The sequence below is a fragment of the Mycobacterium sp. 852002-51057_SCH5723018 genome (assembly GCF_001667035.1).
Taxonomy (GTDB): domain Bacteria; phylum Actinomycetota; class Actinomycetes; order Mycobacteriales; family Mycobacteriaceae; genus Mycobacterium.
The window spans coordinates 167335-225005 of sequence record NZ_LZIR01000004.1 but is presented as its reverse complement, the minus strand read 5'-3'; the positions used below and the strand labels follow the sequence as shown (position 1 = coordinate 225005).

Genomic DNA, 57671 nt, shown 5'->3' with positions numbered 1-57671 from the left:
ATCCGGACGTGACGCTCGGCGGGTGGAAACTTGGCGCGGTAGCTCTGCGGCGTCTCACCGAATATGCGATGAAAGCTCGTCGTGAACGAGCCGACACTTCCCCAACCCACTTCAAAGCACACGGTGGCGACGGCCCAATCGGTGGTGCGCAGCAACGCGGCGGCGCGTTCCAGCCGCCGGGTCAGCAGGTACTGGTGGGGCGACTCGCCGAACGTTTCCTTGAACCGCCGACTGAAGTGTGCCGGTGATAATCCGGCGGCCGCGGCCATGTCGGCAACCGAGAGCCGATCGAAGTAACGCGCGTCGACAAGGTCTTTCGCGCGCAGCAGGTGGCGGGCGACCGGGACGGATGCCACGGCAATAGTCTCCCCGTCGGTCAGGCCGACCGCACACCACCACGCGAAGCCGTTCAACGAAGGTGGCCAGGGGCGGGATCGAACCGCCGACCTTCCGCTTTTCAGGCGGACGGAATGAACCGCTGACCTGCGAGTTAACGACGTCCATACGCCAAATACGGCGAGCTGAGCGCGCCTGACGCAGGCTGCCCGTCCGACGATCGGACACAAACCGGACACAGTGACAGCACTCACGACAAGGGACCCTTCGTCGCCCGTCACTCAGTGATGCGCGCTGGGGGCTCCCGGGGAGAAGTTGCCCGATGCCCGGCATCGCTTCATCAAGCACCGGACCGACGCCGTCGACGCACGGCCCGGGATCGGCATCACGTCAAACGTCGTTACGGCACGGTTCTGCCGCGCCCCGGGCGGCGGGAGGTCACGAGCGCCCGAGGCCGCCCTGCCGCAGGGCGCGAGAGCGACAGTGGTCGGCCGGACGCCGACCGGGGCGTCGGCCTCAACCCGGTCGCGGCGGTTCCTGGGTCCCGGAGCGGGCGGCATTGCATTCTGGCTCTTAAGAACAATATTCTTGCTGCGCAGAAGACTATCGGCAGCGTGGGGTGTCCCTGGGCTCGCCGCGGTTTCGGACGGTGCACATCGTTGCCGGTCATGGAGACATGAGGTGTTGGCATGAAGGTTCATTTGCAGGGCAACGGTCGACCGGACAAGGCGGCCGCGCGGGCGCGTGAGATCGCTGAGGTGGGCGCCGACGGGCTGTTCAGCTTCGAAGGCCCCAACGATGTGTTCCTGCCATTGGTGGCCGCCGCGGGGGTGAGCGATCTGGAATTGATGACCAACATTGCTGTCGCTGGTCCGCGCAGCCCGCTGCACCTGGCGCATGCCGCCAACGATCTGCAGCTCTATAGTCAGGGCCGGTTCCGTCTCGGGCTGGGTTCGCAGACCCCGGCGCACATCGTTAAGCGTTACAGCGGGCAGTGGGGCAAGCCTGCGGCGCGGATGGCTGAGAACGTTGAGGCCATCAAGGCCATCTTCGCGGCGTGGGAGGGCAACGCGCCCTTGAGCTTTCGTGGTGAGTTCTACACCCACACCCTGATGACGCCGGCGTTCGACCCCGGGCCTAATCCGTTCGGGTCGCCGCCGGTGCTGCTGGGTGCACTGGGTCCGTTGATGACCCGCACGGCCGCACAAGTCGCCGACGGACTGCTGATCCACCCTCTAACCAGCAACCGGTTCTTCACCGAGAAGACGTTGTCCTCCTACACCGATGGGCTCGCGCGCTCGGGCCGGGTGCCCGATGACTGTGCGATCATGGCCCAGGCCATGATCGCCATGGGCCGCACTGAGCATGATCTGGCAAGCGCGGTCAACGGCGTGGCCTTTCAAATCGGGTTCTACGGTTCGACGCCGGCTTATTTGCCCGTGCTCGAGCAGGAGGGCTTTGCCGACGTGCATCCCGCGCTCAATGTGTTGTCCAAGCAAGGCAAGTTCGCCGAGATGCGGGCGCTGATTAGCGATGACATGGTGCGCACCTTCGGCATTGTCGGCACACCCGAGGAATGCGCAGAGCAGATCGGTACCCGCTTCGGTGGTCACGCCAGCGACGTGTGCTGTTATTTCTCCAGCTACACCCCCGACGCGGCGGACGTTGCTGATCTCGTTGCCGCGTTGCACCGCATACCTGCCTAACGACGGGATTCAGGACGCCGCGCCCACCCGGAGTTGGGCGTCTCACGAAGCCGGTCCCCGGACCACTCATCCAGGGAGCTGCCGGGGTGTTTCTCTCTTACGGGACACACGCGCGCGGCACCGAGAGGCAGAACTGCAGCAGGTGCTCGGCCTCTGCGCGACTGGGGGTGGTCTTGGCCCATAAGTGCCCGGCTACCCGGCCGATCACGGCTTGCGTGACCAGTTCGGCATCCAACTCCGGATCGGCGCTGCGCAGTTCCGCGAAGGGCGCATGCAGGAGTTTGGCCAGCGGCCGCTTGGAGACCTGGCTGCCGATCGGGATCGCCGAGGTGAGGTTGACGCTGTTCCATAACACGGCCAGCGTCGTTTCCGCGTTGGTGCCTTCGGTTTGGGCCAGCACCCCGTCAAGCCACCGCTTCACCTGCGCCCCAGGGTCATGTTCTTGGGCCATCCGGCGGCCGATGTGTGCCGCGGCACGCTCGGATCCGTCCTCGACCAGCGCGGCGATCAGCGCATCCTTGGATGGGAAATGCCGGTAGAACGTGTCGTTGGACAGCCCGGCGACCGCCACAATGTCGGAGACCCGCGCCCGCGCGTCGGTGCCGCCGTCGACGATCACCTTCAGTGCCGCGTCCAACAGAGCCCGCACTTCGCTGTGGTAGTTGGTCCGTCGTGCCGCGGTCTGGGCGGCGATACGGGCGGCCACGCCGTCGTGGGACGGCATTACGTTCTGCATGCCCAGAATTCTATTCTGTCGGCCGCCGTTCTGTCGCTGCCGACCCCCGCAGGTAAATCGCCCATGTGAGACGCCTATGGGACGGGACCATGCGGCGCTGGAGTCGACGCTGCGGGGGCCGCACCTTGATTTCGCCGAGTAAGAATCTTATTCTTCAGAATCGTATTCTGTGTCGTCCGATCAGCTCGGCCGGCTTACCGCGTCCTCGATGAAGGGTTTTGGCCATGGCCACACTGGGCTACCGGGCGATCGACGTCGATGAGCACTACTACGAACCCGTGGACGCCTTCACTCGCCACCTTCCCAAGGAGTTCAAGCGCCGCGGGGTGCAGATGGTGCAGGACGGCAAGCGCACGATCGCGCTGATGGGCGAGCGAGCCAACCATTTCATCCCGAACCCGACGTTCGACCCGATCATCGAGCCCGGTTGCCTGGACTTACTGTTTCGCGGGGAGATTCCCGAGGGGGTGGATCCGGCGTCGTTGATGAAGGTCGATCGGATCGGTGATCACCCGGAATACCAGAACCGCGACGCCCGGGTGAAGGTCCTGGACACGCAGAACCTCGAGACCGTCTTCATACTGCCGACCTTTGCCTGCGGTGTGGAGGAGGCGCTCAAGGGCGACGTCGAGGCCACCATGGCGTCAGTGCACGCTTTCAACCTGTGGCTTGACGAGGACTGGGGTTTCGACCGCCCAGATCACCGGATTCTGGCCGGGCCGATTATTTCGCTGGCCGATCCACAGAAGGCCATCGATGAGGTCGACTTCGTGCTCGATCGTGGCGCCAAGCTGGTGCTGGTGCGTCCGGCGCCGGTGCCCGGGGTGGCCAAGCCGCGCTCGTTGGGTGACCCGCTACACGATCCGATATGGGCGCGGTTGGCCGAAGCCGGGGTGCCGGTGATCTTCCACTTGTCCGACAGCGGCTATCTGGCCATCTCGGCGATGTGGGGCGGCACGGGCACCTTCGAAGGGTTCGGCAAGCGCGATCCGCTCGACATGCTGCTGGCCGACGACCGCGCCATCCACGACACGATGGCCTCGCTGATCGTGCACCAGGTCTTCACCCGCCACCCCACGCTTAAGGTCGCCAGTATCGAAAACGGCTCGTATTTCGTCTACCGGCTGATCAAGCGGCTCAAGAAGGCCGCTAATGGCGCGCCGTACCACTTCAAAGAGGACCCCGTCGAGCAACTGAAGAACAACGTGTGGGTCACGCCGTACTACGAGGACGACGTCAAGGTCCTGGCCGACACCATCGGGATCGACAAAATCCTGTTCGGGTCGGACTGGCCCCATGGCGAAGGTCTCGCTGACCCGATGAGCTTTACCGCCGATATCCCGCAGTTCCCCGAATTCAGCGCCGAAGACACCCGCAAGGTGATGCGCGACAACGCGCTCACCTTGCTCGGCGCGTCGGTACTCGCCTAACGACACCACGTCACGACATCTTGGCGGCAACGGGGGACGCGGCGGCCCGGCGACGGGTCCGCGACGCCTTCCCGCCGCCGCTCATCCCGAAAGGCCAGCCATGACCCAATGGTCCTTCGCGGCGGTCCTCGATGCCATCGCCGCCAGCGTGCCGGAGCGCACGATGACCCGTTGCGGCTCCCGCGTCAGGACTTTCGGCGCCGCGGCCCAAGACACCACCAGGCTGGCGAACTTCCTGATCGATCAGGGACTCGGCGTCGTCGACCAGAGCGGGCCGCTGCAGCGCTGGCACTGCGGCCAGGACCGGGTGGCGCTGCTGATGCGCAACGACCGATACCCCGAGGCGTTTCTGGCCGCGACGAAGGCGCGCACTGCCCCGGTCAACGTCAACTACAACTACACCGCCGCCGAGGTCGCCGATCTGCTGTCCTACGTCGAGCCGCGCGCGGTGTTTTATCACCGCAGTTTCGGACCCGTCGTTGCCCAAGCTGTCGACCCGGCCATCACCTCGCTGCTGATCTCGGTCGATGACGGCAGCGACACGCCGATGCTGCCCGACGCGGTCGACTACGACACCGCGGTGCAACGGGGCGACTCCCACCGGCCGGCCGAGACGTCCCCGGATGACCTCGTCATGATCTGCACCGGCGGGACCACCGGCCGACCCAAAGGGGTGCTGTGGCGCCAAGGCGACATGTACGTCTCGTCGATGGGCGGCGCCGACCACCCCGACATCGAGGCGATCGCCGAACTCGCCCGCGCGGGCGGACAAACGTGGTTTCCCGTCTCACCGCTGATGCATGCCCTGGGCCTGTGGAGCGCGTTCGCCGCCATTCTGGGCGCCCACACCGTGGTGCTGCACGATGACCGTGAGCCCTTCGACCCCGCGGCGGTGTGGCGCACCGCCGCACACCACCAGGTGTCGATGATGAGCATCGTCGGTGACGCCTACGCCGCACCGTTGGCCGCCGAACTGGGCCGCGCCGACTACGACCTGACCCAACTGTCCATCTTGGCCACCGGCGGCGCGGCCACCCACCCGCAGCACAAACGGGCACTCGTGGACCGGTTGCCGCGGCTGTCGATCATCGACGGCTACGGATCGTCGGAAACCGGCGGCCTGGGCTACGGGCAGAGCCGCTCGGGTCAGCAGTCGCACACCTTCGCGGCCTGGACGGGAGGAGTGGTCCTTTCCGAGGACCGCCGCCGCGTGCTGGGCGCCGGCGACACCGAGATCGGGTGGGCCGCCAAGACGGGCCGCATCCCGATGGGCTATTTCAACGACCCGGCCGCCACCGAGGCGACCTTCCCGATCGTCGACGGGCACCGGATGTCGATCCCGGGCGATCGTGCCCGCATCGGATCCGACGGCACCATCGAGCTGCTGGGCCGCGATTCGCTGGTCGTCAACACCGGCGGAGAGAAGGTGTTCGTCGAAGAGGTCGAGGAAGTCCTGCGCGGCTACGCCGGCGTCGCCGACGCGGTGGTTGTAGGTCGGCCTCACCCCCGGTGGGGACACGAAGTCACCGCCGTGATCGCCACCATCCCGGGGCACTCGGTGGATGCAGATCAGTTGCGCGGCCACTGTCGCAGTCAGCTGGCCGGGTTCAAAACCCCCAAGGCGTTCGTCTTCGTTGACGCCGTGCGCCGCCTAGGCACCGGCAAGGCCGACTACCGGTGGGCCGCACGCGCGGCAGCCGCCGGCTCCGAACACGCCGCCGGCGCGACCCACGACCCGGAGATGGTATGAGCCCCAACGTGATCGACTGTCTGGTCAATGTCCACTTCGGTGAAACCGCCCAACAACCGCAGTTCATGCTGAAAGTGCGCGACGACTACTTCAAAGGCCCCGCCTCGCTCTACGAGCAGGTCGAACTACCTGCGCTGCTCGACGAAATGGACGCCCACGCCGTCACCAAGGCGATTCTGATGGACAACATCGCCAAACCCTCGGCGACCGCGCGCGCGTTCGTCGAGCAAAATCCCGACCGGTTCGCCCTGGCGCTGGGTGGGGTTAACCTGCTGCGCCCGGTGGCCTCGTTGCGCGAGTTGACCGTACTGGCAGCCGATCTGCCCGTCGCCTACGCCGTGGTGGGACCCAGCTTCTGGGGCGATGGCCACTACCCGCCCAGCGACGCCGTGTACTACCCCCTGTACGCCAAGTGCGCCGAGATCGACCTGCCGCTATGCGTCAACACCGGGATTCCCGGACCCCCCATTCCCGGCGAGGTGCAGCACCCCATACATCTGGACCGGGTGTGCGTGCGGTTCCCCGAACTGCGGCTGTGCATGATCCACGGTGCCGACCCGTGGTGGGACGTGGCGATCCGGATGCTGATCAAGTATCAAAACCTGCGACTGATGACCTCGGCGTGGTCGCCGAAACGCTTACCCGAATCACTGCTGCACTACATGCGCACCCGCGGACCCGACAAGGTCATCTTCGCCTCGGACTACCCGGTGTTGCGCCAACACCGCGTCATCCCCGAAGCTACCGCGCTGGACCTGCCAGCCGAGGTTCTGCGGAAGTACCTGCACGACAACGCCGAAGACTTCTTCTTCGCCCCGCGCCCCGCCCCGCCCCGCACCGGCGCGGCCGTTAGGAACGTCTGAGTCATGGACCGCCACGAGTTGCGTCGACTGGACTACAGCTTGTCGCGGGACCACACCGACCTGCAGTCGCTCTACCGACAATTCTTCACCGCGCACTGCCCGATCGAGACGGTCCGCGCGGCCGAACCCCTCGGCTTCGACGCCAGTCTCTGGCGTCAGTTGTGCGCGACCCGCGCTACCGCCATGGCGCTGCCCGAGACTGTCGGCGGCGACGGCGCCACCCTGGTCGACCTGACTCTGGTCGCCGAGGAAATCGGTCGTGCGCTCGCATCGGTACCGTGGATCGACCATGTCGCCGCGTCGCGGTTGTGGGGCCAGCTGACCGACGTGCCTGCCGAGGTCCGTTGCGGTGACCAGATCTGTGGCTTAGATCCCCACCAGGACAACAACGTCGGCGCCCGACTGCTGCCGGCCGCGGCGATCGCCGAGCACCTTATCGTCCGCGACGGCCACGACGTGGTTGCCGTGCGCTTCGACACCCAACCCGCCGCGGTCGACAACGTCGGCTGTATGCCGATGGCCTGGGTGGACCCCGCCGCGGCCGCTGACCGCCAGGTGCTGGCTTCTGGGCCTGCCGCGCTGGAGGCCTATCAACACGCCCTCGACGAATGGCGCCTGCTGACCGCCGCGGCACTGACCGGCGCGACCGAGGCGACGATGCTCATCGCCGCCGCATTCGCCAAGACCCGCTACACCCTCGGCGTCCCGATCGCCTCCCTGCAAGCGATCTCCCACCCGCTGGCCGACATCGCCATCATCGTCGCCGGCGCAAGGAACTTGAATCGACGCGCCGCATGGTTCGCCGACAACGAGCCCCACGCTCGTCCCGAACTGCCCAGCTGCGCCTTTGTTTACATCGCCGGCGAAGCCCCCCGAGCCGCCGCGGTCGCAGTACACGTTCAGGGCGGGCTGGGGGTATCCGCCGAAGCCGCCGCCAGCGCCTACCTGGTGCGCGTCCGCGGGTGGGCGCTAGCCGGCGGCGATCCAGCCCACACCGCCCGGCACATCACCGAACTGGTCAACGACCGTGAGTCCAGCGCCCACCTCCTGAGCACCCCGCCGGTAGCCCGACCCACCCCGGCCTAGGAGGACAGCCCATGGACTTCTCCCGCATCGCCCTCACTGACGAGGAGGCCGCTTTCGCTGCCCGAGCCCGCGATTTCCTGCAGACCCACGTCACCGACGACGTCAAACGCCGGGTGCACGACACCGGCGAAAGCTTCGACGAGACGGTGCACCTGGCGCTCGGCGCGCACGGCTGGCTGGCTGCGCAGCTCACCCCACACGCCGAGGGCGGGCTCACTCGGCTGCAGCGGCGCATCTTCGAACTGGAGAAGCGCCGCGCCCGCGCCCCCTACATCGCATGGGGCACCACCGCCATGGTCGCGCGAGCAGTGCGCAAGTTCGCCCGCCCCGAACTGCAAGACGAGGTGCTACCCGGAGTGTGCACCGGTCGCATCCGACTCTGCCTCGGATACACCGAACCCGAGGGCGGTTCGGACATCATGACCTGCAAGACCCGCGCGGTGCGCGACGGCGACGGATCTAGCTGGGTCATTAATGGCGCCAAAATGTTCACCACCGGCGCCCACATCTCCCAGTACGTCTTCCTGATCACCAACACCAGCCCCGACGCTCCCAAACGCGACAGCCTGACCATGTTCCTGGTACCCCTGCATCTACCGGGCATCGACATCCACGCTGTGCGCTGCGTCGACGGCGACCGCACCAACCTCACCTACTACAACGACGTGCGTGTCCCCGACAAGTACCGCATGGGCGAGGTCAACGGCGGCTGGACAGTGCTGCGCGACCCCCTCAACGCCGAACACGGCGCGGTGGACGCCAACGCCGACGGGTTACAAGACATCGCCGTGATGCAACAGCAGGCCGACATGCTCGCCCAAGCCCTCGACGACGCCATTGCACGCGCCTACCGGCCCGACCGGCACGGTCGCCGCCTGGCCGACGACCAGTCCGTCGGATACCGGCTGGGCCGCGACTACGCCCGCGTGGAAGCGGCCCTATCCACACCGAACATCCTGGGACGCGTCGCCATCGCCCAAGCCCTGCGCGAGGTGTCCGCCGACATGATGGACACCCTCGGATCAGCGGCGGCATTGCCGATCGGCGCGCACGGATCCGCCGACGACGGCGCGGCCGAATACCTATTCCGGTTCGCGCCCCTGGTCGCGATTTACGGCGGAACCGTCGAGGTGTTCCGCAACATGATCGCCCAATACGTCCTAGGACTAGGTAAACCGGCCTACGCAGCTCCGGCGGAGAAGAACACGTGATCAACCACGCCGCGCCGCCCCCGAACCCGCTGCCGCACAGTGTCTTCGGTGACCACTGCTGGGACAGGCCGCAGCAGCGCCAAAAGAGCCCTACCGCGGGAACCCGTGCGGAGACGACCAGGTGACGAGCCCGCCGCCGGTGACGTTCGACCCGTTCTCCGAGGAATACTTCAGCAACCCCTACGACACCTACCGGCGGATGCGCGAGGAAGCACCCGTCTACTACAACCCGCAGTACGACTTCTACGCCCTGACCCGCCACGCCGACGTCGCCGCCGCACTGAAGGACACCGACACCTACTCCTCGGCCAAAGGCGTCACCCTCGACCAGATCCTGCTCGGCGAGGACCCCGGCGCCTCGATCATCACGATGGACCCTCCCGAGCATCGCCGGATGCGCAGCCTGGTCAACAAGGTCTTCACCCCGCGCGCCATCCGAAAACTGGACCCGCTGATCCGAAAGACGGTGCGTCACTACCTGAGTCGAGTCAACCCCGCTATGGGGTTCGACATCATCGGCGACTTCTCCGGCCTGTTCCCCGTCGAGGTGATCACCACCATGCTCGGAGTTCCCGAATCCGACCGACAACACGTGCGGCTATGGCTCGACACCTCGCTGGAACGCCGCGCCGGCAAGCTCGGAATGTCGCGCGCCGGCATCGAGGCGATGCGCAACACCGGCATGCTGTACTACCAACTCATTCAGCAGCGCCGCGCCCAACCCTGCGACGACATGATCACCGCGTTGACGACGGTGGAGGTCGAGCGCGAGGCCGGTAGCCGCACCAGCCTCACCGACATCGAGATCGCCGCATTTTGCACCCTATTGGGCGGCGCCGGAGCCGAAACCGTCACCAAGCTGATCGGCAACGCAATAGTGCAGCTATCTCGACACCCCGATCAATGGCACCATTTGCAGACCGACCGTGCCTCGATTCCTGCCGCCGTCGAAGAAGCATTACGCTTTGAGGCGCCTGCCCAGTACGCGGTGCGCTACACCCACAAACCGGTCCGGTTGCACGACGTCACCATTCCGGCCGCCAAACCCGTTCTGCTGATCGAGGCCTCGGCCAACCGCGACGAACGCGCCTTCACCAACGCCGACTCCTTCGACATCCACCGCGACCGCGGCGAGGCTCAAAACCTTGGGTTCGGCTACGGCGTCCACAGCTGCCTGGGTGCGGCGCTGGCACGCGCCGAAAGCGCCATCGCCCTCGAGTATCTGCTCGATCTCTTCGATGACTACGACGTGGATTACGCCCGGCTGACCCGCGTGCGGATGACCAGCGTCGCCGGCTGGGCCAGCGTTCCCGTTCGGGCCCGGCCATGACAGCATCCGCCCAGGCTCTCGGTCGGTAGCCGGCGTCCGAAGAAGGAGTTCGACACCAATGAAGACTCTTACGCCGCGGCGCGCTCATCTCAGCATGGCCAGGCTCGCGACCAGGGATCCGTGTGGCTACACCCTCGACGTTGTAGCAGCCGACACCACCGACGCCGTGCACGCCGCAGGAGGGCTGATGTTCGACCGCATGCGCGAAGGCTGGACGGTGCGCGTCTTCGTGCTCGACGACCTCCACCCGCGTCCGCTGCAGATTCTAGGCGCCGACTGCGCATACTACGACGGATCCGACGGCGTGGCGCCCTGGTCGTCGCGTACCGCGCTAGCGGTGTCCAGCACGGCTGTGGCCAGGCGTGATGCGGTCCACGATGACACGTTGGCGCGTATACGCCGTGGTCGTGCCGAGATCACCCTGTGGGGCGATCCACCCGCGGACATGCGTCCACATTTGATGGCGATCGAGCACCGTCTGACCGCGGCCGCTCGAGCCTTCAAGGCCTCCGCGCAGATGGCCTGCCCCACCGAAGGATCCGCGATTGGTGACGCCGAGCGGTTCTACGGACTGGGCACCTTGTGCGTCCCCGGCAACCCCGACCTGACTCCGGTCACCATCGCGGTCGGGTGACCACCATCGCGCCCAACGCCCAGCCGTCTACAGCACCGTCCCCGGCTAGAGGAGGAGACCCCAATGTCAGCCCCCATCAATGCAAACCCCGCCCACGTCCTGGCCGACCCGCACTCCTACACCGACGAGGTTGCGCTGCACACCGCGCTGACCCGGTTGCGCCGCGACGCGCCCGTCGCATGGGTAGAGCAGCCCCACTACCGACCATTTTGGGCGATCACCCGGCACGTCGACATCACCGACATCGAACGCGACAACACCACCTTCACCAATGCGCCGCGCCCCATCCTCATCACCGCCGAAGCCGACGAGCTGGCAGCCAACAGCGGCGTGAACACACTGATCCACCTCGACGGCCAACAGCACCGCAAGGTCCGCGCGATCGCCGGGGATTGGTTCAAGCCCAAGGCGATGCGCGCCCTTCAGACCCGTATCGACGAGCTGGCCGCTAGCTACGTCACCGAAATGGCCGAGATCGGCGGGCAGTGCGACTTTGTTCAACGCATCGCAGTCAAGTTTCCGCTTTACGTCATCATGTCATTGCTGGGCATCCCCGAATCGGACTATCCGCTGATGCTCAAACTCACCCAAGAGCTGTTCGGCAATGACGATGCCGAATACAAGCGGCCCACGATCGAGGAACAGGGCCCCGCACTGCTCGAAATGTTCAGCTACTTCACCGATCTGACCGCCCAGCGACGCAAACGCCCCACCCCGGACCTCGGCTCGGCAATCGCGAACGCCCGGCTCGACGGCGAACCCCTCTCCGACATCGACACCGTCTCCTACTACCTCATCGTGGCCACCGCCGGCCACGACACCACCAGCGCCGTCATCTCCGGCGGACTGCACGCCCTCATCGATCACCCCGAGCAGCACCGGCGGTTGCAAACCGATCCCGGACTGCAACCACTGGCCACCGAAGAGATGATCCGCTGGGTCAGCCCGGTCAAGGCGTTCATGCGCACCGCCGCACGCAACACCACCGTCCGCGGCGTCCCCATCGCCAAAGGACAATCGGTTCTACTTTCCTATGTGTCAGCCAACCGCGACAAAGAGGTATTCGACCGCCCCTTCGACTTCGATATCACCCGAGACCCCAACCGCCACATAGCCTTCGGACACGGAGTACATTTCTGCCTCGGCGCCGCCCTGGCTCGCATGGAAATCAGCAGCTTCTTCTCCACCCTATTACCGCGCCTGACCGACATCGAGCTGGCCGGCGCTCCTGAACACATCGCCACCACATTCGTGGGCGGACTCAAACACCTACCCATCCGATACAGCCTGGCAAGCGAGCCGCACGCGGACCAGCGAATATCTACAGCGACCTCTACTCGGATGAACTCGACCACGTAGCCACGAACCTTGACCGGCTCCATAGCTCCGCCGCGAACCAGGCGAACGGACAGGAAGTGCTGTCACCGCGTCCGTGCAGCTCAAACTGGTGGCCAGGGGCGGGATCGAACCGCCGACCTTCCGCTTTTCAGGCGGACGCTCGTACCGACTGAGCTACCTGGCCGGAAGGCAGCGAGTGCCTCGCCGTGCTGGGCGACCCTGACGGGACTCGAACCCGCGACCTCCGCCGTGACAGGGCGGCGCGCTAACCAACTGCGCCACAGGGCCATGCTGCTGCTCCGCGTCATCCGCGTCGCAGAGTACCCCCTACGGGATTCGAACCCGCGCTACCGCCTTGAAAGGGCGGCGTCCTAGGCCGCTAGACGAAGGGGGCCAGAACCGAATCTCTCCGGGGGCACTCGCAACGCAGGTAGCGTTGGGAGCCACGTCAGCTTAGGTTACCGCGGCCCGAATCCTCAAACGAGCGCCGTTGGAGTGACGTTCGAGCGACATTCGAGCGACGTTTCGGACGCAGTATTCTGAGTCTTCGCGCCCCTATAGCTCAGTTGGTAGAGCTACGGACTTTTAATCCGCAGGTCCTAGGTTCGAGTCCTAGTGGGGGCACCGACAGCGGCTGGGGATGGCCGTGGTTTAGCCGCAAAACGGCTTGGCTATGCTTCGCAAGATGACTGTCGAAGCGGCCTCCTCCCCTAACGCTCCCGTAGCCCTGGTGACCATGGAAATCCGTCACCCGGCAGCGGATTCCCTCGCCGATTCATCGAGCGCAGATCTCAGACGCGCGTTCGCCGACCTCCTGCCCATCGAGCGCCAGGCGCAAGATGTCGCCTGGTCGATGGGTGCCGGTGGAAGCCCGGCGCCGGCCGCCGAGCGCTTTGTCCGTTACGTCAACCGCGACAACACACTTGCCGCCTCGATCAAGACCCAGGCGGTCGTCATCGAGACCACCGCTTACACGAACTTCGAGACGCTGCTCGAGGTTGCGATGCGGGTCATTGAAGCTCGCTCACAGGTGTCCGAGATCGTCGGGGTGGAGCGCCTCGGTCTGCGCTATGTCCTCGAGGTCCGCGTCCCCGTGGGTGTCGACGGCCGCATCGAGTGGGGCAACTGGATCGCGGAACCGCTGCTCGGACCCCAGCGCATCGCGCCCGCCGGGCTGACCCTGACCGAATGGCAGGGCGCCGCGGTCTACCGCGAAGCTCAGCCGGGCAAGTCGATGATCGTGCGCTACGGCCCGGGCGTGGGCCAGGCGCTCGACGCGAGCTACCACCTGCGCCGCACGCTGCCGGCCCAGCAGGGGCCGTTCTTCCTGCTGGACATCGACAGCTTCTGGACGCCGACCGGCTCCATCCCCGAGTTCGACCGCAACGCGGTGGCGACGACCTTCCAGGATCTCTACGACCCCGCTCGCACGGTGTTTCAGGAGATGCTCACCAGCCGCCTGAAGGACGACCTGCTCAGCCGGTAGGCGCTCCCAGCACGGCGCTGCTGTACGTCACGTCGGCGAAGGCCTGAGCGAGGTCGTCGTCGGGATAGACGAAGCCGTTGGCCGCGTGCAGCTCCTTGACGGTCTGCGACGAGGTGCGCCAGCCGCGCAGGCTCAGGTGGTCCAGGATGTGGCTGCGCTGTCCGTGGTAGACGAGGTCGTTCAAGTCGATCTCGAACCCGAGTTCGCTCATCCGGTCGTGGTGGGAGCGCCACCGCGCGTCGGCGAAAACCGCGGTGTCGGGCAAGAATTCGAAAGCCAGCCGGCTACCGGGGGCGCTCAAGGCGGTGATGTTGTCGAACAGCGCGTCCTGGGCCGCGTCGGGCAGGTACACCAACAAGCCTTCGGCGCTCCATGCCGCGGGCTCCTGCGGATCGAATCCCGCGTCTCGCAACGCGGTGGCCCAGTCGTCGCGCAGGTCGATCGCGACGGTGCGCCGCTCGGCGGTCGGCTCGGCGCCGAGGTCGCTCAGCGTCAGGGTCTTGAACTCGATCACCTCCGGCATGTCGACCTCGTAGACCACGGTCCCCGCCGGCCACGGCAGCCGGTACGCGCGCGAATCAAGTCCGGACGCGAGGATGACGACCTGGCCGACGCCGCTCCGGGTCGCCGCGAGGAAGAACTCGTCGTAGAACCTCGTTCGGCAGCCCATCCCCCGGGCCATTCGCTGAGGATCGAACTCGGAATCCCCACCCACCGGGATCTGCCCGTTGACCAACCGGACATAGACGTCGATTCCGACGGCGCGGACCAATGGGGCGGCGTAGGGGTCGTCGATCAACTTCTCGTCGGTGGACAGCGCCCGCTGGGCGGCGACCATGGTCGCGGTCGCGCCGACGCTCGTCGCCAGATCCCAACGATCACTATCGGTGCGAGCCATGATGCTTCCTATCCCGAAACAGAAATATAGACAATCTAGTTACTACCACAGGGCCAACAAGGCTCGGACCGTACTACCCTGCGACCTGTGACCGACTTCGCCCAGCGGACGATCGACCTGGCCCGCCAGAACGTCACCGAAGGCGGTCGGCCCTTCGCGACGGTGATCGTCAAGGACGGTGTGGTCCTCGCCGAGAGCGCCAACAAGGTGGCCCAGACGAACGATCCGACCGCGCACGCGGAGATCCTCGCCATCCGGGAGGCGTGCACGAAACTGGGCACCGAGCACCTGGTCGACGTGACCATCTATGTGCTGGCGCACCCATGCCCGATGTGCCTGGGCTCGCTGTATTACTGCTCGCCCAAGGAAGTCATCTTCCTGATCACCCGCGAGTCCTACGAGCAGTACTACCTCGATGACCGCAAATACTTCGAGGTCTCCACGTTCTACGACGAATTCGCCAAGCCGTGGGATCAGCGTCGGCTGCCGATGCGCTACCAACACCAAGCGACCGCGGTGGACGTCTACCGGCTGTGGAACGAACGCAACGGCGGGCAGCGCAAGTCCACGGTGGTCCCGCCGGGCTAACGGATCGGCATTGCAACCGCAGCGCCGCTTCGCTACTATCTGCGTATGCATGCAGGTAATAGCGAAGGCCGCTTGCCGGACGACCAGGCCAGTCTGGTGGTCGAGGTATTCCGGATGTTGGCCGACGCCACCCGCGTGCAGGTGCTCTGGTCGCTGACGCATCGCGAGATGTCGGTCAACGAGCTCGCCGAGCACGTGGGCAAGCCCGCGCCGTCGGTTTCGCAGCACCTTGCGAAGCTGCGGATGGCCCGCCTGGTCCGCACCCGCCGGGAAGGGACCACCATCTTCTACAGCCTGGAGAACGACCACGTCCGCCAGCTCGTCATCGACGCGGTCTGCAACGCCGAGCACGCCGGTCCCGGGGTTCCGCGTCATCACCGCGGCCAGAGCGGGCTGCGGGCAGTCACCGAATAGTCAGGAACACACGGTATTTCAAGGATGGATAACACGCCATGACCGAACAGCACGCCCACGAGGCGCCGCACGCCCACGAACATCAGCACGCCGACGTGACCCACACACACGAGCACACCACGCACGAGCACGACCACGTCACGCACGAGCACCTGCACATCCACGAGGACGGAACCGAGCACACACACCCGCACGTGCACCAGTCCGAGCTGCAAGACCAGCACAGCCACGCCCACAGGTAAGCCCGCCGGGCTGAGTCGGGTGTTCTAGGAAACGTTGGGGCAGTAGTGCTTCGGGTTGTCGCGCTCATCCAACGGGGGCAGGTTGCGCACCGGCGTGTGCACCAGCGGTGTGTCGGCCGGGATTCGCCGGGTGGCGCGGTCCCAGCCCGCGCGGGCCCGTGGATGTTTGCGGTATCGCGTTGGCACGAAGGCGAAGACGAGACGGACGGCACCGCCGAAACGCCGGTGCAGCCATTCGTCGCGGCGCGACCACCGGTAGCCCATCAGCTCACGCACCGGCGGATCGTAGAGACCGACGGTCACCCACACGAAGAACGGTGCAAGCAGCTTGCGCTGCGCGGCCCACAACCAGTCCGGAAGCCATTGGGCGAACGGCGGTTTGGCCAGCTCGGTCAGATCGAGCACCGCACGTGCGGCGAAGTTGTCTTCTAACACGTTGCGGCACATGTTATCCCAGTAGACTTGGAAGTCTTCCCAGGACGCCGGCACCGGTCGCATACTCATTCCGTACATGCGGTACCACTCGACGTGCTCGTCGAACAGCTGCCGCTTCTGCGCTTCGGTCAACCCACCGCAAAACCGTTCGGCCACATGGATGGTGCCTACGAAGAAGGTGGCATGTGCCCAATAGAAGACGTCCGGGTTCAGCGCGTGGTATCGGCGACCCTGTTCGTCAATCCCCTTGATGGCCGTGTGGTAGTCGCGCACCTCGGCGCCGGTTATCGGGGCGCGGTCACCGTCGAAAACCACGCCGCCGATCGGGTACAGCGAGCGCAGCAGGCGTGGCCAGCGCTCCCGGAAGAACGTCGAATGGTCGATGACGGCCGCACCCAGTTGCGGATGCATGTTCTGCATCGATCCCGCCCACGGGCCTTGCAGCATGCCGCGCCAATCCCCGAAGTATCGCCATGTCAGCGAATCGGGGCCGAGCGGTGCGGGCGGCGCTTCGTAGCCCAGCGGCGACACCGGACAGCCGCCGGCCACGCCCTCGCCGGCCACGGCCGTCGCATCGCTACTGGCTCCGCCGCTGGTCCGGGAGCGGGCATCAGACGTATGTTGGGTCACTATTAGATCCTGTTAAGTATCGGCAATTCTGACTACATGCGTTGTCACTTTCCAGCTTAGGAGCGATGTGCAAACCGGTCAACGACGGGGACGTTGGACCGGCGTCCCCCTGGAGAGCCGCCTCGCCCTCCGCCGCGACAACCTCATCACCGCCGGTGTGCAGCTGCTGGGCAGCGACGCCGGCCCAGCGCTGACCGTCCGCGCGGTGTGCCGCAAGGCCGCCCTCACCGAACGCTACTTCTACGAAAGCTTCTCCGACCGTGACGAATTCGTGCGCGCCGTCTATGACGATGTCTGCACACGTGCGATGGATACCCTCACTTCGGCGAAAACCCCGCGGGAAGCCGTCGAACAATTCGTCGAGCTGATGGTCGACGACCCCGTGCGCGGGCGGGTGCTGCTGCTTGCCCCGGCGGTAGAGCCGGTACTGACCCAATCGGGCGCGGAGTGGATGCCCAACTTCATTGATTTGCTGCAGCACAAGTTGTCCCGGATCGGCGAACCGGTGCTGCAGAAGATGATCGCGACCAGCCTGGTCGGCGCGCTGACCAGCCTGTTCACCGCCTACCTCAACGGCCAGCTCGGCGCCACGCGCAGGCAATTCATCGACTATTGCGTCAACATGCTGTTCACGACGGCCGCCCCATATGTCCGGCCGGCCGAGCAGGCGAAACACGACTGACGGTTTTCAGCCGCGCCGCATCGGTTAGCCGCATGGGTGGGGTTTTCCCGCGGCTGGTTTGTTCGTTTCGAACTGTGACATGCCGTGCCGGAGCGAAACTTGATGCTACCGACCGACACAGATATATTGACTGCTACCCGCAGACACAGATAACTGGAGGCCCTATGTCAGCCGAGCTGACCGACCTACAGCTGTTGCACGAACTGGAGCCGGTCGTCGAGAAGTACCTGAACCGGCACATCAGCATGCACAAGAATTGGAACCCGCACGACTACATCCCGTGGTCGGACGGCAAGAACTTCTATGCGCTCGGCGGGCAGGACTGGGACCCCGAGCAGAGCAAGCTGTCCGACGTCGCGCAGGTCGCGATGGTGCAGAACCTCGTCACCGAGGACAACCTGCCGTCGTACCACCGCGAGATCGCCATGAATTTCGGCATGGACGGCGCCTGGGGTCAGTGGGTCAACCGCTGGACCGCCGAGGAGAACCGGCACGGCATGGCGCTGCGCGATTACCTGGTGGTGACGCGTGCCGTCGACCCGGTCGAGTTGGAGTTGCTTCGTCTCGAGGTGGTCAACCGGGGTTTCAGCCCCGGCCAGAACCACCAGGGTGAGTATTTCGCCGAGCGCCTCACCGACTCGGTCATCTATGTCACGTTCCAGGAGCTGGCGACCCGGGTCTCGCACCGCAACACCGGCAAGGCCTGCAATGAACCGGTCGCCGATCAGCTGATGGCCAAAATCTCGGCCGACGAGAATCTGCACATGATCTTCTACCGTGACGTCAGCGAGGCCGCCTTCGACCTCGCCCCCGACCAGGCGATGAAGTCACTGCACCTGGTGCTGCGCCACTTCAAGATGCCTGGCTTCCTGGTCCCCGAGTTCCGTCGCAAGGCCGTGGTCATTGCCGTCGGCGGTGTGTACGACATCCGGATCCACCTGGAAGAGGTGGTCAAGCCGGTGCTGAAGAAGTGGCGCATCCTCGAGCGCACCGACTTCACGGGGGAGGCCGCCTGGATGCAGGAGGACCTCGGCAACCTCATGGTGGAGCTCGAAGCAGAGTGCGACAAGTTCGACGCGTCCAAGCAGCGCTACCTCGAGCGGGAGGCCCGCACGGGCAAGAAGGTCACCGCTAAAGAGCTGCATAGGACCGCAGGCAAGCTGGTCATGAGCCGTCGGTAGGCGGGCCTTTGCGTATCGGTCCGATTGAGCTCGTCAGTCCGGTGGTGCTGGCCCCGATGGCCGGTGTGACCAACGTCGCATTCCGGACGCTGTGTCGTGAGCTGGAGCAGTCGATGGTCGGCACGGTCAGCGGCCTGTACGTCTGCGAGATGGTCACCGCGCGTGCGCTCGTCGAGCGACACCCGGTCACTATGCACATGACGACGTTCGCCCCGGACGAATCGCCGCGCTCGCTGCAGCTCTACACCGTCGACCCGGAGACGACGTATGCGGCCGCCCGCATGATCGCGGACGAGGGCTTGGCCGACCACATCGACATGAACTTCGGCTGCCCGGTGCCGAAGGTCACCAGGCGGGGCGGCGGCGCGGCGCTGCCGTTCAAGCGGCGGCTGTTCGGCCAGATTGTCGCCGCAGCGGTGCGCGCCACCGAAGGAACCGACATTCCGGTGACGGTGAAGTTCCGCATCGGCATCGACGATGAGCACCACACGCACCTGGACGCCGGCCGCATCGCCGAGGCCGAGGGGGCCGCGGCGGTCGCCCTGCATGCCCGCACGGCGGCGCAACGCTACTCCGGCACCGCCGATTGGAAACAGATCGCGGAGCTCAAGCAGCATGTGCGGACCATTCCGGTGCTCGGCAACGGCGACATCTACGACGCCAGCGACGCGCTGGCGATGATGGCCAGCACCGGCTGCGACGGCGTCGTCATCGGCCGTGGCTGCCTGGGCCGGCCGTGGCTCTTCGCCGAGCTGTCGGCCGCCTTCACCGGCGCCCCGGCACCGACGCCGCCCGCGCTCGGCGAGGTCGCCGAGATCGTCCGACGGCACGGCCGGTTGCTGGCCGCGCATTTCGGCGAGGAGAAGGGCATGCGCGACATCCGCAAGCACATCGCCTGGTACCTGCACGGCTTTCCCGCCGGATCCGAGTTGCGGCGGTCGCTGGCGCTGGTCAAGACGCTCGACGAACTCGACGCGCTGCTCGACCGGTTGGACGTCGCCGTCCCCTTCCCGGACGCGGCGACCGGCCCGCGGGGCCGGCAGGGCTCACCGGCCCGCGTGGCCCTGCCCGACGGCTGGTTGACCGACCCCGACGATTGCACGGTGCCGGCCGGGGCCGACGTCATGCACTCGGGTGGCTGAACGTTAACTCGCTCGAAATCGCGTCTGCGGCGATAACTCAGTACGATGTGGGCCTTGCTGCATTGCGCTTTCGTGGGGGGTAGGTTCGATGCCGCTGCGGTGGCGCGACGACACCGTACGACCCGCGGCTAGCCGCAGACTGCAGCGCTGATTAGCCGCAGCACTGCACTGACCTGTACGCACGGACATCCACACGTCCACGTCAGAAGCTTCGGAGGCCGATAGGACATGGGTGACGGCGACATTGACGCCACTCTTGACCACCGGCGCACCCCGCAGACGACGCTGGGCGCGGCCCCGTGGGAGCGGTTCTCACAACCCCCGGCCGATCACAACGCGCACCGATGGCAGGCCGAGCAGCCCCTGCTCGAGCCCACCGAACCCGCCGCACCGGCCGAGCCCCCCGCAGACGCCGCGGACGAGGGGGGATGCCACACCGACGGCGGACTGACCGTCGCGGACTTGATCGCCAAGGTCGGCGCCCCCGCCCCCGACCGGCCCAGTCACCGTCGCGCCGCCCCGGACCCCGAACCGGACGACGTGGATGCACTGGTGCCCGTCGACCTGCAGGAAACGCAAGTCATCGACACCCCGGCCTACTCGTTCGATATCGTCCCGGAGCTTCCCGACCTCGACGCCGCCAACTACCCCACCGGCGACGAACCCGAGCCGGAGGCCGCCGCCCCTCGGCAGAGGACCGAGCCCCGCGAGCCCAAACCCAAACATCGCCGGCGCCCGATCTTGCTGGCCGCGCGCTCGATGGCCGCGCTGTTCGCGGTGGTGGCCTTGGCCCTGACCGGTGGGGCGTGGCATTGGAGCACGTCGAAGAACAACCGCCTCAACATGATCAGCGCGCTCGACCCGCAATCGGGCGACATTCGCGACCCCAATGCGCAGTACGGCGACGAGGACTTCCTGATCGTCGGCGTCGACTCGCGCGCCGGTGACAACGCCAACATGGGCGCCGGCGACACCGATGACGCCGATGGCGCGCGGTCGGACACCGTGATGCTGGTCAACATCCCGGCGAACCGCAAACGCGTTGTCGCCGTGTCCTTCCCGCGCGACCTGGCGATCACGCCGATGCAATGCGAGGCCTGGAATCCGAGCACCGGTAAGTACGGACCCATCTACGACCAGAAAAAGGGGACGTTGGGCCCCAAGATGGTCTACACCGAGACCAAGCTCAACTCGGCGTTCGCCTTCGGCGGGCCCAAGTGCCTGGTCAAGGTGATCCAGAAGCTATCGGGTTTGAGCATCAACCGGTTCATCGCCGTCGACTTCGCCGGGTTCGCGAAAATGGTCGATGCCCTCGGCGGCGTCGAGGTATGCAGCAGCACCGCGCTGCACGACTACGAGCTGGGCACGGTCCTGGAAAAGGCGGGCCGACAGGTCATCGACGGCCCCACCGCGCTGAACTACGTCCGGGCCCGCCAGGTCACCACCGAAACCAACGGTGACTACGGCCGCATCAAGCGCCAGCAGTTGTTCCTGTCGTCGCTGTTGCGTTCCTTGATCTCCGAGGACACGTTGTTCGACCTGAACAAGCTCAACAACGTCGTCAACATGGTGATCGGCGACACCTACGTCGACAACGTCAAGACCAAAGACCTCGTGCAACTCGGACAGTCGTTGCAGGGCCTGGCCGCCGGGCACATGACGTTTGTCACCGTGCCGACCGGCGTGACGGACCAGAACGGTGACGAGCCGCCCCGCATGGCCGACATGCGGGCGCTCTTCGATGCCATCATCAACGACGATCCGCTGCCCGAGGAAAACGACCAGAACGCAAAGAATCTGGGCACGACGGCGGCAACGGGCCCGACCACGGGGCCGACGAAGGCGCCCACCACCAAAAAGACGCCGACGCCCGCCCCGGTCCCGGAGGCCCAGCACCAGCAGGTCACGACGGCTTCGCCGCAGGACGTCACGGTCCGGGTGTCCAACGCCACCACGCAGAGCGGGCTGGCGGCGACGGCGACGAGCCAACTCAAGCGGGGCGGCTTCAACGTGATGACGCCGGATGACTATCCCAGTTCGGTGAGCACGACGACGGTGTTGTTCTCCCCCGGCAACGAGCAGGCCGCGGCCACCGTGGCGTCGTCGTTCGCGAACGCTAAGATCCAGCGGGTCTCGGGCTATGGGCAGGTCGTTCAGGTGGTGCTCGGCCCGGACTTCCACTCCGTCACCGATCCCGCGCCCAGCGGCTCGTCGATCAGCATGTCGATCGAGCGGGGGTCGGGCAACGCGCCAACCAACCTGCCCGACGACCTGACGGTGACCAACGCGGCCGACACCACCTGCGAGTAAAGATTTTTGGTGGCACGGTGGCATCCCTTTTCGGTGCCGAGAACGTAGGCTTGGCGGCATGCGGACCGCCTATCATGAGCAGCTCTCGGAGCTATCGGAGCGGCTCGGGGAGATGTGCGGGCTGGCGGGGATCGCCATGGAGCGGGCAACCCAAGCCCTGCTGCAGGCCGATCTGGTGCTGGCCGAACAGGTGATCTCCGATCACGAGAAGATCGCGAGGCTGAGCGCCCACGCCGAGGAAAGCGCCTTCGTGCTGCTGGCGCTGCAGGCGCCGGTCGCCGGTGACCTCAGGTCGATCGTGAGCGCCATCCAGATGGTGGCCGACATCGACCGGATGGGCGCGCTGGCCCTGCACGTCGCCAAAATCGCCCGCCGGCGCCATCCTCAACATGCGCTCCCCGAAGAGGTCAATGGCTATTTCGCCGAGATGGGCCGGGTCGCAGTGGAATTGGGCAACAGCGCGCAAGAGGTGGTGTTGTCCCGCGACCCGGACAAAGCTGCGCGCATCCGCGCAGAAGACGACGCCATGGACGACCTACATCGGCACCTGTTCTCGGTGTTGATGGACCGGGAATGGAGGTACGGTGTGGCGGCGGCCGTCGACGTCACGTTGCTGGGCCGCTTCTACGAGCGCTTCGCCGACCACGCCGTGGAGGTGGCCAGGCGCGTCATCTTCCAGGCAACCGGGCGCCTGCCCGACGAAGACGCGAAAACCCTCCCCCGCTAGCGCAGGCTAGTTCGCCGACTCCTCCTCACCCCGCTACACGGGCCGCATCGTCGTCCGGCTAAGCACGACTGCCCGACTCCTCCTCACCCCGCTACACGGGCCGCATCGTCGTCGGGCTAAGCACGACTGCCCGACTCCTCCTCACCCCGCTACACGGGCCGCATCGTCGTCGGGCTAAGCACGTCGGGCTAGCCGAAGCGGCCGGAAATGTAATCCTCGGTCGCCTTCTCGGTCGGGTTGGAGAAGATCTTCTCGGTGTCGTCGATCTCGACCAACCGGCCCGGCTTCCCGACGGCCTCTAGATTGAAGAACGCCGTGAGATCGCTGACGCGGGCGGCCTGCTGCATGTTGTGGGTAACGATGACGATGGTGTAGTCCTGCTTGAGCTCACTGATCAGTTCTTCGATGGCCATCGTCGAGATCGGGTCCAGCGCGGAACACGGCTCGTCCATCAGCAACACATCGGGTTGCACGGCGATGGCCCGGGCGATGCACAAGCGCTGCTGCTGACCGCCGGACAATCCGCCGCCGGGCTTGTCCAACCGATCCTTGACCTCATCCCACAGGTTCGCGCCGCGCAGGGAGTATTCGGCCGTCTCGTCGAGCAGCTTGCGGTTGCGCATCCCCTGCAGCTTTAGGCCGGCGACCACGTTGTCGCGAATCGACATGGCAGGGAAGGGGTTTGGCCGTTGAAACACCATCCCGATGGCCCGGCGCACGCCCACGGGGTCGACACCGGGACCGTAGATGTCCTGGTCGTCGAGAAGGACGCTGCCCTCGACGCGGGCTCCGGGGACTACCTCATGCATCCGGTTCAGCGTCCGCAGGACCGTCGTCTTACCGCAGCCCGACGGGCCGATGAACGCCGTCACGCTGCGCGGCAGAACCGACAGCGTCACATCCGCGACCGCTTTGAACGACCCGTAGTAGATGTTGACGGCCTTGAGGTCCAACCGTTTGGCCACTATTGCTCCTGCCTACGACTTCTTGGGGGCATAGATTCTCGCGATCACCCTTGCCCCGATGTTGATGACGGCGATCACCAGAATGAGGGTTAGCGCCGCGCCCCACAACCGATCCGTCGGCACGGGGTTGACGCCCGCGCCGGCGGACGTCTCGTGGTACATCATGCCGGGCAGCGATCCAATGAATCCGCGGAAGATGTCGAAGTTCATCGACTGTGAATAACCGACGAGGATCAGCAGCGGGGCCGTCTCCCCCATCACCCTGGCCACCGCGAGCATGATGCCGGTGATGATGCCGGACAGCCCGGTGGGAAGCACGATGCTGGCAATCGTTTTCCACTTCGGGATTCCCAGCGCGTAACTGGCCTCTCGCAGATCTACCGGAACGATCCGCAGCATCTCCTCGGTGGCCCGCACGATCACCGGCAACATCAGCAGCACCAGCGCCAGCGACACCGCGAACTCCGAACGGGGAAACCCCAGCGTCGCGACCCATAGCGCGTAGATGAACAGCGCCGCGACGATCGATGGCACCCCGGACAGGATGTCCACCATGAAGCTGGCCGCCCGGCCCAACGGGGTGCCGCCGCCGTATTCGACCAGATAAATCGCCACCATGATGCCGATCGGAATCGAGATCACGGCGCACACCAGCCCCTGCAGCAACGTGCCGACGATCGCGTGGTACGCGCCGCCGCCGACCACAAACGCGGTCATGCCCGCCTGCGAATGCGACCACCACGTGGTGGAAGCAATCGCCTTGTAGCCCTTGGCGATTACCGCGCACAGCACCCACAGCAGCGGCGCCACGGCGATCGCCATGGACAGCGTCACCAACACCGTCGCCACGTTGTTCACGACCCGTCGACGCCGGCCCATTCCCGAGAATGTCCGCGCCTTGAGCGGACGGTCCAGCATCGAGGTCACCGGCGGACCCTCCTGCCGCGGGCTCCGGCGGCGGCGCCGCGTGCCAGGGCGTCGACCAGGAAGGTGAGCACGAAAAGGACCAGCCCGGCGGCGATGTAGGCCCCGGCCATGTACGGGTCGTTGAATTCCGATGCGGTGGCGGCGATCTTGGTCGCGAAGGTGGATCCGCCGTCGAACAGCGACCACCCGAACGCGGCCTGGGTGCCCCGCAGGATGATCAGCAGCGCGACCGTTTCGCCCAGCGCGCGGCCCAGGCCCAGCACCGCACCGCTGACGTAGCCGGACCGTCCGAACGGCAGCACGGTCGTCTTGACCACCTCCCAACGGGTGGCGCCGAGCGCGAGCGCCGCCTCGATCTCGTCATGCGGCGTCTGGGCGAACACCTCGCGAGTGACCGCCGCGATGATCGGCAGGATCATCACCGCCAGGACGAGCCCGCCGGTGAAGATGGTGCCGCCCCCGGCCGCCGACGCGTTGCCGGTCGCGAACAGGAAAGACCAGCCCAGGGCGTGATTGAGCCAGGTGGCGATGGGCCGCAGCTGCGGCGCCAGCACGTACAGGCCCCACACGCCGTAGACGATCGAGGGGACCGCGGCCAGCAGATCGACCGCGTAGGCCAGCGGTCCGGCGAGCCGGCGCGGTGCGTACTGCGTGATGAAGATCGCGACGCCTAGCGCGACCGGCATCGCCAGCATCAAGGCGAACAGCGACACGAACGCCGTCACCTGCAGCAGATCAAAGATCCCGAAGTGCATGGCGGCTGTGTCGGAGGTGACCCAGTTACCGCCGTAGCCGAAGAAGTTCTCCCGATTGCGCTGCAGGGCCGGTACCGCACGCAAAAGCAGGAATCCGCCGATCGCGCCGATCAGAACGACGATCAGGACGCCCGAACCCTGCGCCAGCCGGCGAAATATCCGGTCCCCCAACCGCGGCTGGGCATGGCCCCAGGGGCTGATCGGCACCACCGGTGACTCGGGATAGGGCGCAGCAACGACCGCACCCGAACCCGCAGCGGATGGGTTTGGCGTTGTCACTGTGATCGCTTCACAGTTCGGCCGTCGCTCCTCGTGCCCACTGGTTACGGCAAGGCGTTGATCGCGGTAACCAATCGCTCCTTGACTTTATCGGGCAGCGGGACATAACCGGCGGACATAAGGCCGGCCTGCCCGTCGGTGGCGGCGACGGCGAGGAACGACTTGACCGCCGCCGACGTGTCCGCGTCGTAGCCCTTGGAACACACGATCTCGTAGCCGGCCAGCACCAACGGGTACATGCCCGGCCGCTGGGAGGTGTACATCGGGTTCAGGTCCAGCACCAGGTCATTACCGTCGGCCACGAAGCTGGTCGCCTGGATGGCGCTGCCCGCCGTGTCGTTGGTCAGCGGAACCGCGCCGTTTCCGGTGTTGAGCTGGGCGTAGGGCAGGCCGGCCTGGTCGGCGAAACCTTTCTCCACGTAGCCGATGGCGCCCGGCGTGGTCCGCACGGCGTTGATCACGCCGGCCGATTTGGCGGCGCCCTCACCGACGCCACCCTGAAACTCCGTGCCGACCCCCCGCGTCCAGCTCTGCGGCGCGGCGGCCGTCAGATATTTCTGCACGTTGTCGGTCGTTCCCGACGAATCCGACCGATAGATCGGCACCACCTTGGTGTCGGGTAGCGCCACTCCAGGGTTGAGCGCCGCGAGTATCGGGTCGTTCCACACCGTTACCCTGCCGCTGAACAGCTTGGCCAGGGCGTCGCTGCTGACGACGAGCTGCTGGACGCCCGGCAGGTTGTAGACCAACGCGATCGGGCCGAACACCAGCGGCAGGTCCCACGCCGGGTTCCCGTCGCAGCGTTTGGCGGCCGGGCTGATCTGATCGGCGACCAGCGGCGAGTCCGTCCCCGCGAAGTCGACGTGGCCGGCGATGAACTGCTCGCGGCCGGCGCCCGACCCGGTCGGGTTGTACGCCACAGCCTTGCCCGGGCAGTGCTGCCCCCAGACCTGATTGAACAACGCGATCGCGTTCTGCTGAGCCGTCGAGCCTTCCGCCGTCAGGCCGTTCTTGCCGCCACAGCCCGCAGTTCCGGCGAGCCCCCCGATGCCCGGCGCCGCCGCGCCGCGGGGGTTGTCGTCGCTGCCGCAGGCGGTCACCGCCGCGGCGCAGATCGACATCGCGAGCGCCACCGCTGTCAGCGCCCTGGCCGTTCCGTCGAGCCTCACCGATCTCGCTTTCTGACACAGTTCGAACGCACGCGGGCGCCAGCCGGCGATCTCCCCAGGGAAGGTTGCCAAGACACCGCGAAAATATGCGCCCCCGCAACCCACAGAAATGTGTGGACATGAATGCAGGGTGAACAGCCGGCCTCAGTCCGATTTAGCCAATGCGTAGGCGGTGTCGACGCTGTGGGTGGCGAAGCCCAACCGCTGGTAGGTCCGCACGGCGGCCACATTGTCGGACTCGACGTAGAGCATCACGGTGGGGTCCTCTGTACCGGCCAGTCGGCGTGCCAGCGCCTTGACCCCGACGGCCGTCAACGCCTGCCCGAGGCCACGGCCCTGCGCCGATGGGTCGACCCCGACGACATAGACCTCCCCCAGGCCCGGTTGATCGAGGTGCACCTTGGTCCAGTGGAAGCCCAGCAGCCTGCCCGCCTCAGGGCTATCGGGGGCGCCGAACGCCAGGAACAAGCCTTCCGGGTCGAACCACGGTTCGTTGCGCCGCTCGGCCAGGTCGGCTTCGGTCCACCCACCCTGTTCGGGGTGATATGCGAACGCGGCGTTGTTGACCCGCAGCAGCTCGCCGTCATCGCCCGCGCCCGCATAGGTACGGATCTGCACCCCGGGCACCGACGGAACCGACTCGGGGGTGTCCCGCAGCGGACGCCGCATCTGGACTAATTCACGCACCGCCACCAGGCCCAGCGCCGAGGCGGTCGCCCGGGCCGGATCCAGCGTGCCGTGCGCCCAGAACCGGTTGCGCCCGTCGGTCTTGGTCAAGGCCGCGCGTGCCAGCGCGGCGCCGACGCCACGGCGCCGGGCCTCCGGATGCACGACCAACTCCGCCATCGGGGCCTCACCGTCGCGGGGCGAACCGAGGTTGAGGTAGCCGACGATCGAGTCGCCGGTCCGAGCCACCAGATGGCCGGTGCGGTCGTGACCCAGGTCGCGTAACACCTGCTCGCCGACGGGCGCCACCCCATCGAATTCCGTTGCGGCCCAGACCAATTCGCGCACTTCCCGCTGTTCGTCGGCGGTCAGCGTCACGCGCCAGTCCGGCGCGGTCACTGACTTCGAAGCGGGTCGACCAGCGGGTCCGGCAGGCCCTCAGGGTCGGGTTCGACGTCGTCGGCTTCAGTGGGCTCGGCGATCGGTGCGCGCCCGCGCGCAGGCCGCACGGCCTTGTAACCGACGTTGCGCACCGTGCCGATCAACGCCTCGTATTCCGGCCCGAGCTTGGCCCGCAGCCGGCGGACGTGCACGTCGACGGTGCGGGTGCCGCCGAAGAAGTCGTAGCCCCACACCTCGTGCAGCAGCTGCGCCCGGGTGAAGACCCGGCCCGCGTGCTGGGCCAGGTATTTCAGCAGCTCGAACTCTTTGTAGGTGAGGTCAAGCGGGCGGCCCCGCAGCCTGGCGGTGTAGGTGCCCTCGTCGATCACCAGTTCGCCGAGGCTCACCTTGCCGGCGCTTTCCTGGTCAGCCAGCCCGCCCCGGCGACCGACCACCAGCCGCAGCCTGGCGTCGATCTCGGCGGGCCCGGTATTGGGCAACAGGATCTCGTCGAGACCCCAATCGGCGCTGACCGCCACCAGGCCGCCTTCGTTCACCACGGCGAGAACCGGCACCGACCGGCCGGCGGTGCTCAGCAACCGGCAAAGACCGCGCGCGGACGACAGGTCGGTGCGCGCGTCGACGAGCACGGCGTCCGCCGTCCCGGCCTCAAGCAACGAGGATGGTTCTGGCGGAGCCGTCCGGACGGTGTGGGGAAGCAGCGACAACGACGGCAGGACCGGGTCGGGGTGCAGCTCCGAGGTCAGCAGTAATAGCTCCAACAAGCCCCTCCAGCTCGTGGGAAAGGCATCTCCCAATTCGTAAACGCCACGACGCGTTAGTTGCCAGGTCATCTAACGATAACTTGCTACCTGGTTTTTTGGCGGTCAGTGCCCAGCAGTGTGAGCCCGGCCACCTGGCGGTCCGCTGGGAAACAGGCCGGGCGGGACCCGGAAGAAAGTAAGCCACAATAAGCGGATGCGCAAGGTTCTGATCGGTCTGACGGCCGCGGCGATCACCGTCGGCGTGATCGTCGTCGGTGCCGTCGGCGTGGACTACGGGACCAGCATCTACGCCGAATACCGGCTGTCGTCCAGCGTACGCAAGGCGGCAAACCTGGGTTCCGACCCGTTCGTCGCCATCCTGGCCTTCCCCTTCATCCCGCAGGCGATGCGCCACCATTACAGCCAGCTGGAGATCAAGGCCAACGAGGTCGAGCACGCGATGGTCGGCAAAGCCACCCTCGAGGCCACCATGTACTCGGTTGACCTGACCGGCGCGTCGTGGCTGATCAGACCCGAAGCGAAGTTGCCAGTGGGCAAGCTGGAGAGCCGCATCATCATCGACTCGATTCACCTGGGCCGGTACCTGGCCATCACCGACCTGATGGTCGAGGCACCCGCCAAGGAAACGAATACCGCCACCGGTGGCGTCACCGCGTCGGGCATCTCCGACAGCCATGGGCTGGTGTTCAGCGGCACACCACCGAAATCGGCCGGCTTCGACCACCGCGTCAGCGTGTCGGTCGACCTCTCCATCGCCCCCGACGACCAGGCGACGCTGGTGCTGACCCCCACCGGCGTCCTCACCGGCCCCGACACCGCCAACCAAGCCGTTCCCGACGACAAGCGCGACGCGGTGCTGCGCGCGTTCACCGCCAGGCTGCCCGATCAGAGACTCCCGTTCGGAGTGGCGCCCACCTCCGAGGGGGCGCGCGGCTCCGACGTGATCATCGAAGGCATCACCAGAGGAGTAACAGTCGCGCTCGAAGGGTTTAAGCAGTCGTGACCACCACCGTCATCGTCGCGATCGTTGCGGCGCTCGCTGTGGCAACCGTCGCTGGATGGCTGTTGACGCGCCGCTCCGGAAGACTTCGGACAGTCGGCCCGACAGCAGCCACCGACGCCGCGGACCTCGGCCTGTCTGCCAGCGGGCCGACCATCGTGCATTTCAGCGCCCCGTGGTGCGGACCTTGCGATCGGGTTCGTCGGGTGGTCGGCCAGGTCTGCGACGACCTGGGCGACGTGGCCCATGTCGAGATCGACCTCGACGCCAATCCGTCGGCGGCCCGTCGGTTTTCGGTGCTGTCGCTGCCGACCACGTTGATCTTCGACGGCGACGGCCGGCAGCGATACCGCTCTTCGGGGGTGCCCAAGGCGGCCGACCTGCGGTCGGCGCTAGAACCGCTGTTGGCTTGAGCGCGGCGTCATTGGGTAAGCTGGCCGACGTGTCAACCCGCCTGGAGCCCACGCTCACCAAGCGTCGCGCAGTCGATCTGTGCCGCATCGCGGGTTGTTGTTGTTGCTGTAGCTGCTGAGCAGCCGCGCCCGTGCGCGCACTCGGAGCAGCTTCGGAGCCTTGCCCAGGCCCCAAAGGCGTGCGTCCACCCTTTTCCGCGCCACCAGATTTTTAGGAGTAGCACCGTGCCGAGCAGCGACACCGCCACACAGCGGGACCAGGTCGACGTTCGCGGACCGAGATTCGCCGCCTGGGTCACGACCGCGGTCCTGGTGCTCACGCTTGTCGCTTCGGCCGCCAGCCCACTGGCGGCCGCGCTCATTCTCGGCGTGCAGGCCGTGATCTTTGCGATCGGCGCCGCCGGCGGGCCGCGCCGCCACCCCTACGGGCGCCTGTTTGCCAGCCTGGTGGCGCCCCGGCTGGGGCCGGTCACCGAGCGTGAGCCGGTCGCGCCGCTCAAGTTCGCCCAACTGGTCGGCTTGATCTTCGCGGTCGTCGGCGTCATTGGATTCGCCGCCGGCGCTGCCGTCGTCGGCGTCATCGCCACCGCGCTCGCGCTGGTGGCCGCGTTCCTGAACGCGGCCTTCGGCATCTGCCTGGGCTGCCAGCTCTACCCTCTGATCGCGCGCTTCCGGTCCACTCCCGCTTAAGCCGTTACGCCACAAAAGCAATCGAAAGGAATCTCCACCATGGCACGCTCCGACGTCCTGGTCTCCACGGACTGGGCTGAGAGCAATCTCCGGAATCCCCAGGCCGCGAACGTCGTCTTCGTCGAGGTCGACGAGGACACCAGCGCTTACGACACCGGCCACATCGCCGGCGCGATCAGGCTGGACTGGCGCACCGATCTGCAGGACCCGGTCAAGCGCGACTTCGTCGACGCGCAGCAATTCTCCAAGCTGCTGTCCGACCGCGGCATCTCCAACGACGACACCGTGATCCTCTACGGCGGCAACAACAATTGGTTCGCCGCCTACGCGTACTGGTACTTCAAGCTGTACGGCCACGAGAAGGTCAAGCTGCTCGACGGCGGACGCAAGAAGTGGGAGCTCGAAGGGCGCCCGCTGTCCACCGAAACCGTCAGCCGGCCGCCCACCTCCTACACCGCGGCCCCGCCGGACAACACCATCCGGGCCTTCCGCGACGAGGTCATCGCAGCCATCAACGTCAAGAACCTGGTCGACGTGCGCTCGCCCGACGAGTTCTCGGGCAAGATCCTCGCGCCGGCGCACCTGCCGCAGGAGCAGAGCCAGCGGCCGGGTCACATCCCCGGTGCGATCAACGTCCCGTGGAGCAAGGCCGCCAACGAGGACGGCACCTTCAAGTCCGACGAGGAGCTGGCCAAGCTGTACGCCGACGCCGGTCTGGACGGGACGAAAGAAACCATCGCGTACTGCCGGATCGGGGAGCGCTCGTCGCACACCTGGTTCGTTCTGCGGGAATTACTCGGGCAGAAAAACGTCAGAAACTACGACGGCAGTTGGACGGAATACGGCTCCCTGGTGGGTGCCCCGATCGAGTTGGGAAGCTGATATGTGCTCTGGACCGAAGCAAGGACTGACGTTGCCCGCCAGCGTCGATCTGGAGAAGGAAACGGTGATCACCGGCCGCGTCGTGGACCGCGACGGGCAGGCGGTGGGTGGCGCGTTCGTCCGTCTGCTGGACTCGTCGGACGAGTTCACGGCCGAGGTCGTCGCGTCGGCCACCGGTGACTTCCGGTTCTTCGCGGCGCCGGGCTCCTGGACACTGCGCGCCCTGTCCCCGGTCGGCAACGGCGACGCCGTGGTGACGCCGTCCGGCGCGGGCATCCACGAGGTCGACGTCAAGATCGCCTGACATCCCAACCGCCGACCGGGATGTCACCGGGGCGCCGCGGGAAGAATAGACTCTTTTCCCGTGGTGCTCTTCTTCGAGATCATGCTGGTCATAGCGGTCGTAGTCATCTCATGGTTCGCGCTGTACACGCTCTACCGGCTCATCACTGACGAGTCGTGACGGACCAGGACCCCGACGCACCGGTGGGTCCGGCGGGCGCCGGCGACCGAGCGGTGGCTGCCGCCGCCGAACGCGCCAAGCTCACGGCCTCCCGCAATATCCCCGCCTTCGACGACCTGCCGCTTCCCGCTGACACCGCGAACCTGCGCGAAGGCGCCAACCTCAACGATGCGTTGCTGGCGCTGCTGCCGCTGGTCGGCGTGTGGCGCGGGGAAGGCGAGGGGCGCGGGCCGGAGGGGGACTACCGGTTCGGCCAGCAGATCGTGGTCTCGCACGACGGTGGCGACTACCTGAATTGGGAAGCCCGGTCCTGGCGGCTCGATAAGACCGGCGCGTACCAGGAGCCCGGTCTGCGCGAGACGGGCTTTTGGCGGTTCGTCCCCGATCCGTACGACCCGAGCGAATCCCAGACCATCGAGTTGTTGTTGGCTCATTCGGCCGGCTATGTCGAATTGTTCTACGGACGCCCGCGCACCCAGTCGTCGTGGGAGTTGGTAACCGACGCGCTGGCCCGCAGCCGATCGGGCCTGCTGGTCGGCGGCGCCAAGCGGCTCTACGGCATCGTCGAGGGCGGCGACCTGGCCTACGTCGAGGAACGGGTGGACGCCGACGGTGGCCTGGTTCCGCATCTGTCGGCGCGCCTGTCGCGGTTCGCCGGATAGTCGCCTCCACGCCCGTCTGCCGAGATAACCTCGGTCGCTAGCAATCACCGACGAGGTCGCCGTGCGACGGCTCGGGTGAAGGAGGGCGGCCAATGCGCACACCCCGGCAAGTAGCGCGCTGGGTCGTGTCGGCGATTGGCCTGCTGCTGGTCGGCTATCTCGCCGTGTTGGCGCTGGTGCCCTCGATCATCGATGCGCTGCCGCCGTGGCTCGGGTGGTTCGGCCGCCCCGGATCGATGCCGACACTGGTGGTCGTCATCGCCGTGCTGGTCACCGCGTGTGTTCTGATCTTCCGCTCCGGCGGCAGCCATCGCTTGGTCGGCGTTTCGTTCACCGTGATCGCCGCGCTCGTCAGCATGAGCGCGGTGCTGGGCCTCAGCTCGTACTGGGGATGCCACGACGCCAACCACCCGGCGTTCTTCACGCCGCTGATGGCAACGGCGCAGCTGGTCAAGGGCAGCACCAGCGACTTTTCGGTGGGCGGACGCACGTGCCCGAACCCCACCCCGGTCGGGCTCGAACTGGCCCGGATAGTGGCGCTGGCGGCGATCTTCACCGGCCTGGGCGGCGTCGTGGTCGGGCTCTTCCGGTCCCAGGTGGATCGGCTGCGCGCCAACCTCGCCGACCACGTCACCGCCATCGTCGGCATCGACGACGACAGCCAGTCGATGATCAGCGCGGTCGCTCGGACGCTGGACCGGCGCAGCACGCTGGTCGTGATCACCGGCGCCGGTGACGACCGCGTCCAGCGTGCCCGCAGGCAGGGCGCCCGGGTGGTGCTGGTGGACTTCAACAGCCCCGCCACCCTTGTGTCGCTGCGGCTGTGGCGGCATCTTGGCCGGCTCTACCTGATGGCCCGCGACCCGGCTGTCAACCTGTTGTGGCTGGACCTGATCAGCCGTCGACTCGCCGAGCTGGACCACAAGCAGCGGTTGCCCCTGATCGTGCGCATCGATGACCCCTGGTTGGCGAAGGCGTGGCGCGCCCAGCAATTCGGCGGATCGGACACGCGCTGGGCCGCCGATGTCGTCGGCAAGTACGAGGTGACCGCCGGTAGGCTACTCGACGGCATCATCGCGACGGGCCGAACGAACCACGTATTCGTCTGCGGCACTTCGCAATTGACACTTGCGTTGTGCGCGGACCTGACCCGCCGGGCCTTGGAACGCGACTTTTACACCCCGGCGGGTGCGGCGCCGTTGCCCGGGCTCACCCTCGTCGCGCCGGACGCCGAAGAGTACGTGCGCGATCACGAGTTTTACCGCCAGCAAGCCGGATTCGTGTCGGAGGGACCCAAGATCGACGCGGTGGCCGAGGCGCCGACCGTGCCAACCATGCTCCAACTGCTGGGCGACGCCGAATCCGCAAGCAGCGCGGTCATTTTGGCGGAAACCGTTGCCGCGACGATCGGCACCAGGCTGGCCGCGCGCTTTCCGGATGTGCCGATTTACGCCTCGGACCTCAACACCAGCATCGCCGACGACGCGATCCAGGTGGTCGGCCGGCTGCAGTCCTACTCCCTGGTGTTGGACAGCCGCGAGGGCCGGATTCAGGACGCCTGGGAACGAGCGGCACGCCTGATTCACGAGCGTTATCTCGCCACGCTCGACCCCGGGGGCCCACGCTCCCCCGCCGCGATGCCGTGGGATGAGCTCAGCGAGTTCTATCGCGGTTCGAACCGGCGTCAGGTGCGCAATGCGCTATGGATGGTCGAACAGATCGCCGGACACACATGGAACACCTGGGGCAGCCCACCGGCGCAGCTATCGGGGCGGGACATGGCCAATTCGCCGCCGCTGGAACAACTTGCGCTGATGGGCTTCGACCGCCAGTCGGCGCTGAGCATGGCGAAGGCAGAACACGAGGATTGGTGCCGCTATTACCGCCGCAACGGCTGGAAGTACGGCCCCAAGCGCGACGACACCCGCAAGATCCACGACAAGCTGGTGGACTGGTCGGTGGTGGAAAGCAAGCCCGACCTGCTCAACGCGGCGCTACGCAGCCTGGCGGCCACCCTGTGGAGCCTGCGGCAGCTCGGCTATCGGTCGCGCCCGCTGTGGCAGACCTTCACCCGAGCGGGGACGGTGACCGCGGAACAGCGAAGCGCACCGTGGACCTGGCAGTCGGACTCGGGGCACACCATGCGCGCCGACGCCGGGGACTGGGCCGTGCAGGAGGACGGAAAGACTTGGTCGGTGCGCGACGACATCTTCCGGGACACCTACGAGCCGGACGGCGACGGCCGGTGGCGCAGAAAGGGAACGGTTCAGGCCCGCCCGGCGCAACCCGGCGAGACGGTCGACACCCTGGAGGGCCCCACGACGGCAGCGGATGGCGACTGGGTGGTGCGAGGATCCGGCGGCGAGCAATGGCCGGTTCCCGGTGACGAATTCGTGCGCCGCTACGCCGAAGTCCATTCCGAATAGCGGCGACGAATACTCATCCTGGCCGGGGCAACACTGATACGTTATCGGCGCAGCCGGGCGTCGGGCAGGCCCGGCGTTGGCTCCGCCTCACCCTAGGAGAGACCGCGATGGCGCTGTTCATCAGCTACTCGAGCCAGGACAGGTCAAAGGTCGACGCTCTCACCTCCGCCCTTCGGCGCGCCCAACAACAGGTGTGGTTCGATCAGGAACTGGGCGGCGGCGACTCGTGGTGGAACAAGATCCTCGAGCAGATCCGCTCCTGCGACGTGTTTATCGTCGCGCTGTCCAGCAACTGGCTTCAGTCCAAGCCCAGTCAGTCCGAGTTGCGCTACGCGCAGGCCCTCAACCGGCCGATCCTTCCGGTCCGGATCGGCGAGGTCGACAGCATGCGGGTGAATCCCCTTGCGGCGTTGCAGATCATCGACTACCGGAACCCGACGGTCGACGCCGGCATTCAGCTGGTCACCGCGGTGCACCAGCTACAGTCCAAATCCCAGCCGCTGCCCGACCCGCTCCCCGAGGAGCCGCCGGTGCCGTTCGGCTACATAACGCGGCTGGGCAACACCCTCGCCGAAAAGGAATTGAGCCCCCAGCAACAGCTTCAGTTGTTGGTCGAACTCCGGCAGGGATTCGACGAGGACGGTGACGATCCCAGCGCTCGCAGTGATATCGCCCAGCTGCTGCGCATGCTTCGCCTCCGCCACGACGTCACCTACCGCACCCGAACCGAGATCGACAACGTCCTCGCCGAGATCGAGGCGACCGAATCGGGTTCGGCGGCAGGCGCATCCGCTGCCGCGGCACAGGCACCGACGATCCCGTCGCCCCAGGCTGGCGCGGGGGTGGCCCGGCCGTCGTCGGCGGCTGTCGGCGGTGGAAGCAACAAACGGCTGCTCATCATCGGCGCCGCCGCCCTGGCGGTCATCGCGGCAATCGCGGTGGTCGTCGTGCTGGTCACCCAGGGCGGCAAAACCAAGCAGGCCGCCAATCCGGCTTCGAACCCCAATCCGACCGCCAATGCAAATTCCGTGCCCAACGCGACGAATTTGGACTCCTACCTGCTCGGTCCGCCCGACATCGGCACGGTCGTGGGCGACCCCAACATGGTCGTCTCCGATAAGACCGACGCCATGCGCAATCCCAGGTGGACGCTGTCCAACCCCGCCTGCCTGGGCGCCTACGAACCGATCACCGATGCCGCCTACCAGGGGAGCGGATACGCCACGGTGGCCGGCCAAGCCGTGCACACCGCCGGTGAAGACCCCGCCCACCGGGTCTTCGAATCGGTGGTGGCCTTCCCGTCGGCCGACAAGGCCAGCGCGTTCGTGCAGGCGTCCGCGGACAAGTGGCGGGCCTGCGCCGGGCAACCGGTCACGCTCACCGTCAACGGCAAGAACACCGGATGGAAGTTCGCGGACGCCGCCGGCAGCCCGCCGAGGATCGCGCTGGCCCGAACGCAAACAGACAGCACCCGGGCCTGCCACCATGTGCTGCACGCATCCTCGAACGTCGTCATCGACGTGCTGGTGTGCGGACCGGATGCCGAGCCCGGTCAGGCCGGGCGCATCGCCGAGCAGATCGCCGGCAAGGTAGGGCAGTAGCGATCCCTGACATGGAGCGGCCCCCGAGCGATTCTCCGATTGGACAGATCGGAACTCGGGGGCCGGGTGGCTACCGGGAATTCGCCAGCGCGCGTGTGTCGCCGGCTCTTCCGAGCCAATGCAGCTAGCGGGTAGCCACCTCACATGTCCATGAAGCTATCAATTTCGCGGACCACCTCCTTCCTTGTGTACGGCCGACCGTACCTGCCATTCCGCGAGCCGACAACAGAATTCAGCGCTCAGCGATCGCTGACGATCGCCGCGTCGACCAGTTCGGCGAATTCGGCGGCTATCGGAGAGCGCGGCAGCGGCCGGCCGTCCAGCGTGTGCACGCGGGCGGCCAGGGTCATGCTCGATATCAGCCAAACGCCTTGGGCCTCCTGCAGATCCGCGGGGCGCAGCGCGCGGTAGTCGCAGTCGTAGCCCTTGGCCCGGGCCACCTCGAAGAGCGCCTGCTGCGTGGTGCCGCGCAGGATGGGATACCAGGGCGGCGGTGTCAGCAGGCAGGGATCGCCCCCCGATCCAGGCTCGGTGGCGATCACCACCGTCGAGCGGGGGCCTTCCAAGATGTAGCCGTCGGAGCTGACGAAGATCACATCGCCGGCGCCCTGTCGGGCCGCATGGCGCAGGGCGGCCATGTTGACCGCGTACGACAGCGTCTTGGCGCCGGCCAGCAGCCACGGCATGGCATCGGCGCCCTTGGCCGGCAGTCCGCGGTCCAGGGTGATCGCGCAGAGCCCGTCGCGGCGAACCTCGGCCACCCGATCGGGCACGGGGTTGACCACCACGTAGGCGGTCGGTGCCGTCGGGCCACTCTCGCGGCCGCGGCTGTAGATCAAGCGCATCGCGCCTTCGTCGGCGCTGCCTTCGACCCACTGTCGCGTGGCCGCGTCGATCGCACGCCGCCAGCTCGCCAGCTCCGGCAAGGGCAGATCCATCAGTTTCGCCGATTGGGCCAGCCGCTGCAGATGCGACTCGACCAAGCAGGCCCGGCCGTCGCGGATCAGCAGCGTCTCGAAAACGCCGTCGCCGCGGACCGCCGCCAGATCGTCGGCGTGCAGCAGCGGCGCACCTGGCGGATGCACCTGGCCGTCGAGGGTGACGATCACACCGAGCTGGCCTGCCATGGACGATGAGCCTAGCCAATGCACTCCGTAGAGTTGACGTGTGAACCGCGCCGACGACGATGCAGAACGCAGCGATGAGGAGGAGCGGCGCAAATGAACCCAGTTGAAGCGCCCGATTCCGGACCCGACGCCGGCGCCGTATGGCATTACGGCGATCCCCTGGGCGAGCAGCGAGCGGCCGAAACCGATGCGGCGGTGGTCGACCGCTCGCATCGCGCGGTGCTCACTTTGACCGGCAAGGACCGGCAGACCTGGCTGCACAGCATCTCCACCCAAGACGTGAGCGAGCTCCCCGAGGGCGCCAGCACGCAAAACCTCAGCCTCGACGGCCAGGGCCGGGTCGAGGACCACTGGATCCAGACGGAGCTGGGCGAAGCGACCTACCTCGACACCGAACCGTGGCGGGGCGACCCGCTGCTGGCGTACCTGCGCAAGATGGTGTTCTGGTCGGAGGTCACGCCTGCCGGCGCCGACACCGCGGTGCTGTCGCTGCTCGGTCCGCGGCTGGCCGACCGGGCGGTGCTCGACGCGCTCGGCCTGGACGCGCTGCCCGGCGAGGCGAGCGCGGTTCCGGTGACCGGCGACGGATTTGTGCGGCGGATGCCCGGCGCGCCCGCCGGCGCAATCGAGCTGGATCTGCTGGTACCGCGCGACGAGGCGGCCGGCTGGCGCGGTCGGTTGGCCGGGGCCGGCGTGCGCCCGGCCGGGGTATGGACCTACGAAGCCCACCGGGTGGCGGCGCTGCGGCCCCGGCTCGGCGTCGACACCGACGAGCGCACGATCCCGCACGAGGTCGGCTGGATCGGTGGCCCCGGCGAGGGCGCCGTGCACCTGGACAAGGGCTGCTACCGCGGACAGGAGACCGTCGCGCGGGTGCACAACCTGGGCAGGCCGCCCCGGATGCTGGTGCTGTTGCACCTCGACGGCTCGGTCGAACGGCCCTCGACGGGTGATGCGGTGCTCGCCGGCGGTCGCGCCGTCGGACGCCTCGGAACCGTGGTCGACCATGTGGACCTCGGACCGGTGGCGCTGGCCTTGCTTAAGCGCGGGCTGCCGCCGGACACCGCCTTGGTGACCGGCCCAGAGGCCGCCGTCGCTGCGGTGATCGACCCCGATTCGCTGCCCAACTCGCAACACGTCGGCGCGGGCCGGCTTGCCGTTGAACGGTTGCGGGGCGGTGCGAGATAATCGGCGATGAGCTGCGCCACAGCGAGCAGGGGTCGCCGACACTTGACCGTGAGGCACGGTAAACTAATCGGCAGGACAATAACGAGACCAGAGATCGGAGCCGCCTACTCGTTAGGCCGCTCCGTTATTGCGCGAGGGGGTTCCCCCATGGGCCGCGGCCGGGCTAAGGCAAAGCAGACCAAGGTTGCACGAGAACTCAAATACAGTTCCCCGCAGACCGACTTGAAGCGGCTTCAGCAAGAACTGTCGGGAACGGGCGCCGACGAACCCAACGACCTCAACGACGGTGCCCCGGACGATTCATGGGACGATCCCGACGACTGGCGTCGCTAAAACCAATCCCCCTGTGCCGATGCGTTTCGCATCGGCACAGCGTTAGTTCCGGCTAGGTCGCCCGTCAAAACCGCGGGTGTTGCCCGACCAGTTTGGCCCGCGGGCCTTCTTTTCCGCCCTTGCAGACGGTGCCCAGCACCCAAGAATTCAGGTGTCGCGCGGTCAGTATGGCCAACGCGCGGTCGGTGTCTTCCGGTGCGACGACGGCGATCATGCCGACGCCCATGTTGAACGTCTTTTCCATCTCCTCACGCGCCACCCGCCCGCGCTGGGCGATCATGGCGAACACCGGCGCGGGCGTCCACGTGCCCCGGTCAACCTCGGCAACCAGCCCGGGCGGGATGACGCGTTGCAGGTTGCCGGCCAGCCCCCCGCCCGTGACGTGGCAGAAGGTGCGGACATGGGTTTCGGCCGTCAGCGCCAGGCAGTCCTTGGCGTAGATGCGGGTGGGTTCCAGCAGTTCCTCGCCGAGGGTGCGGCCGAACTCCTCCACATAACCGGCCAGATTCATCCGGTCGATCTCCAGCAGGACCGTGCGGGCCAGCGAGTATCCGTTGGAATGCAGGCCCGACGAGCCCATCGCGATGATGACGTCACCGGGTTTGACGCGGTCGGCACCCAGCACGTCGTCGGCCTCCACCACGCCGATACCGGTGGCCGAGATGTCGTAGTGGTCGGGTTCCATCAGGCCGGGGTGTTCGGCGGTTTCGCCGCCGAGCAGGGCGCAGCCGGCGCGCACGCATCCCTCGGCGATGCCGCTCACGATCGCGCTGAGGCGTTCCGGCACGGTCCGGCCGACGGCAATGTAGTCCTGCAGGAACAGCGGCTCGGCGCCGCACACCACCAGGTCGTCGACCACCATCGCGACCAGGTCGAGGCCCACGGTGTCGTGCTTGTCCATCGCCTGAGCGACCGCCAGCTTGGTGCCGACCCCGTCGGTGGAGGCCGCCAGCACCGGCTCGCGGTAGTCGCCACGCAACGCGAACAATCCGGCGAACCCGCCCAGGCCGCCGCGCACCTCGGGTCTGCTGGCCTTGGTCGCCAGCGGCTTGAACAAGGCGACGGCGCGCTCACCGGCCTCAATGTCCACGCCGGCCGTCGCGTAGGTGATGCCCTGGCTGCCCGGGTCGCGTCCGGGGCTTTTTCCGGGATCCGTCATCGCGATAAAGGTTACCGGGCGGCGCTCACCGTCGGTATCAAACGTCTTTGAAGTAGTGCGGGCGAATTTTGTCAGCGCGCGACGGGCACTTCATCGGGCGCCAGATCGTCGAGGCCCGCGCCGCGCGCGGCATTGGTGAGCATGTGCTCGATGACGTTCTTGCCCAGCGCGGTTTCGCCCGGCAGCTCGATCGGATATTTGCCGTCGAAGCACGCGGTGCACAGCCGCGACCCGGGCTGTTCGGAGGCTGCGATCAAACCCCGCAGCGAGACATACCCCAGCGTGTCGGCACCGATGGCGTGCCGCACCGCCTCGAGCATCTCTTCTTTGTCCTGGACGGCGTTGGCGATCAATTCCGCCGGCGAGGGGAAGTCGATGCCGTAGAAGCAGGGCCACTTCACCGGCGGTGAGGCGATGCGTACGTGCACTTCGACGGCGCCGGCCTCGCGCAGCATCCGCAACAGGGCGCGCTGGGTGTTCCCGCGCACGATCGAGTCGTCCACGACGATGAGCCGTTTACCGCGGATCACCTCGCGAAGCGGGTTGAGCTTCAGCCGGATACCGAGCTGGCGGATGGTCTGCGACGGCTGGATGAAGGTGCGCCCCACATACGCGTTCTTCATCAGGCCCTGCCCGTAGGGGATGCCGGATTCCTGCGCGTATCCCACGGCCGCGGGGGTGCCCGATTCCGGCACGCCGATCACCAGGTCGGCCTCGACGGGGCACTCGCGAGCCAGCCGCCGACCGATTTCCACCCGGGTGCCGTGCACGGACCGGCCGGCGATCGTGCTGTCCGGCCGCGCCAGGTAGACGTATTCGAAGACGCAGCCCTTGGGTTCGGGGCTGGCGAAACGCGTCGAGCGCACGCCGTCGGCGTCGATCGCCAGCAATTCGCCCGGCTCGATGTCGCGGACGAAGGAGGCGCCGACGATGTCGAGCGCGGCCGTTTCGGAGGCCACCACCCAGCCGCGGTCCAACCGCCCGAGCGATAGGGGCCGCACCCCGTGCGGATCGCGGCACGCGTACAAGGTGTTTTCGTCCATGAACGTCAGGCAGAACGCCCCCCGCACGGTCGGCAGCAGCTCCAGCGCCGCCTGCTCGAGGGTGGCATCGGCCGCGCCGTGCGCCAGCAGTGCACCCAGGATGTCGGAGTCCGTCGTCGCGGGGGCGGGGCATCGGGTGCCCATCAGCCCGGCTTCGCGGGCGCGGGCGGCGAGCTCGGCGGTGTTGACCAGATTCCCGTTGTGGCCCAAGGCAACCCCGGTGCCGGCCGCGGTGTTGCGGAACACCGGCTGGGCGTTTTCCCACGTGGTGTCGCCCGTGGTGGAGTAGCGGCAGTGCCCGATGGCGACGTGGCCGTGCATCGCGGCCAGGGTCTGCTCGTCGAACACCTGGCTGACCAGGCCTAGGTCTTTGAAGACCAGCACCTGGGAGCCGTCGGCGACGGCCATACCCGCGGCTTCCTGGCCACGATGCTGCAGCGCGTACAGGCCGTAATAGGTGAGCTTGGCGACTTCCTCGCCCGGGGCCCAGACCCCGAACACGCCGCACTCTTCACGAGGAGAGTTCAGGTCCTCCTCGGGTGCTTCTGGTCCAGCGACGGTCACGGTTCGGCGGCTCCCTGGCGAACGATTGGTGACGTAACGGAGTCTACGGGCACCGCGGCGCCGGCGCCGAATCCGGCGGGCGTGTTGGGCGCTGAAAAATGGGTCACTCAACCCTAAAGCTGCACTTCAGAGTTATATTCCGCGCAGATCGAACAGGGGCAACCAGTGGCTTATTTCACCCGCCCGGGAGCCCGACAGCGTCAGCGCACCGGTGGTCTCGGCCTCGTCGGGGCGCAGCAGTCCGGTGGCGAGCAGCAGCCACGTCCGCGCGTCGGTCTCGACCACATTGGGCGGTGTGCCGCGGGTGTGCCTGGGCCCGGCGATGCACTGCACCGCGGCGAACGGGGGGATGCGGACCTCGACGCTGGCGCCGGGCGCCGCCGCGGCCAAGGTGCGCGCGGTGAGCCGAACCGCCGCCGCCAAAGCACCTCGGTCGGGCGCCGGACAAGATTCGTCGCGCAGCCAGTCGGCGACGGCTAACACCGCCTGCCGCGTCTTCGCCGGATCGGCGCTTTGCCGGGAGGCCATACCTGAGGGTCTCAGAATGGTGCGACGTCGCTTGGAGGTGCGGCCACCGTTTGATCGGAGCCGCCGGCGCTGCGGTAGTGGTAATACAAACCCTCGTGAAAGGCATCGTCGGATCGATCGCCTGGCTGGTCGGACGCAGGAGTCTGCGCCGTGCATGAGCGGCGCCCTCCCGCCTGGTAACAACGGAAACGTCAGCGGTTAAACAGTTGCGTACGATCCACTCGACCACCTATGTGCTCGCCGTCGCACCCCTGAATATGAAAGTGATTGCAGCGGGCACACTGTTCATCTGATGCAATATGCGGTATTTACCACAGACACAATATCCGTATGCGCCATGAAAGCTATTGCGGCGCTTACTGATAGACGCGGGCGCAGCCGCGTCGCCGGTTCAGCCAATCGACTGCGCTACGGCGCATCTGAACCGTCGCCAGGGATAAGCCGGCGGCAATCGGCCACGAAGCGGGTGCCGAATGAGCGCTGTGTCGCAATATTGCGACGGGTTCTAGTGAGACGAACTTTCGAGACGCAACGACCTGGCAGATCCAATACGCTGGGTGCCGGTCTGAGACGTCTCGAATGTGGTCTATCTACGTCAAATCCCTTTTCGGCCAGACGCATTGCCACTTCGTGTCCAAATCCGGTACCCGACCCGGTGATGAGAACCTTCTTCACCGCGTTGCCCTTTGCCTGTGCGTCGCACAGCCGATTCCGCGAACATACCGTAGTTTGCTGAAAAGTTTTGCCGCCGAAAAGGTTTTCCCTGTGCGCGGGTAAGGCCGTGTTAGCCGAAGATGCCCGTCTTGCGTAAGTAGGTGGCGCGGTCACTCGTGGGCACGCAAGTTGCTGACGGCAGCGACGGGAACAGACAACGTCCTCGGACTCATCGACCTTGAAGCCGAAGCACAGCCGCCCCGGACTTGCCCCGCGGACTACCAGTACTTAGAGCGACGGGAATTGGACCGGGCACTCGATGCGGTTGCCTACCTTCAGAGTGTCCTTGGGATACACGTTGACATCGACGTATTGCGCCTTGGTTATATCCATTGCGTAGTAGTCGTGCACCGAGTCGTCGTCCTTCGACATGTTGCCCCGCTCGTCCTTGGCGCGGCACCGTAGCGTGTACTGACCGGGAGTGACGTTCTCCCAGGTGAACGACCAGCCGACCCAGGCCCACTTGCCGATCGGGTTATCGAGCTTCGCGTACGACCAGGTGTTTCCCCCGTCGAGGCTGACCTCCACGTCGGTGATGCGAAGTCCACCGGCCCAGGCGCGGCCACGCAGCTCGACGGCATCGGTCTCCTCCAGGTGGCGGAGCCGACATAGGAAGTCGGGGATGCCGGGAGGGATCATCATCGCACGCGTCTGCTGGAAGGTGGCGGGTTGGCGGTTGGGGTCATTGTCGTTTTGCGCGTAGCTGTACCACTTCATCTGGCGCTCGGTGAGCCGCCAGTCGATCGCCTCGATCGAGCCGATCCATTTGACGTTGGTCATCCCCAGCCAGCCTGGGACCAGTAGACGCAGCGGGAAGCCGTGCTGCGGCGGCAACGGCAGGCCGTTGATTTCGTAGCACAGCAAGACGTCGTTGGCGGGGTTCATCACGTAGTCGACGGTCAGGCTGCGCTGGAAGTACTGGACTTCGGCCCCATCCGGGGGGCCCTGGATCCCTTTGTCTCGGCCGGTGAAGAGGATCTCCACCGCGTCATCTAGAAGGCCGGCCTCCTCGAGTACCCCGCGCAGCGGCGTACCCGTCCACTCGGCGGTCCCGATCGCGTCGTGGTTCCAAGGTACGTGTGCCCACAGGCGCCACCGCTGGCTCGCTCGGCCGTTGCCGCAGCATTCCATCGTGGCCGGGAGGGTGACCTTTGGTCGGCTGCGGAAGTAGTCCATGTCGAGGGCCAGTTTGTTCTTCACGAGGCCGTCGACCTTGACGCGATACGTCTTCTCGTCGATCTCCGGGATGTCGTAGTGGATCAGCAGATAGTGCATCCCGATCGGAGTGATCGGATAGGTGAGGCCCTCGAGGTGCATGCCGTGGCAGCGGCTCTTGCCGGCGACCTCCATCACCGTGAAATTGTCGAGACGGTCGGTATGCGCGAAGTCCTGGTAAGGCGGCACGTCGGCGTGAATGTCCACATCCAGGGTGAAGCGCTTGCCGTTCGCGGTCGGGTAACCTGTTTGCTCGGTCATGGTGCCTCCCAGTGCTGGTCGAAATCGGCTGTGGCCCTGCCTGATCGGCACGAGTTGGCACCGCGACTGTCATCGCCAGGCCACCAGAGAACGGGCTCGGTTCCACTATCCACTAAATAACTGCGCAATCGACCAGACAAATCTACAAAATCGGCGGGTTTTCCGCGCGTCGGCGCAGTACATCGCCGTCCCGGCGGTGTAGCGGCGGGGCGATCCGTGCGGCGAGTCCGGCATTGCCTTTGGCCGGAGTCGCTGGGTTTGTCGTTTCCTATAGCCTCACAGTCTCGATTCCGGCCTACATCGAGATCGCCCGCCTCTTCGCTTGACTGGGCCTTTGGCAGCGCAATCGCCGCACGTGCACGTTGCGACCAATAACGGGGTACAGCATTCGGTTTCTCGCGGCGCGCTGGTCGTCACCAAGGGTGCGGTGACGTTGCCGATAACCTGTCGAAGCTGGAATGCGCTCTTTAGTGTTGTTGGTCTTGATACGAACTTTCGAGACTCTCGTAAGTCGTCTGTTGTTTCGAGACAAGATGGGCATGCCTCCCCGACCATCGCCGTCACGGCATCGCCGACGAGGGGGCGCCGTCGGCCGGCTTAGTTGCCAGTTCAGCAGCAGGCGAGAACCGCAGGACCGTGCCGCGGGCCGATGGCAGCATGCCAGCGCCACCGGTTCGCCTGCGCGGCAAGGCGTTTGCAGTCGTTGAGGGAAACGCGAGTACAGTAGCTCCGATGGCTTTCGTCCCTTCCAATGAGCGGATGATCGCCGGGGTCGCCGCCGCGTGCGTCTCGCTCGGGGTGGCCCAGCTGGTGGGCATCCCGTTCGGTGCGCGGGCCGATGCGCGTACCGCGATCGGCTCGGCGGTCGTCGACCTGACACCGGGGCCCATCAAAGAGTGGGCGATTCAGACCCTGGGCTCTCTGGACAAACTGTTCGTGGCCGTCGTCGTGCTCGTGGTGATCGCTACGATCGCTGCGATCGCCGGGACCCTCGAGACGCAGCGCCGCCCGCTCGGCAGCGCCGCGATCGCCGCGGCGGGCGTTCTGGGATGCATCGCAGTGCTGTCGCGGCCGGGTGCGACGGCACTCGACACGATCCCCACCGTCGCGGGCGCCGCCTGCGGCGTGGCGGCCCTGCGCTTGCTCACCCGCCGGTTCTGGGCCGACCTGGGAGACTCAGAAGACAGAGCCGTCCACGGCGACCCGGATGCCGGCAGGCGCAGGTTGGTCGTGTTCGGATTGATCGGATTCGGAGTAGTGAGTGGCGTCGCGGGTGCGGTCATCACGCGGTTGGTGCATTCGGTGTCCGCTGACCGCAACAGCTTCGCACTTGCCCGGCCGCGCACATCGGCGCCACCAATACCTGCTGATGTGCAACCGAAAGGGGTTGCGCTTCCGAGCTTTGTCACGTCCAGCGCCGATTTTTACCGGGTGGACACCGCACTCATTGTTCCCCAACTCAGCCACGCCGACTGGCGCCTGCGCGTCCACGGCATGGTGGACCACGAAGCCACGTACGACTTCGACGACCTCGCCCACTTCGACGTCGTCGAAACGGTGACGACGCTGACCTGCGTGTCGAATCCCGTTGGAGGCAACCTCATTTCGACGGGCATCTGGACAGGCTACCGAGTCGCTGATCTGCTGGCGGCAGCCGGTGTGCACGCGGACGCCGACATGGTGCTCTCGACGTCGATCGATGGGTTCACCGCCGGCACGCCACTAGAGGCGCTTACCGATGGCCGCGCCGCGCTCCTGGCGGTCGGCCTCAACGGTCAGCCGCTACCGATCGAGCATGGCTACCCGGCGCGGCTGGTGGTACCGGGGCTCTACGGGTACGTGTCGGCCACCAAGTGGGTCGTCGAGCTGGAGCTGACCCGCTTCGACAGAGCAGAGGCGTACTGGACGCGGCAGGGCTGGGCACCGCGTGCACCCATCAAGACCGAGTCGCGGATCGACGTGCCGAAAGGTGGTCAGAAGGTGCCGATGGGGCCCGTGGTGTTTGGCGGCGTCGCGTGGGCACAGAATCGTGGCGTGCGGGCCGTGGAGGTCCGCATCGACGACGGCGGATGGCAGCCCGCGCAACAGGGCGCGGGCTATTCCAACGACACGTGGCGATTGTGGCGCTTCCCCTGGCAGGCGAAAAGCCCTGGGAAACACACCATCACCGTGCGCGCCACCGACAACACCGGAGCCGTCCAAACTTCAGATCAGGCCAGTACCGTCCCAGACGGCGCCACCGGGTGGCACACGGTGGACTTCACCGTGGCGGAGACATGAAGCACTATTTCAGTGCTATTTGGAAGAGAGTTTCCGCCAACTGAATACCGCAACCGCGATGCCGATCAGCACCGTGATCGGACCGATGATGGACCAGGTCGTAGTGTTGCTCATCGGGCTGCCACCAAGCACTCCGAATCCCTGGAGCGCCCAGATCAGACCGAACAGCGCGATGATCAACCCGACCGCGAACGTGACGACGAAAGCCCTTCTCATACAGGGATGCTAGCCCGGAAAAGGGGATGTCGCGCCTTGACCCGGCAGACCGCGCAGGCAATGCCTGATTCCAAGGAATGCGACTTTTGGACTCTCGAAACCCGTCTATGTCGAGACGGCGTTCGGTTCTATTCGGCCCTTGAAATCCTGATCCGACACATCGCCGCAGACGGCAGCGGCCAGACGCTGGCGGTGCGGACAGGCCCATTCCCTGCGCGGCGATCTTTGTTTCCGTGATGGCGCTAACGTCAAGCTGGTGGTGATGAGATCCCGGCGACTGTCGGCACTGGCGGCGGTCGCGGTGAGCGTGGCCGCGCTGTGCGGGTGCGGTGGAGCGGGCGACGCCGCGCACACCGCCGCGAGCCCCACGGAGGCTCCCGCCGCCTTCGCGGCGACGATCCGCCATCGGGTGACCGCCGACGCGATGATGTCCCACCTGACCAAGCTCCAACAGATCGCCGACGCCAATGGCGGTAATCGAGCGGTGGGGACACCCGGATACGACGCCAGCGTGGACTACGTTGCCGATGCTTTGCGCTCCAAAGGTTTTGACGTTCGAATTCCCGAATTCGAGCTGCGGTTGCCGTTCGCCGATCCACCCGAGCTCACGGTGGGCGGGACGAGGGTAGAAGCGAAACCACTGGAATACACGGTCGGGACCCGGCCGCCGGGTGTGACTGGCCCACTGGTTCCGGCCCGAGTCGACGATAGCCCCGGCTGCACCGCGGCCGACTACGACGGCCTGACTGTCGCCGGCGCGGTGGTGCTGGTCGACCGCGGCAAGTGCCCGTTCGCCGATAAGCAGCTCGCCGCTGCCGCGCGTGGTGCGGTGGCACTTATCGTCGCCGACAACGTCGACGGCGACCAGTCGGGTGCCACACTGGGCGAACAAACCCACGTCACCATCCCGGTAGTCAGCGTCAGCAAGACTGACGGGGCCCGACTGCGCAGCCATCCAGGCACCACCACGATCACGCTGAATGCCGGCGTGCGCGTCGAAAAGAGTCGAAACGTGCTCGCACAGACCAAGACCGGCTCCGCCCAGGATGTGGTGATGGTGGGCGCCCACTTGGACAGCGTGCCCGCCGGGCCAGGGATCGACGACAACGGTTCCGGTGTCGCAGCGGTACTCGAGACCGCGCTACAGATGGGCGGTTCGCCGCCCGTGCACAACGGCGTTAGGTTCGCATTCTGGGGTGCCGAAGAAATCGGCCTGGTGGGCTCCGCGAACTATTTGCAGTCACTCGATGTCGATGCGCTCAAGGACATTGCGCTCTACCTCAACTTCGACATGCTGGCCTCGCCGAATCCCGCCTACTTCACCTACGACGGTGATCAATCCGCGCCCCGCGACCCGCAGCAGGCCCCGCCACGGGTGCCCGAGGGCTCGGCCGGTATCGAGCGCACGCTCGTCGCCTACCTGAAGAGCGCCGGCAAAACCGCCCAGGACGTTTCCTTGGAGGGGCGCTCAGACCACGACGGATTCACTCGCGCGGGCATCCCATCGGGGGGCATCTTCTCCGGCGCCGAAAGCGAGATGACGGCTGAGCAAGCCAGGTTGTGGGGCGGAACAGCCAATCAGCCGTATGACCCGAACTATCACCAGAAAACCGACACCATCGACCACATCAACCGCTCGGCGCTGGACATTAACGGCGGCGGCGCAGCGTACACGGTCGCCCTGTATGCGCAGGATCTCGGCGGCCGCAACGGTGTGCCGGTCCGCGACGACCGCACCCGGCACGTCGTGACCAAACCATGAAGCAGTCAGCCGTGAGGTCTCACAATCGCGGATGGCGAACCCGCCGCGAACGGCTTGGGCATCACGCCCAATCGCAAGGATGTCGACAGCGGTCCGAACAGCTCGATAGCTGAACGGCACAATGGGTTATGTGCCGTCCAAGTCGGTATGCGTCCTCGCAGCGGTCTTGTTGACCGTGGTCATACCTTTGACCTCGTGCGGGCACGCCGCGGTGGGTCCGCACGGCGGTCAGTCCGAATCACGCACCGACCACGATGGGCGGACGGGCGCGCACAATGGCGCCGACGTTGCTTTCGCGGCAAACATGCTGCCCCATCATCAGCAGGGCGTGCTCCTGGCTGCGATGGTGCCCGCCCATACCCTCAACCCCGACTTGCGGGTGATCGCCGCCCACATCGCAGCCGACCAGCAGGCAGAGATTCAGACGCTCAACCTGCTGCTCGCGCAATGGCACGAGCATCCCGATGCTGATCATGGGTTTGCAGCCGGCCACGACGCGATGCGAATGGCGGGCATGGTCGACCAAGACACCATCGACCGGCTCCAGTCCCTCGATGGCGCCGCCTTCGACACCCTGTGGGCGAAGTCGATGATCAGCCACCATCAGGGCGCAGTGACGATGGCGCAGGCCGAGATCGCCCACGGTCAAAGTGTCGACGCCATCCACACAGCCACCCTGATCGTCGACGCCCAGCAACGAGAAATCGCCACCATGACGCACCTGATCAGCTTGCCCCAGTGACTGCCGCACACCCATCTGCTCGCGCAGTACGCTTTCCGGCGATCTGTTGATTCCGGATGGGTGAATATCGATGTCGGATCTGGTGGCGGTCCCCGAGGTGCTGGCTTAGGCGGCGATGGATCTGCACGACCGGGGCTGCGGTCGCGAGTGTGTCAGGGAGCATGCGAAATAACATCCGTGCGACACGCGATTTGCGGATATTGCTGACTTTCAGTTCGACGATATGCCGGCAAATTCGGCCGCAGATGCGTAGGGCGCTGCTCGTTTGAGCCGCGGTCACACCTATCGATCCCGGACATCAAGATCGTAGCAATTACCTATATTAACTATGTCTATTCGTAGCGCGCGTCATTCCATGTGAGAACATCGCATTGCGTGCCTGAGAATTCTTCGTGAGGCCGGGCCTGGGAGCGGCGAACCAGAGTATGTTGCCGGACAGCTTATAGGTGTAGCAGCACGCCTCAGGCTGGGTCATGACCATGCTATTTCTGGCTATCTCAACGCCGGACTACGACGGCCACGGGTCAATGTGCCCGCAACGGCTCTTTCGTCCAATCGCCCACCTGCGCAAGGTATTAGCGGGATATCCGGGCCGCATGGCCAGCACTGCGCCGCGCTCCGGCGGCTCACACAGCGGCTGCTGACGACTGTGTCGCGGCAAACGATCGGGCCGGGACAGGAGCCGCTTTTTGGCGGCAGAACAACCGACGGCAACCGAACGCTGGACGCCGTTAGGGATCGTCAGGTCCAAAAAACGAGTAGTCGACTACTCATGTGTGCGGCGGTCACCGACCATAGGGTCCTTCCTAATCCCGAATTTGACGTCGAAAGGTTGATGTTGTGAGGGTCTATGAGGCAATCGTCAAGGGGCTCGAAAGCATCGACGTGGAGGCGGCCTTCGGCGGTGCGGGCGAGAACGCCGCACAATTACTGTTGGCGTTAAAACATTCGCGCAAAATCCGGGGAATAGTCGCCCGCCACGAGCAGGCCGCCTCGTTCATGGCGTGCGGCTATGCGATGTACACCAACAAACTGGGCGTGTGCTTCGCGACCGCTGGCCCGGGCGCGTTCAACCTGTTTTCTGGCCTGGCCGTGGCGATGTCGGATTCCTATCCGGTCCTGGCGGTCTCTGGCTACGCGGCCATGCAGTGGGCAGGACGCGGGTCGCTCAACGAAACCTCGGGACTGAATAACACGCCCGATTCACGCGCGATGTTTGCCGCCACCACGAAGAAGTCGTGGCTGCTGACCAACATCAACGACACGTGCGATGTTCTCGAAGAGGCCGTCAATGAGGCGTTCAGTGGACGGCCGGGGCCGGTTCACATCCACGTGCCGGAAGACCTGACCCACGAAGAGCTGCCCGACGAGAAGTACCACGACATCAATCTCAAGTACCGGCCGCCTCAGCCCGACGCCGCGAGAGTTGAGCAGATCGCCTCGGCGCTGGCAGACGCACTCAACGGCCACCGCAAGGTTGCCGTCCTCGCCGGTTTCGGGGCCATCCGCAGCGGCGCCTACGCCGAAGTCAAACAGTTCATCGAGCGCTTCCAGATTCCGCTGCTCACCACGTTGGACGGCAAGGGCATCGTTTCCGAGACGCACCCGCTGTCGGTTGGGCTGTTCTGCGACAGCGGGCACAGCAGCGCCTGGAAGTCGTTCCTAGATGCCGACGTGGTGCTGGCCGTGGGCAATGCGTTCAACCAGCACGCGACGTTCAACTACTACGAGGGCTTGTTCGACGGCAAAACCTTGATCCACATCAACATCTCCGAGACGGAAATCGACAAGGCATACAAGGCCGATTACGCACTCGTCTCCGATGCCCGCCCGGCGATCGCCGCGATCCATGCGGCGCTGGACGCCAAAGTCGGCGAGGTGGCCCGCCATGAGGCGCTCGGACGCGACTGGGAGGCGCGGCGCATCACGCACCTGACCGGCCAGATCCATCCCGGACAGCTCGCGCAATCTATCGGTCGGCACCTGCCGCCACGGGCGATCCTGCTCGCCGATGCCGGCGCCCACCTGGCCTGGCTGGGCTACTACGTGGAGTTGGAGGAAGGCCAGAACTTCCGCAAGGCCGGCGAATTCGGGCCGATGGCCGGGCATGTCAACGGGGCGATCGGGCTCAAGCTCGCCCATCCCGACAGGACGGTGGTGGTGGGCTGCGGCGACGGTTGCTACCAGCTGGCCGGCTTTGACCTCATGACCGCCGTCGAGCACGACATTCCGGTCATCTGGGTGATCTTCAACGACAGCGAGTTCAAGCTGATCAAGATCTATCAGCTGACCACCTATTTCGAGAGCGGCCTGGTCGAGTTCCAGAATCCCGACTTCGCCGCGCACGCCCGCGCGTGCGGCGCTGAGGGGTACACCGTCGACAGTCTCGACGAGTTCGAAGACGCCTTCCGCAAGGCATTGTCGTCCGGGCGGCCCACCGTGATCGACGCCCACATCACCCGCTGGGCCGTGCCGCATTACAGCTCCTCACCCAAGGGTGTCATTCACGGCATTGCCGAGACGATCGAAGAGAGGCTGCGAAACCGATGAGCGAGGACACCATTCGCAAGCACAGCCAACCCGCCGCGTGGCAGGAGCGCTACAGCGGCGGCAGCGCGGAGGCCGAATACGAGGAATTCCAGCAACTCGCGCACGGCATCATGCAGGTTCAGGCCACCGTGCGCAAGCGCGTGAGCAGCCATGGCGTACCGCATCCAATCCAACGCGCCTTCCACGCCAAGGCCACCCTGGCGGTTGACGACGCCGAGCTGCGGTTCCACGACGACTTGCCAGCCGACCTGCAGGTGGGATGCGCGCAGCCCGGCGCGCGGTATCGCGCGACAGTGCGATTGTCCAACGCATCCGGCAGCGCCGCAGCCGATTTCGCGCCGGACCTGCGTGGGATCGCGTTACGGGTTGCCATTGACGACGACACTTCCATCGACCTGCTCGCCACCAACTTTCCCGTTTCGCACGCCCGCAACGCGCGCCAGTTCGTCGAGTTCGCGAAGGCCACCGCCGGCGGCTCACGAATCGTCGGGCTGGCCCGGCTGGCGGGCATGTTCGGAATGTTCGAAACCGTCCGCATGGTGCGCAACGTCGAAACCGCGCGAAAGCAACGAGTAAAAAGTGTTGCGACGCAAACCTATTGGAGTCGCGGGGCGCTGACGTGGGGCCAGGAGCTTGCCGTGCGCTATCTACTGCGCCCGGCCGGTGGCACGCCGCAGGGTCCGGAACCGTCCAAAACGGACCCCAATTACCTGTCCACCGAGGCGGCCCGTCGCCTGGCCGAGGGGGATATCAGCTTTGAGTTGTGTATCCAGCGCTACGTTAACGACCAGCTGACGCCGATCGAAGACACGGCCGTCGAGTGGAGCGAAAAGCATTCTCCTGCAGAGCCGGTCGCGACGCTGACCATCAAACGGGCCGACGTCCGCTCCACCGACGCACAGGCCCGCGCGGAAGCGGTCGAACAGCTCGCGTTCAATCCATGGAACACCACCGACGACTTCCGTCCGCTCGGCAACCTCAACCGCGCCCGCAAGACGGCCTACGATGCGAGCGCCGCCCACCGAGCCCAAACGCGTTGGCTCACCGAACCGCCTGAACGCAACGTCGTACTCGGTGCGTTGGCCCGGGCCGCGTTCCAGATGATCAACCCCACCATCCCGTGGTACCGGCTGCCGGTACGGCTGGCGGTGCTCAACCTCGATGCATTTCGTGGCGTACTGCGCGCCCACAACCTCATCGATACCGAGCCACACGAGGCGCCACCGCAACCCCGTTCGGTGCCCCCGCCTATCCCCGAGGACGTGCGCACGGCGCGCACGGCCGACGGCCGTTACAACGATATGTCCGTGCCCCGGATGGGAGCGGTCGGTGCCACGTTCGGTCGCAACCTCAACGCCGATTACCGCCCGGATCTTTTCAACGAGCCCAATCCTGTTGTGGTGAGCGAGAAGTTGCTGACGCGTGAACGGTTCTTGCCCGCGGGGTTTTTGAACGTTATCGCGGCGGCATGGATCCAGTTCCAGGTTCACGATTGGGTCAGTCACGCGCGCTACCGCCTCGGCGAACGTGACGTAGAGGTGCCACTGCCGTCCGGCATGACGTGGGCAAACACCCCCGGCGGGGAGCCCGAGTCCAAGATGCGGATCGCCGGCAACAAGGCGCTCAGCGTCGCTTCGGACGGCACCGAGCGGCTGTTCGCCGATGCGACGTCGCACTGGTGGGATGGTTCCGAGGTGTATGGGTCCGACCCGGAAAAGATGGCGGCGCTCCGTGAAGGGCCGAAGATCCGCCTCACCGATGACGGATACCTGCCCACCGATCTCAGCGGGATGGAACTCACCGGCTTCAACGAAAGCTGGTGGCTGGGCCTGGGCGCACTGCACACGATGTTCGCCCGTGAGCACAACGTCGTGTGCGATGAGCTGCGAACTCACTACCCCACCTGGAGCGACGATCGCGTCTTCAACACGGCACGGCTGGTTGTCTCGGCCCTGATCGCCAAGATCCATACCGTGGAATGGACGCCCGCCATCCTGGCGACGGAGCCGATCGACGTTGGCCTGCACACTAACTGGAACGGCCCACCCAGCGACTGGATCACCAAACTCGGGATCTGGCTGATGGATGTTCATTCCAGCGTGGGCATTCCGTCCACCACACCGGATCACCACGGCACGCCGTACTCGCTCACCGAGGATTTCGTCACCGTGTACCGGATGCATCCGCTGATCCCGGACGACTACCGGTTTGCCGACCACCAGAGCGGCGACATCGTGCAGACCCGCGAATTCGGCGAGATCACCGGGGCCCAGGCCGACAAAGAACTGCGTTCGCTCGGGCTCGCCAGCACCCTGTACTCGTTCGGCATCGCGCATCCGGGCGCGATCACACTGAACAACTATCCCCAGGCGTTGCGGAGTTTTGTGCGCGATGGTGAACGCATCGACCTGTCGGTGGTCGACCTGGTGCGGACCCGCCGCCGCGGGGTGCCGCGCTACAACGATTTCCGCACCGGTCTGCACAAGCCGCGGCTGCGTCATTGGGAACAGCTCAGCGAAGATCCGGAGGCGGTGCGGCGGCTGCGCGAGGTATACCGCAGCATCGATGAAGTCGACACCATGATCGGGCTGTACGCCGAGGCACCCCCCGAAGGATTCGGCTTTTCCGACACCGCGTTTCGGATCTTCATTCTCATGGCGTCGCGACGCATCCAAAGCGACCGATTCCTCACGGTGGACTTCCGGCCAGAGATTTACTCCCCGCTCGGAATGGACTGGGTGCGGCAGAACGACATGAGCACCGTGATCCTGCGGCACTGCCCAGACCTCGCGGCGCTGCTACCTCGTGGTCAAAGCGCTTTCGCCCCGTGGCGCACCGTGGCGGCGAAGGAGCCGAAGCGATGAGCACCCCAGCGGCCACCGAAGAGGGGTCAGGACTGCAGTCTTTGGCGCAGCGCCCGCTGCTGACCGCAATCATGCGTCGGCGCACCCACCGCGTCAGTAGGGGCAGCTCGGTTGAGGCCGGATCGATGAGCTACACCTCGTCGCTGCCGCGCTCGCCACTGACCGAGCTGGAAGAGGCGCTCCTGATCGCGATCACCGGATGCACCGGCCTGTCGATGCCCGACCGCCCGTTCAGCGATCCACGCGATCACAAGCCAATCATGGCCAAGCCGAACCTGAACATGGCGGGCAGATCGGCCGGTAGCCCCGACAACGCGCAGGGCACCCACTTCTTTCTCATCAACGACACCGGAACGTACTATCTGCGCAAGCTGCCGCCGGTCGATGACGGGCAGTCCGTGCTCGATCCGGATCTGTTGGTGGCTCGGGCTCGCACGGCGAAGGTGAAACTCCTCGACCATCGGATCGATGTTCCAGGCGGGGACCGGGACTTCCCGGCCTATCTGGACTCGAATCGGTTCCTGTCGAACCTACCCGGCACCACGGTCCTTTTCCCCGTTGTCGACCTGTCTCGTCAGTACATCAACGGAATGATGTACCTGCTGACCCAACCGGAGGGTGCGCGTCCGACGCTTGTCGACGACCGCAACTTCTACCGAATGGCCGGAGTCAAAAAGTGGGTCAAGCAGGGCTTTCTCAACAAGGACATCAAACTTCCGCTGGGAACGCTCTGGGCTATGCGCACCCAAATTGAGGCCGACCTGCTCGTGCAGAATCTCATGCTCACCGCCGACGCGATGGGCCTCGGCGCATGGATCCACGCGTCGCTCGCGCCGCCCGTGCTGCTGGGCGATCCGAAGTTCACCGATCGCTATGGCAGCATGCTGGGCTTCGACTGGGACATCCCACGCTGGAAACCGGCAGACATTGTGCGGTGGCAGGTTCCGCTGCCCCGCTATGCGAACCTGCGCGCCAACCCGGTGGGGCTACGCCGCCTGGGCGAACACCTCATCAAGGCCAGCTGTCCGCCCAATTACCCGACCATGTCGGAGGCGGTCGACGCCGTCATTGCCGACAAGTTCGGTCCCGACGGCATCTACTCCGATCACGCACTGTTCGCCCGGATCTACAAGGGCGAGTTCGGCGAGCGGTATCTCGCCGAAGCCAGCGCCTACGCCCAGGACGTGATCGCGTGCGCGCGAGACATCTGCAACTACATATACGACACTCACGGGCGTTTTCCGGCACACGTGGAAGCGATCCACGTCCCCGGCATCTGGCTGCAAGTGCACCACGTTGAGAACGCCTACTACGAACGGTTTTTCGGCGACGGACTGACCGACGCCCACCGCAGCCACGACGCGGCCTGGCACGGCACCCGCTGATGGGCACGGGGTCAGCGCCTCCGGGACGGGTGGCAATCGTGGTGGCCGGCGCGGGGGCCCGCGGCGGCTATGAGGCCGGCGTGCTCTCGGTGCTAGTGCCGCGCCTATACGAGGCTGGCGCGGCACCCCTGACATTCGTGGGCACCAGCGCTGGCGCCATCAACGCGGCCATCTTTGCCGCCCTGTCGCACCTGCCACCGGCCGAGCAGGCGGCAGGTGCGTTGCAGATCTGGCGTGGCATCACGGTTTCCAACGTGTTCCGCTCGCCGGTCATCGGTTTTCCCCGGATGGCGGCCTCCTTCACCGGGGAGCTGTTGGGCGTGCCGGGAATCCGGCTCACCAATCTGCTCGACACCCATCCGCTACGCCGAACAGCCGAGGCCGCCGTCGACTGGAAGCAGTTGCGCCGCAACATCAGCGAGGGACGCACCAGTCTGGCGGTGGTTGCGACCTCGGGGGCGGATAACCGCACCGTGGTGTTCGTGGACAACGCCGACGCGACGGTGCCGCCGTCCGACGAC

General features: G+C 66.2%; 51 protein-coding genes, 5 tRNA genes and 2 pseudogenes (2 of these 58 only partly in view). 38 read left to right on the top strand and 20 right to left on the bottom strand.

Features of this window, described 5'->3' with window-relative positions:
• A protein-coding gene (locus A5764_RS01720) for a helix-turn-helix transcriptional regulator (RefSeq protein WP_067107510.1) crosses the window boundary here: on the bottom strand, window positions 1–356 show its 5' portion. 85 nt of this gene lie to the left of the window's left edge; only the first 356 of its 441 coding nucleotides appear in the window; its start codon is at window positions 354–356; the stop codon falls past the left edge of the window.
• 63 nt (window positions 357–419) lie between these two features.
• Window positions 420–485, bottom strand: a tRNA-Phe gene (locus A5764_RS01715).
• Window positions 486–1025: 540 nt separating this feature from the next.
• Here A5764_RS01715 and A5764_RS01710 point away from each other — a divergent pair.
• Window positions 1026–2042, top strand: coding sequence for a TIGR03617 family F420-dependent LLM class oxidoreductase (locus A5764_RS01710; protein ID WP_067107507.1), 1017 nt, complete (start codon window positions 1026–1028; stop codon window positions 2040–2042).
• A gap of 97 nt (window positions 2043–2139) precedes the next feature.
• Here A5764_RS01710 and A5764_RS01705 read toward each other — a convergent pair whose 3' ends face one another.
• Window positions 2140–2778 (bottom strand): TetR/AcrR family transcriptional regulator, encoded by a 639-nt coding sequence (locus tag A5764_RS01705; protein ID WP_067107504.1) that lies wholly within the window; start codon window positions 2776–2778, stop codon window positions 2140–2142.
• Between the two features lie 224 nt (window positions 2779–3002).
• Here A5764_RS01705 and A5764_RS01700 point away from each other — a divergent pair, with 224 nt between their 5' ends.
• The 9 genes and pseudogenes from A5764_RS01700 to A5764_RS29100 all read left to right on the top strand — a co-directional run.
• Window positions 3003–4208 carry an amidohydrolase family protein gene (locus tag A5764_RS01700; protein ID WP_067107500.1) on the top strand — a complete coding sequence of 402 codons (1206 nt, stop codon included), beginning with the start codon at window positions 3003–3005 and terminating at the stop codon, window positions 4206–4208.
• A gap of 100 nt (window positions 4209–4308) precedes the next feature.
• A complete protein-coding gene (locus A5764_RS01695; RefSeq protein WP_067107497.1) occupies window positions 4309–5958 on the top strand; it encodes an AMP-binding protein in 1650 nt (549 codons plus the stop codon).
• Window positions 5955–6821 carry an amidohydrolase family protein gene (locus A5764_RS01690; protein WP_067107494.1) on the top strand — a complete coding sequence of 289 codons (867 nt, stop codon included), beginning with the start codon at window positions 5955–5957 and terminating at the stop codon, window positions 6819–6821. The genes A5764_RS01695 and A5764_RS01690 overlap by 4 nt, the downstream gene beginning before the upstream one ends.
• 3 nt (window positions 6822–6824) lie before the next feature.
• A complete protein-coding gene (locus A5764_RS01685; RefSeq protein WP_067107491.1) occupies window positions 6825–7907 on the top strand; it encodes an acyl-CoA dehydrogenase in 1083 nt (360 codons plus the stop codon).
• Window positions 7908–7918: 11 nt separating this feature from the next.
• The gene (locus tag A5764_RS01680) at window positions 7919–9118 is read left to right on the top strand and encodes an acyl-CoA dehydrogenase family protein (RefSeq protein WP_067107488.1); all 1200 of its coding nucleotides are present in this window, start codon (window positions 7919–7921) and stop codon (window positions 9116–9118) included.
• A 121-nt stretch (window positions 9119–9239) separates the two neighbouring features.
• Window positions 9240–10448 carry a cytochrome P450 gene (locus A5764_RS01675; RefSeq protein ID WP_067107485.1) on the top strand — a complete coding sequence of 403 codons (1209 nt, stop codon included), beginning with the start codon at window positions 9240–9242 and terminating at the stop codon, window positions 10446–10448.
• Between the two features lie 58 nt (window positions 10449–10506).
• Entirely contained in the window at window positions 10507–11082 is a 576-nt protein-coding gene (locus A5764_RS01670; protein WP_156664446.1) for a hypothetical protein, read from the top strand.
• A gap of 63 nt (window positions 11083–11145) precedes the next feature.
• Window positions 11146–12375, top strand: a pseudogene (locus tag A5764_RS01665) (cytochrome P450); the annotation flags it as partial.
• Between the two features lie 20 nt (window positions 12376–12395).
• A pseudogene (locus tag A5764_RS29100) lies at window positions 12396–12509 on the top strand (site-specific integrase); the annotation flags it as partial.
• 18 nt (window positions 12510–12527) lie between these two features.
• Here the strand turns inward: A5764_RS29100 and A5764_RS01660 are convergent.
• The 3 genes from A5764_RS01660 to A5764_RS01650 form a co-directional block, all read right to left on the bottom strand.
• A tRNA-Phe gene (locus tag A5764_RS01660) sits at window positions 12528–12604 on the bottom strand.
• Between the two features lie 30 nt (window positions 12605–12634).
• Window positions 12635–12708 (bottom strand) — tRNA-Asp (locus tag A5764_RS01655).
• Window positions 12709–12741: 33 nt separating this feature from the next.
• A tRNA-Glu gene (locus tag A5764_RS01650) sits at window positions 12742–12814 on the bottom strand.
• 157 nt (window positions 12815–12971) lie between these two features.
• Between A5764_RS01650 and A5764_RS01645 the strand changes: the two genes are divergently transcribed.
• A tRNA-Lys gene (locus A5764_RS01645) sits at window positions 12972–13044 on the top strand.
• Window positions 13045–13105: 61 nt separating this feature from the next.
• Window positions 13106–13906, top strand: a complete 801-nt coding sequence (locus A5764_RS01640) for a TIGR04255 family protein (RefSeq protein ID WP_369807263.1) — start codon at window positions 13106–13108, stop codon at window positions 13904–13906.
• Here A5764_RS01640 and A5764_RS01635 read toward each other — a convergent pair.
• The gene (locus A5764_RS01635; RefSeq protein WP_067107476.1) at window positions 13896–14804 is read right to left on the bottom strand and encodes a class I SAM-dependent methyltransferase; all 909 of its coding nucleotides are present in this window, start codon (window positions 14802–14804) and stop codon (window positions 13896–13898) included. The genes A5764_RS01640 and A5764_RS01635 overlap by 11 nt on opposite strands.
• An 87-nt stretch (window positions 14805–14891) precedes the next feature.
• Between A5764_RS01635 and A5764_RS01630 the strand changes: the two genes are divergently transcribed.
• The 3 genes from A5764_RS01630 to A5764_RS01620 are packed head-to-tail and all read left to right on the top strand — an operon-like array spanning window position 14892 to window position 16048.
• Window positions 14892–15392 carry a nucleoside deaminase gene (locus A5764_RS01630; RefSeq protein ID WP_067107472.1) on the top strand — a complete coding sequence of 167 codons (501 nt, stop codon included), beginning with the start codon at window positions 14892–14894 and terminating at the stop codon, window positions 15390–15392.
• A 45-nt stretch (window positions 15393–15437) separates the two neighbouring features.
• Window positions 15438–15806: a metalloregulator ArsR/SmtB family transcription factor gene (locus A5764_RS01625; protein ID WP_067107469.1), complete on the top strand. Its 369-nt coding sequence runs from the start codon at window positions 15438–15440 to the stop codon at window positions 15804–15806.
• A 38-nt stretch (window positions 15807–15844) separates the two neighbouring features.
• The gene (locus tag A5764_RS01620; protein ID WP_067107466.1) at window positions 15845–16048 is read left to right on the top strand and encodes a zinc transporter Slc39a7; all 204 of its coding nucleotides are present in this window, start codon (window positions 15845–15847) and stop codon (window positions 16046–16048) included.
• A 24-nt stretch (window positions 16049–16072) separates the two neighbouring features.
• Here A5764_RS01620 and A5764_RS01615 read toward each other — a convergent pair whose 3' ends face one another.
• On the bottom strand, window positions 16073–17113 hold the full coding sequence (locus A5764_RS01615; RefSeq protein WP_067107464.1) for an oxygenase MpaB family protein: 1041 nt from the start codon (window positions 17111–17113) through the stop codon (window positions 16073–16075).
• Window positions 17114–17180: 67 nt separating this feature from the next.
• Here A5764_RS01615 and A5764_RS01610 point away from each other — a divergent pair, with 67 nt between their 5' ends.
• The 5 genes from A5764_RS01610 (at window position 17181) to phoU (ending at window position 23155) form a co-directional block, all read left to right on the top strand.
• Entirely contained in the window at window positions 17181–17795 is a 615-nt protein-coding gene (locus tag A5764_RS01610) for a TetR/AcrR family transcriptional regulator (RefSeq protein WP_156664445.1), read from the top strand.
• Between the two features lie 164 nt (window positions 17796–17959).
• A complete protein-coding gene (locus A5764_RS01605; protein ID WP_067107461.1) occupies window positions 17960–18976 on the top strand; it encodes an acyl-ACP desaturase in 1017 nt (338 codons plus the stop codon).
• Between the two features lie 8 nt (window positions 18977–18984).
• On the top strand, window positions 18985–20118 hold the full coding sequence (dusB, locus tag A5764_RS01600) for a tRNA dihydrouridine synthase DusB (protein WP_067107458.1): 1134 nt from the start codon (window positions 18985–18987) through the stop codon (window positions 20116–20118).
• A 228-nt stretch (window positions 20119–20346) separates the two neighbouring features.
• Window positions 20347–22428 carry an LCP family protein gene (locus A5764_RS01595; protein ID WP_067107455.1) on the top strand — a complete coding sequence of 694 codons (2082 nt, stop codon included), beginning with the start codon at window positions 20347–20349 and terminating at the stop codon, window positions 22426–22428.
• A gap of 58 nt (window positions 22429–22486) precedes the next feature.
• A complete protein-coding gene (gene phoU / locus A5764_RS01590; RefSeq protein WP_067107453.1) occupies window positions 22487–23155 on the top strand; it encodes a phosphate signaling complex protein PhoU in 669 nt (222 codons plus the stop codon).
• 188 nt (window positions 23156–23343) lie between these two features.
• On the opposite strand, the gene pstB is transcribed toward phoU, so the two are convergent.
• From pstB to A5764_RS01560, 6 genes are all read right to left on the bottom strand, one after another.
• On the bottom strand, window positions 23344–24120 hold the full coding sequence (gene pstB / locus A5764_RS01585) for a phosphate ABC transporter ATP-binding protein PstB (protein WP_067107451.1): 777 nt from the start codon (window positions 24118–24120) through the stop codon (window positions 23344–23346).
• Between the two features lie 12 nt (window positions 24121–24132).
• Window positions 24133–25047, bottom strand: a complete 915-nt coding sequence (gene pstA, locus A5764_RS01580) for a phosphate ABC transporter permease PstA (RefSeq protein WP_067107449.1) — start codon at window positions 25045–25047, stop codon at window positions 24133–24135.
• Entirely contained in the window at window positions 25044–26081 is a 1038-nt protein-coding gene (gene pstC / locus A5764_RS01575) for a phosphate ABC transporter permease subunit PstC (RefSeq protein WP_067107447.1), read from the bottom strand. The genes pstA and pstC overlap by 4 nt, the downstream gene beginning before the upstream one ends.
• Before the next feature lie 44 nt (window positions 26082–26125).
• Window positions 26126–27202 carry a phosphate ABC transporter substrate-binding protein PstS gene (gene pstS, locus A5764_RS01570; protein WP_082951403.1) on the bottom strand — a complete coding sequence of 359 codons (1077 nt, stop codon included), beginning with the start codon at window positions 27200–27202 and terminating at the stop codon, window positions 26126–26128.
• Window positions 27203–27394: 192 nt separating this feature from the next.
• A complete protein-coding gene (mshD, locus tag A5764_RS01565) occupies window positions 27395–28315 on the bottom strand; it encodes a mycothiol synthase (protein WP_067107443.1) in 921 nt (306 codons plus the stop codon).
• Window positions 28312–29082 carry a response regulator transcription factor gene (locus A5764_RS01560; RefSeq protein ID WP_156664444.1) on the bottom strand — a complete coding sequence of 257 codons (771 nt, stop codon included), beginning with the start codon at window positions 29080–29082 and terminating at the stop codon, window positions 28312–28314. The genes mshD and A5764_RS01560 overlap by 4 nt, the downstream gene beginning before the upstream one ends.
• Window positions 29083–29275: 193 nt before the next feature.
• Here A5764_RS01560 and lmeA point away from each other — a divergent pair, with 193 nt between their 5' ends.
• From lmeA to A5764_RS01520, 9 genes are all read left to right on the top strand, one after another.
• Window positions 29276–30085, top strand: coding sequence for a mannan chain length control protein LmeA (lmeA, locus tag A5764_RS01555; RefSeq protein WP_067107428.1), 810 nt, complete (start codon window positions 29276–29278; stop codon window positions 30083–30085).
• Entirely contained in the window at window positions 30082–30495 is a 414-nt protein-coding gene (locus tag A5764_RS01550) for a thioredoxin family protein (RefSeq protein ID WP_067107426.1), read from the top strand. Before lmeA ends, A5764_RS01550 begins: the two co-directional genes overlap by 4 nt.
• Before the next feature lie 29 nt (window positions 30496–30524).
• Entirely contained in the window at window positions 30525–30614 is a 90-nt protein-coding gene (locus A5764_RS29940; protein WP_369807262.1) for an Ms5788A family Cys-rich leader peptide, read from the top strand.
• 106 nt (window positions 30615–30720) lie between these two features.
• Complete coding sequence (locus A5764_RS01545) at window positions 30721–31185, top strand: DUF4395 domain-containing protein (protein ID WP_067107424.1); 465 nt, start codon at window positions 30721–30723, stop codon at window positions 31183–31185.
• A gap of 39 nt (window positions 31186–31224) precedes the next feature.
• Entirely contained in the window at window positions 31225–32067 is an 843-nt protein-coding gene (locus tag A5764_RS01540) for a sulfurtransferase (protein ID WP_067107422.1), read from the top strand.
• Between the two features lies 1 nt (window position 32068).
• Window positions 32069–32371 (top strand): DUF1416 domain-containing protein, encoded by a 303-nt coding sequence (locus A5764_RS01535; protein WP_066937000.1) that lies wholly within the window; start codon window positions 32069–32071, stop codon window positions 32369–32371.
• A 155-nt stretch (window positions 32372–32526) separates the two neighbouring features.
• Complete coding sequence (locus A5764_RS01530) at window positions 32527–33192, top strand: FABP family protein (RefSeq protein ID WP_067107420.1); 666 nt, start codon at window positions 32527–32529, stop codon at window positions 33190–33192.
• 92 nt (window positions 33193–33284) lie between these two features.
• On the top strand, window positions 33285–35618 hold the full coding sequence (locus A5764_RS01525) for a RyR domain-containing protein (protein ID WP_067107417.1): 2334 nt from the start codon (window positions 33285–33287) through the stop codon (window positions 35616–35618).
• A gap of 107 nt (window positions 35619–35725) precedes the next feature.
• Complete coding sequence (locus A5764_RS01520; protein ID WP_067107415.1) at window positions 35726–37219, top strand: sensor domain-containing protein; 1494 nt, start codon at window positions 35726–35728, stop codon at window positions 37217–37219.
• A gap of 239 nt (window positions 37220–37458) precedes the next feature.
• Here the strand turns inward: A5764_RS01520 and A5764_RS01515 are convergent, their stop codons facing one another.
• Window positions 37459–38328, bottom strand: coding sequence for an aminodeoxychorismate lyase (locus A5764_RS01515; protein WP_156664449.1), 870 nt, complete (start codon window positions 38326–38328; stop codon window positions 37459–37461).
• Window positions 38329–38439: 111 nt separating this feature from the next.
• Between A5764_RS01515 and A5764_RS01510 the strand changes: the two genes are divergently transcribed.
• Together A5764_RS01510 and A5764_RS01505 are read left to right on the top strand one after the other, a co-directional pair.
• Complete coding sequence (locus A5764_RS01510) at window positions 38440–39534, top strand: folate-binding protein YgfZ (RefSeq protein ID WP_067107411.1); 1095 nt, start codon at window positions 38440–38442, stop codon at window positions 39532–39534.
• Between the two features lie 147 nt (window positions 39535–39681).
• Window positions 39682–39867, top strand: coding sequence for a DUF3073 domain-containing protein (locus A5764_RS01505; protein ID WP_067107409.1), 186 nt, complete (start codon window positions 39682–39684; stop codon window positions 39865–39867).
• A 64-nt stretch (window positions 39868–39931) separates the two neighbouring features.
• Here the strand turns inward: A5764_RS01505 and purM are convergent, their stop codons facing one another.
• The 4 genes from purM to A5764_RS01485 all read right to left on the bottom strand — a co-directional run bounded on the left by purM (window position 39932) and on the right by A5764_RS01485 (window position 45351).
• Window positions 39932–41026: a phosphoribosylformylglycinamidine cyclo-ligase gene (gene purM / locus A5764_RS01500; protein WP_067107407.1), complete on the bottom strand. Its 1095-nt coding sequence runs from the start codon at window positions 41024–41026 to the stop codon at window positions 39932–39934.
• A gap of 71 nt (window positions 41027–41097) precedes the next feature.
• Window positions 41098–42633 (bottom strand): amidophosphoribosyltransferase, encoded by a 1536-nt coding sequence (purF, locus tag A5764_RS01495; RefSeq protein WP_067107405.1) that lies wholly within the window; start codon window positions 42631–42633, stop codon window positions 41098–41100.
• Between the two features lie 132 nt (window positions 42634–42765).
• A complete protein-coding gene (locus tag A5764_RS01490; RefSeq protein WP_067107396.1) occupies window positions 42766–43161 on the bottom strand; it encodes a sterol carrier family protein in 396 nt (131 codons plus the stop codon).
• Between the two features lie 942 nt (window positions 43162–44103).
• Window positions 44104–45351: a molybdopterin-dependent oxidoreductase gene (locus A5764_RS01485; protein ID WP_067107394.1), complete on the bottom strand. Its 1248-nt coding sequence runs from the start codon at window positions 45349–45351 to the stop codon at window positions 44104–44106.
• 732 nt (window positions 45352–46083) lie between these two features.
• Between A5764_RS01485 and A5764_RS01480 the strand changes: the two genes are divergently transcribed.
• Window positions 46084–47631, top strand: a complete 1548-nt coding sequence (locus tag A5764_RS01480; protein WP_067107392.1) for a molybdopterin-dependent oxidoreductase — start codon at window positions 46084–46086, stop codon at window positions 47629–47631.
• A gap of 15 nt (window positions 47632–47646) precedes the next feature.
• On the opposite strand, the gene A5764_RS01475 is transcribed toward A5764_RS01480, so the two are convergent.
• On the bottom strand, window positions 47647–47847 hold the full coding sequence (locus A5764_RS01475) for a hypothetical protein (RefSeq protein WP_067107389.1): 201 nt from the start codon (window positions 47845–47847) through the stop codon (window positions 47647–47649).
• A 262-nt stretch (window positions 47848–48109) separates the two neighbouring features.
• Between A5764_RS01475 and A5764_RS01470 the strand changes: the two genes are divergently transcribed.
• From A5764_RS01470 to A5764_RS01445, 6 genes are all read left to right on the top strand, one after another.
• Window positions 48110–49609 (top strand): M28 family metallopeptidase, encoded by a 1500-nt coding sequence (locus A5764_RS01470; protein WP_067107386.1) that lies wholly within the window; start codon window positions 48110–48112, stop codon window positions 49607–49609.
• A 130-nt stretch (window positions 49610–49739) separates the two neighbouring features.
• Window positions 49740–50351 carry a DUF305 domain-containing protein gene (locus A5764_RS01465; RefSeq protein WP_067107618.1) on the top strand — a complete coding sequence of 204 codons (612 nt, stop codon included), beginning with the start codon at window positions 49740–49742 and terminating at the stop codon, window positions 50349–50351.
• Between the two features lie 840 nt (window positions 50352–51191).
• Window positions 51192–52901, top strand: coding sequence for a thiamine pyrophosphate-binding protein (locus A5764_RS01460; RefSeq protein WP_067107383.1), 1710 nt, complete (start codon window positions 51192–51194; stop codon window positions 52899–52901).
• Window positions 52898–55765, top strand: coding sequence for a peroxidase family protein (locus A5764_RS01455; protein WP_067107376.1), 2868 nt, complete (start codon window positions 52898–52900; stop codon window positions 55763–55765). The genes A5764_RS01460 and A5764_RS01455 overlap by 4 nt, the downstream gene beginning before the upstream one ends.
• Entirely contained in the window at window positions 55762–57150 is a 1389-nt protein-coding gene (locus A5764_RS01450) for a hypothetical protein (protein WP_156664443.1), read from the top strand. Before A5764_RS01455 ends, A5764_RS01450 begins: the two co-directional genes overlap by 4 nt.
• A protein-coding gene (locus A5764_RS01445) for a patatin-like phospholipase family protein (protein WP_082951394.1) crosses the window boundary here: on the top strand, window positions 57150–57671 show its beginning. Its footprint extends 696 nt past the window's final position; the window shows 522 of its 1218 coding nt (coding positions 1–522); it begins with the start codon at window positions 57150–57152; its stop codon lies beyond the right edge, outside the window. The genes A5764_RS01450 and A5764_RS01445 overlap by 1 nt, the downstream gene beginning before the upstream one ends.

Coding starts and splice junctions, on each gene's coding strand:
- A5764_RS01680 (WP_067107488.1), top strand. CDS start 7,919: ATGGACTTCTCCCGCATCGCCCTCACTGACGAGGAGGCCGCTTTCGCT.
- A5764_RS01455 (WP_067107376.1), top strand. CDS start 52,898: ATGAGCGAGGACACCATTCGCAAGCACAGCCAACCCGCCGCGTGGCAG.
- A5764_RS01595 (WP_067107455.1), top strand. CDS start 20,347: ATGGGTGACGGCGACATTGACGCCACTCTTGACCACCGGCGCACCCCG.
- A5764_RS01505 (WP_067107409.1), top strand. CDS start 39,682: ATGGGCCGCGGCCGGGCTAAGGCAAAGCAGACCAAGGTTGCACGAGAA.
- A5764_RS01475 (WP_067107389.1), bottom strand. CDS start 47,847: ATGAGAAGGGCTTTCGTCGTCACGTTCGCGGTCGGGTTGATCATCGCG.
- A5764_RS01470 (WP_067107386.1), top strand. CDS start 48,110: ATGAGATCCCGGCGACTGTCGGCACTGGCGGCGGTCGCGGTGAGCGTG.
- A5764_RS01490 (WP_067107396.1), bottom strand. CDS start 43,161: ATGGCCTCCCGGCAAAGCGCCGATCCGGCGAAGACGCGGCAGGCGGTG.
- A5764_RS01640 (WP_369807263.1), top strand. CDS start 13,106: ATGACTGTCGAAGCGGCCTCCTCCCCTAACGCTCCCGTAGCCCTGGTG.
- A5764_RS01690 (WP_067107494.1), top strand. CDS start 5,955: ATGAGCCCCAACGTGATCGACTGTCTGGTCAATGTCCACTTCGGTGAA.
- A5764_RS01705 (WP_067107504.1), bottom strand. CDS start 2,778: ATGCAGAACGTAATGCCGTCCCACGACGGCGTGGCCGCCCGTATCGCC.
- A5764_RS01520 (WP_067107415.1), top strand. CDS start 35,726: ATGGCGCTGTTCATCAGCTACTCGAGCCAGGACAGGTCAAAGGTCGAC.
- pstS (WP_082951403.1), bottom strand. CDS start 27,202: ATGTCGATCTGCGCCGCGGCGGTGACCGCCTGCGGCAGCGACGACAAC.
- lmeA (WP_067107428.1), top strand. CDS start 29,276: ATGCGCAAGGTTCTGATCGGTCTGACGGCCGCGGCGATCACCGTCGGC.
- A5764_RS01480 (WP_067107392.1), top strand. CDS start 46,084: ATGGCTTTCGTCCCTTCCAATGAGCGGATGATCGCCGGGGTCGCCGCC.
- A5764_RS01700 (WP_067107500.1), top strand. CDS start 3,003: ATGGCCACACTGGGCTACCGGGCGATCGACGTCGATGAGCACTACTAC.
- A5764_RS01535 (WP_066937000.1), top strand. CDS start 32,069: ATGTGCTCTGGACCGAAGCAAGGACTGACGTTGCCCGCCAGCGTCGAT.
- A5764_RS01710 (WP_067107507.1), top strand. CDS start 1,026: ATGAAGGTTCATTTGCAGGGCAACGGTCGACCGGACAAGGCGGCCGCG.
- A5764_RS01605 (WP_067107461.1), top strand. CDS start 17,960: ATGTCAGCCGAGCTGACCGACCTACAGCTGTTGCACGAACTGGAGCCG.
- A5764_RS01510 (WP_067107411.1), top strand. CDS start 38,440: ATGAACCCAGTTGAAGCGCCCGATTCCGGACCCGACGCCGGCGCCGTA.
- A5764_RS01695 (WP_067107497.1), top strand. CDS start 4,309: ATGACCCAATGGTCCTTCGCGGCGGTCCTCGATGCCATCGCCGCCAGC.
- A5764_RS01635 (WP_067107476.1), bottom strand. CDS start 14,804: ATGGCTCGCACCGATAGTGATCGTTGGGATCTGGCGACGAGCGTCGGC.
- A5764_RS01540 (WP_067107422.1), top strand. CDS start 31,225: ATGGCACGCTCCGACGTCCTGGTCTCCACGGACTGGGCTGAGAGCAAT.
- A5764_RS01485 (WP_067107394.1), bottom strand. CDS start 45,351: ATGACCGAGCAAACAGGTTACCCGACCGCGAACGGCAAGCGCTTCACC.
- A5764_RS01450 (WP_156664443.1), top strand. CDS start 55,762: ATGAGCACCCCAGCGGCCACCGAAGAGGGGTCAGGACTGCAGTCTTTG.
- A5764_RS01620 (WP_067107466.1), top strand. CDS start 15,845: ATGACCGAACAGCACGCCCACGAGGCGCCGCACGCCCACGAACATCAG.
- A5764_RS01625 (WP_067107469.1), top strand. CDS start 15,438: ATGCATGCAGGTAATAGCGAAGGCCGCTTGCCGGACGACCAGGCCAGT.
- A5764_RS01685 (WP_067107491.1), top strand. CDS start 6,825: ATGGACCGCCACGAGTTGCGTCGACTGGACTACAGCTTGTCGCGGGAC.
- purM (WP_067107407.1), bottom strand. CDS start 41,026: ATGACGGATCCCGGAAAAAGCCCCGGACGCGACCCGGGCAGCCAGGGC.
- phoU (WP_067107453.1), top strand. CDS start 22,487: ATGCGGACCGCCTATCATGAGCAGCTCTCGGAGCTATCGGAGCGGCTC.
- A5764_RS01670 (WP_156664446.1), top strand. CDS start 10,507: ATGAAGACTCTTACGCCGCGGCGCGCTCATCTCAGCATGGCCAGGCTC.
- A5764_RS01525 (WP_067107417.1), top strand. CDS start 33,285: ATGCGCACACCCCGGCAAGTAGCGCGCTGGGTCGTGTCGGCGATTGGC.